Below are 54,007 nucleotides of genomic sequence, written 5' to 3'. Positions count from 1 at the left end.
GGCAGGGCGCCGAAATCTACGTCTCGGCCACGCTGGCAGGCGAGCCGATTGCCATCGAAGAGACTGAGAACGGCGAATGGGCGATGCGCTTCTATGCCCATCCGCTCGGCTTCATCGACCACAAGCACATGAAACTGGTTCGCCGAAGCGCCACACCAACCAAACCGCCTGGCGCGGCGGCGAACCCATCATAAGGGGGAGAACTGTTACCCATGTATCCGGTTCAAACTGGTACCCATCTATCGGCTGGACACCGGCAGGACAATGAGGGGCGGCGCCGGATGCTGACCAGATGGGTATGCAGCAGAGGATCGCTAATCACGCGAATTCAGCGCTGCCCCTCATCCGCCCTTCGGGCACCTTCTCCCCGTAGAACGGGGAGAAGGAAAAAGGGCGCTATCGTCCCTCGCGGTACCACATCGAACCCATCGCCAGGAGCAGCAGGCCGAGGCCGAGGAAGCCACCGAACAGCGGCACGCGCGAGACGGCCTTCAAGACGCTGTCGTCGGTGGTGCGCAGGCCGATCCAGTCGCTGCCGGAAGCCTCGCCGGCCGAGCGCACCGGAACGATGGAAGGCAGGGTCACGTCGCTGCCAGGGGCAGTGGACGAGGCCAGCCGCCGCACGCTGCCGCCGGTGGCTTCCGCCGGCGCCTTCAGCCGGTTCTCGGTGGAGACGACGTCGGCGAATTCCGGCGCGTTGACCGGCCCGACATGCGCAAGCGCGGTGAGATCGCCATTGGCGACCTGGAACAGGCCGATCTCGTTGGTCTGGACGCTGCCGAGGAAGACGCCGGGTTCGGACTTGTCGAGCTTGACGGTCACGGTCTTGCCGGAGGGCGTGATGATCTGCGCCGGGCCTGGGTCGTCGGCCATCGTCTGGCGGCGGATCTCCAGCACCATCCCGCGTCCCTCGGCGGTCAGCCGTTCTTCCTCGAGCTCCGGCTCCTTCATCAACCAATGGGCGATCCGCCTGTAGAGCTGGACATGCGGGCCGCCGCCCTCGAAACCGCGCGCCCACAGCCAGCCCTGGTCGGACAGAAGCATGCCGACGCGGCCTTCGCCCTTGCGGTCGAGCAGCAGCAGGGGCCGGTTGTCGGCGCCCTTCATCACCACTTCGCCTTGCGGATTCTGCACGCCGATGGTGCGGAACCAGCGGCTCCAATGGGGCGGTTCGGTGGCCGAACCGTCGAGGCCGCGTGTCACCGGATGACGCTGGCCGAGGTCGGTCAGGCGCGGATAGAATGCTTTTTCGACCACCTCGCCGGTCGGCATGGCCGGCAGCGCCGACATCAGCGGCGTGCGCGCGATCGAAGCCTCGCCGGCATATTCGGGGCCTGCGGCGATCAGCAGGGCGCCGCCCTTGTCGACGTATTCGGAGATGTAGTCGTAGTAGAGGATCGGCAGCACGTCGCGGTGCTGGTAGCGGTCGAAGATGATGAGGTCGAAATCCTTGATCTTCTCGACGAAAAGTTCGCGGGTCGGGAAGGCGATCAGCGACAATTCGTTGATCGGCGTGCCGTCCTGCTTTTCCGGCGGCCGCAGAATGGTGAAATGGACGAGATCGACCGAGGCGTCGGATTTCAACAGGTTGCGCCAGGTGCGCTCGCCGGCATGCGGTTCGCCCGAAACGAGCAGCACGCGCAGATTCTCGCGGATGCCGTCGACCAGCGCGATGGCGCGGTTGTTGGTGTCGGTCAGTTCGCCCGGTTCGCGGTCGATGGCGAGTTCGATGATGTTGCGGCCGGCGCCCGGAATGGTCACCTGCAATGGCATGGGCTGGCCGACGGTGGCATGCTCGACCGAGACCTGTTCGCCATTGACAGAGACACGCACATCGACCGGGCCGGTCTCGTTTTCGGTCGAGATGACGCGATAGGTCATGTCGAGCGGCTTGCCGACAAGGCCGAAACGCGGCGCGTTCTCGAAGCGGATGCGACGATCCTTTTCGTGGTCGTTGCCGGTGATCAGCGCATGCAGCGGGGCGTTGAAGTCAGGCGCGCCAGGGGGCGCGTCATGCACCTCGCCATCGGTGATCATGATGGCGCCGCCGATGCGCGACGGCGGCACGTCGCGGAAGGCGCCTTCCAGTGCGCCGAACAGCCGCGTTTCGGTACGCTCCTCGGCGGCGGCGGACTTGCCGGCCTCGACGACGCGGACGTCGAATTGCTTGAAGCGGCCGAGACGCTGCTGCAACCCGGCCAGCGCCTCGTCGGTCTGCGTGGTGCGGTCGCCGATATCCTGGCTCTGGCTGCGGTCGACGATCAGCGCGACGACGCTTTTCAGCGGCTCGCGTTCTTCGTTGAGGAATACCGGGTTGAACAAAGCGGCGGCGAGCGCCAGCAGGGCGACGAAGCGCAGGACACCGCCGCGCTGGCGAAACCACAGGCCGACTAGCGCAAGCAGCGCCAGCGGCACCAGCACCAGGGCCAGCAGCGGCCAGGAGATGAGCGGTTCGAAGGAGATCGACCAGTTCATGCCTTACCCTCTTCCTTGTGGGGAGGGTCGATCCACTCAAGTCGCGAAACGAGGAGCCTCATCCTACTGCCCCAGCCGTTCGAGCAGTATCGGGACATGCACCTGGTCGGATTTGTAGTTGCCGGTCAGCATGTACATCATGATGTTGACGCCGGCGCGGAGCGCATAGATGCGCTGCATGGGGTCGGCCGGCACGGTCGGCAGCAGCGGATCGCCATTCTCGTCGACCGCCCAGGCGCCGGCGAAATCGTTGGCGGTGATCATGATCGGCGAGACGCCGTCGCCGGTGCGCACCGGCCGGTTGTCGGCATTGCTGGCGTCGAGCGATGCCTCGACCCAGAGCGGGCTGCCGGAAAAGCGCCCGGGAAATTCCGGCAGGATGAAGAAGGACTTGGTCAGCACGTGGTCCGACGGCACCGGCTCCAGCGGCGGAACGTTGAGGTTGCCGAGAATGTCGCGCAGCCGCTCGGTCGCCGGGCTGGTGGAATCGGCACCGATGCCGTTGGCGAACTGGTCGCGCGTGTCGAACAGCACCGTGCCGCCCTGCTGCATATAGGCGTCGATGCGTGCAATCGCGGCCTGGCTCGGCATGGGGGCTGCCGGATCGATCGGCCAGTAGATCAAAGGGTAGAAGGACAGTTCGTCCTTCGAAATGTCGACGCCGGCCGGTGCGCCGGGTTCCAGCGCGGTCTTCTCGATCAGGAAGCGGGTCAGGCCCTCGAGCCCGGCGCGGCTGATCGAATCGTCGCCCGGCACGCCGGTCAGCACATAGGCGATGCGGGTCTTCGAAATCGCCTCGATTGCCGCCTCGTCGCCCGGCTTGGCATCGTCGGCGCGGGCGAAATCGGCATGGCCGAACAACGCACCGAACACAATCAGGACCGCCGCGGTGGTGGCTGCCGCACCGGCACGGCGCGGCCGGCGCGAAAACAGGCCGCCCATCCAGAACACCGCCAGCGTGTCGAGCAACATCAGCACCAGCGCCGCCGCGACCAGCGAACCCTTCAGATTGCGCGATTCGTCGAAGGCATACTGGATCGTTGTGACCGGAACGGTGACCCTCGGGCGCGCCAGCGGCTCAAACGTGCTTGCGGCGTCGAGCAGATTGTGGGCGAAGACGCCGGTCTCGGAGCCGTAGAGGCCGGGCGGGTTGTCGAAAGTCACCGGCATCGCGCCGGCGCCCGGCACAAGCGGCCTTGCGTCCGGGGTCGGCGGCACCAGCGTGCCATCGGCCGCGATCATGCGGTAGGGCGCCAGCGATGTGGCGGCGGCTTCGGCATTGGCGATCGCCGCGCCCTGGTTGCGCGACAGCTGGACGATGCGGCGCAGCATCTCGACGAAGCTGCCGGAGATCGGCAGGTTCGACCAGGTGGCCTCGGGCGTGACGTGAAACAGCACCAACGTGCCCTTACCTTTCTTCAGCCCAGTGACCAGCGGCGTGCCGTCGGCGAGTGCCGCCCAGGTGCGCTCGACAATATCGGGTGTCGGCTCGGCCAGCACCTGCCTGCTCACCGTGACTTCGGTCGGCGGCGCCAGATCGGCGAAGGGACCGGCCTTGGGGAATTCGGTGACCGGCTGCGGCGAGGTCCATGACAGCGCGCCGCCCAGCGAACGCTCGCCGGTGCGCAGGCGGACCGGCAGCAGATCGTCGTCATTGCCGCTGGCCGCCAGCCGTGAGCCGGCGAAACGCACCAGCGTGCCGCCATTGTCGACCCAGTCGACGAGCCTTTGCCGGACCTGTGCGGGGATGGTGCCGATATCGGCCATGATGATCATCGCCGGTTTCTGGTCGAGGATCTGCGGAATGGCGTCGGCGAGATCGGCGCTGGAGGGTTCGACCAGATCGGCGAAGGGCTGCAGCGCGCGCCTGATGTAGTAGAGCGGCGACAGAAGCGGCTGCGCCTGGTCCGCCTCGGCCTGCGACAGCAGTCCGACACGGCGGCGCTTGGAGCTTTCGTCGAGCACGCGCACCGCGCCGGCCTGGCGCTCGCCGTCGAGAGCGATCGAGGCGAAGTCGTTGCGCAGTTCGAACGGCACCGCCATCGTACCGGTAGCGGTGGCTTCGCCCGGTGCAAAAGTCAGCGTCGCATCGGCGATGCGGCGCCCCTTGTCGTCGAAGGCACCGGCCGTGACCTGCGCTGGCGCGGGATCGCCCGGCGCGCGGATCGCGGTGAGCGCAAAGCCGTCGACCTGGTTGTCGGCGCCGGTGAGACCGGTCAGCGAAAGCCGGTCGGCAACTGCCCAGACGACGCGGGCGGCGTTTTTCGACAACAGCGTGTTGAAGGCGGCCTCGTCGCCCTTGGCCGCCAGGCCATCGGCCAGTATGGCGACGCTGGCGCCGGGCAAGGTCTCCAGCACGCCGGCGACGCGAGCGTAGACGGCGGGCCGGTCGGTCGGGATCGGCCGCGGCTTGGCGGCGCGCAGCCGGTCGAGTGCCGCGGCGGCATCGAAGGGGCCGATCTCCGCATTGGCCTTTTCGGCGGTGAAGGCGATGATGACCGGCACGCCGTTCGAGCCGGCGTCCTTGATCAGCCGCTCGGCGGTGGCGACGCGCTTGTTCCAGTCGGCGGCACTCGCCCAGTCATTGTCGATGACCAGCGCAAGGGCCGCACCCTCGGCCGGCAGTTTTTCACGCGGATTGAAGACCGGTTCGGCCAAGGCGGCGACGATGAGGCTGGCCATCAGCAGCCTGAGCAGCGTCAGCCACCAGGGGCTCTGATGCGGCGTCTCCTCGCGCTTCAGCACCCGCGCCAGTATCTTCAGCGGCGGGAAGATCTCGGCCTGCGGCTTGGGTGGCGTCAGCCTGAGCAGCCACCAGATCACCGGCAGAGCCAGCAGGCCCCACAGCACCATGGGGGCGCCAAAGGAGAGCGGCAGCCAGCTCATGCGACCACCTTGCCGGCGCGGCCGCTACCGGCGTAGCCGCCGTCGGCGGTCATCGCCATATGCAGGCGCACCAGCGCGTCGGACGCGAGCCGATCGGTGTGGTTGACGGTGAAGCTCCAGCCGAGCCGCTTGCACCAGCCGGCCAGCTCCTGGCGGCGGGCGGTGTAGAGCAGGCGGTATTCGTCGCCAAGCGTTTCGGCGCGTCCGGCAGTCAGCTTGTCGCCGGTTTCGGGATTGGTGAACTCAGTACGGCCGGCATAGGGGAAGGTTTCCTCGGCCGGGTCGGCGACCTCGATCAGATGGGCGCGCACGCCGTGGCGGGCGAGCACGTCGAGCCATTCCATCGTTTCCTCGACCGGATCGAGGAAATCGCTGGCGATGACGATATCGCAGAAGCGCCTAATGTCGGAGAGATCAGGCTTTGCCGGCAGGTCGCCTGCGTGCATCAGCTGGGCCGCGATGCGCTCGGCGCCGTTGCGGGCGGTGAACGGATCGGTCAAGCCCGGCCAGGCGATGCGTTCGCCGCTGCGCGACAACAATTCGGCCATGGCCAGCGCCAGCACCAGCGCGCGCGACTGCTTGGACACGCTGGCGCCGGTCGATTTGTAGAGCATGGACGGCGAGGGGTCGGCCCACAGCCAGACCGTATGGGCGGCTTCCCATTCGCGATCCCGCACATAGGTGTGGTCGTCGCGCGCCGAGCGGCGCCAGTCGATGCGCGAGGAATCGCCCTCGACATAGGGCCGAAACTGCCAGAAATTCTCGCCGATGCCGCGCTTGCGGCGGCCATGCCAGCCGGCGATCACCGTGTTGACGATGCGGCGCGCCTCGACCAGCAGGTCGGGTACAAGCGAAGCCCGCAACCGGCCACGGGCGAGCGCGTCGCGCGTCGCTGCCGGAGCCTGGACTTCGCCGATGCGCCCCATCAAATCCCTTTCACGAGCTTCGCCACCACGTCGCGGACACTTGTGCCCTCGGCTCGGGCGGCGAAAGTCAGTGCCATACGATGCTGCAGCACCGGCTCGGCCAGCGCCCTGACATCGTCGACCGACGGCGCCAGCCGCCCTTCGTAGAGCGCGCGGGCGCGCGTGCACAGCATCAGCGCCTGGCTGGCGCGGGGGCCGGGGCCCCAGGCGACGTGCTTGTCGGTCTCGGCATTGCCCTGGCCCGGACGGGCCGAGCGCACCAGGGTGAGGATCGCCTCGACGACGCTTTCGGGCACCGGCATGCGGCGGATCAGCGTCTGGATCTCCTTCAGCCGTGCCGGCTGCAGCACGTTCTGGGCCTTCGCGTCCTCGATGCCGGTGGTTTCCAGGAGGATCCGGCGTTCGGCCTCGATTTCGGGATAGAGGATGTCGACCTGCATCAGGAAGCGGTCGAGCTGGGCTTCGGGCAGCGGGTAGGTGCCTTCCTGCTCCAACGGATTCTGCGTCGCCAGCACATGGAAGGGCGCGGGCAGATCGTAGCGGGCGCCGGCGATGGTGACGTGGTATTCCTGCATCGCCTGCAGCAGCGCCGACTGCGTGCGTGGCGAGGCGCGGTTGATCTCATCGGCCATCAGCAACTGGGCGAAGATCGGCCCGGGAATAAAGCGGAACGAGCGTTTGCCGGTCTCGTCCTGCTCCATGACCTCGGAACCGAGGATGTCGGACGGCATCAGGTCGGGCGTGAACTGGACGCGCCGCGAATCGAGGCCGAGCACGACGCCCAGCGTTTCGACCAGCTTGGTCTTGGCAAGGCCGGGAACACCGACCAGAAGTGCGTGGCCACCGGCCAGCAGCGCCACCAGCGTGCGCTCGACGACGTTCTCCTGGCCGAAGATCACCCTACCGACCCCGTCGCGGATCCTGGAAATGTCGGCCAACGCCTTTTCGGCCTCGGCGATCATGTCCGTTTCGCTGATCGGGCTTTCCTTGACCATCACGCTCATTCGGCTCGATCCCTTTGCTTGGAAATACCGGCCCGCACCATATCATAGGTTGCCGCGATTCGGCCTCGCGTAGCGCCTATGGTCGAACTTAAATCACAGACTTAGGCTGACAAGCGGAACAACAGTGACTATTTCGTGACGATGACGGAACACTACGAACATCGCGAACAAAGCCTTACGAGCGCCACCGAGGCGCGCGGCCTGGAGGCGTTGATCTCGCGAGCTGCGCGTGCCGGCAAGGGTGCGGCACCGGTCGAGCGCTGGAATCCGGACTTTTGCGGCGATCTCGACATGGAGATCAAGGCCGACGGCACCTGGTTCTATCTCGGTACGCCGATCGGCCGCATGCCGCTGGTGCAGCTATTTTCCTCCGTGCTGCGCAAGGACGCGGATGGCAGGACCTATCTGGTGACGCCTGTGGAAAAGGTCGGCATCCGCGTCGCCGATGCGCCCTTCATTGCCGTCGAGATGGACGTTTCGGGCAGCGGCGACGACCAGATCATCACCTTCCGCACCAATGTCGGCGACGTGGTCGAGGCTGGACCGGAACGGCCGCTGCGCTTCGTCGACGAGAACGAGACTGGCGGACTGAAGCCCTATGTGCTGGTGCGCGGCAGGCTCGAGGCGCTGGTAGGGCGGCCCGTCATGTACGAACTGGTCGGGCATGGCGAGGAACTCGAGATCGGCGGCGAGACGATGTTTGCCGTGCGCTCGAAAGGCGCTGTGTTCCCGATCATGCCGGCGGATCAGTTGAAACGGCTTAGCGCATGATGGACCAGGTGTCACCGCCGCCGTTTTCATCGGCGGATTTTCGTGCGCGCTTGGCCGCGCAGCCGGACGCGCATGCCGGCGACGATTATGGCGATCATCGCTTCAATCCGGGCCATCCGCGCCTCAACCAGGGCAAGGCGCTGCGCAATGCCGCGGTGCTTATCCCGGTGGTCGATCACGATGGCGAGGCGACGGTTCTCTTGACCAAACGGGCCGAGAAGCTGCGCAGCCATTCGGGGCAGGTGGCCTTTCCCGGCGGTACCATCGATTCCACCGACGCCAGCCCGGAGGCGGCGGCGCTGCGCGAGACCTTCGAGGAGATCGGCCTGGAGCAGGACCGCATCGCGATCATCGGCCGCATGCCCGATTATGTCGCCGGCAGCGGCTACCGCATCGCTCCGGTGCTGGGCATCGTGCAACCCGGCTTCCAGCTGACCTTGAACGCCGACGAGGTAGATGCCGCCTTCGAAGTGCCGCTGCGCTTCCTGATGGATCCGGTGAACCACAAGCGCGACAGCCGCATGTGGAACGATCTCGAATGGTTCTTCTACGACATGCCTTATGGCGACCGCCGCATCTGGGGCGTCACCGCGGGCATCATCCGTACGCTCTATGAAAGGCTTTATGCGTGAGTGTTTCGATCGCGGGCCGGGCCGACTGGCTCACCGACAAGCATTTGCAGCGCCTGCTTGCCGCCCTGGCTGAAGGCGGCGAAGAGGCACGTGTCGCGGGTGGCGCCGTGCGCAACACGCTGATGGGCCAATCGGTCGCCGACGTCGACATCGCCACCACCTGTTTGCCTGAGGAAACCATCCGCCGCGCCAGGGCGGAAGGTTTCAAGCCGGTGCCAACCGGCATCGAGCACGGTACGATCACCGTCGTCGCCGGCGGCAAGCCCCATGAAGTCACGACCTTGCGCGCCGATGTCGAGACTGACGGCCGTCGCGCCAGGGTGTCGTTCGGACGCGACTGGAAGCTGGACGCCGAGCGGCGCGACTTCACCATAAATGCGCTCTACGCCGACGCCGATGGCACTGTCGTCGACCTGGTCGGCGGCATCGCCGACATCGAGGCGCGCCGGCTGCGTTTCATCGGCGATCCGGAGGCGCGCATCCGCGAGGATTATCTGCGCATCCTGCGCTTCTTCCGCTTTTTCGCCTGGTATGGCGAGGGCCGGCCGGACGCCGAGGGGCTGAAGGCCTGCGCCCGGCTGAAGGAGGGCTTGGCGCAACTTTCGGCGGAGCGTGTCTGGTCCGAACTGAAGAAGCTCTTGTCGGCACCCGACCCGTCGCGGGCGCTGCTGTGGATGCGGCAGGCAAGTGTGCTGACCACGGTGCTGCCCGAAAGCGAGAAATGGGGCATCGATGCCATCCATGGGCTGACCAAGGCCGAAAAGGATCTCGGCTGGGTGGCGGATCCGCTGCTGCGGCTGGAGGCGATCGTGCCGCCGGACGCCGCGCGCATGCAAACGCTTGCCGAGCGGCTCCGGTTTTCGACCGATGAAGCGCATCGCTTGCGCCAATGGGCACTGTCCACTGCCGTCGAGCCGAAGACGACCGAGGGCGAACTGGCGAAAAGGCTCTATCGCGGTGACCGGCAAGGGTTTGTCGATCGGCTGCGGCTTTCGCTCGCAGCGGCGCGGGTGCGTGCTGTCGAGGACAATGAAGCGCTCCTCGAAGCGGGCGGCTTTTCGCGCCTGCTGGCCTTCGCGCTCAAATGGGAAAAACCGGTATTTCCGCTGAAAGGCGCCGATCTGGCGGCGCTCGGCGCAACGCCTGGACCAAAACTCGGTGAAATCCTCAGGAATCTCGAGGCGGAATGGATCGATGCCGGATTTGCGCCGGATCGCGGCACGTTGCTGGAACGCGCCGCGCAGGCACTCGAAACTTAGGCTGGAGCCGCTGGATTTCTGCCGATCGCGCGCGGCTTACCTGATCGCCAAGGGAGCCAGGGCGCGTGAAAGGCTTGCTTCGCCCCTGCCATAGACGGACGCGTTATAGCCGACCAAAGTGTCGGTGCGCGCCGTATTGAGAAGCTGGTTGGTAATCTGCGTCGGCGTCGCCTTGGTGAACTTGCTGCCGACGATCGCGGCGTAGCCGGCAACGATCGGCGCCGCGAAAGAGGTGCCGTAAAGGCCTGTCTTGTCTCCGGCAACCCCCACGACCAGGAAATGGCTCTGCACGGCCGTGTTCGAGCCCGCGGTGTTGGAGTACCAGGCCATGCTGGCCTTGTTCGTCGTCGTGCCGTTGCTGTTGAGCGCGCCGACGAAAATCGCGGATGCCTTTCCGACCAGGGCCAGGTCGAGATAGTCCTGCTGGCCGCCGGTGACGCCGCCCACGGCAACCGCGTCGTTGCCCGCAGCTTTCGAAACCACGGCCGTTCCCTTGGTGGCGTAGGAGATGATGGAGGCTTCCTCGGCGCTCCACCCGATCTGGCTGGGGCTGTAGCCCGCTTTGGCGTACATGCCATAGCTCAGATTGAGCACGTTCAGGCCCGGCGCCAGCGCGACCGCCGAACTGGTGGAGAAGTCCTTCGACCTGATGGCTGCCAGCGGCGCGACCATGCTGGCTTCTTCGCGGGTCCATTCGCCGTGGCGCTGCGTCTGCGTGCCAATGCCGAAATTGCCGCTGAATTTCGAGGTGCTGGAGAAGTCGTCGACAATGGTGATGGTGACGCCTTGGCCCTTGTACCCGGCGCGCCATGCGGCCCCGACATCCGGGCTCATCCAGCTTTGGACGGTCGGCGTCGTGGTGGTCGCAAGCGTGGCACTCAGGCATATGGCAGCGTTTGCTTGGCCGCCGGCGCAGAGCGTGGACAGCGGATCGGGACCGACAGCTTCCTGCGCCATCGCCATCGATGCCGGCACAAGTGCGAGGGCGGCGGCGATACCGAACTTCCAACGATTATTCGACATGTTCTTACCCCGGTTCAGACGACAGCTGCGATGGACGATCGCGAATTGCCGGAGGCGGCGCGACATCTCGCGCACGGCCCCTCGCGATCAGAAAGTAACACGATAATTCAGCCAGAGATGCTGGCTCTCCGGTTTAGCGTTAACCAGATATTTCAAGGTTTCCTCAGGTGCCATCTCGCTGGCCGCGAGACGGCAATTGACGTTGAAACTGCCCAGATCGCCATAATTGGCCTGGCAGGTCTTTTCGGTGAGCTTGCCGCCGATGGTTGCTGTAAACGACAAGGAAAGGGTGCTGTTCGGACCCGGATGCATTTGAGTGAGGAACCCTAGCTTCAGGCTGGGCGCGATCCTATACTTCTCGGCCGCCTCTCCGGTTCCAAATCCCCAAAGGATGCCGGTATCCTCGGTGATCGGGGTCAGCAGATCCACATGCATGTCGACCCAGCTTGCGTGGTACCATTGGTTGAACGATACGCGACTGCCGTTCTGGAGTTCGTAGCCGCCACTGCCAAGGCTTCGCGCCCGATCGCTGAGCAGTGATCCCTGATGGATGTCGACTATCGATGTCGTCATTTCCTGGGCAATCGCCGACCACGCCATGAGGGATGCCGACAGCACAAGCGCCGCGGTGCACAAACGCACTCGATTGCCGGACTTTTCGCGCATGCGCGAAACAACCTCGCCCCACCGTTCCGGATCAGGTGCCTAGTGGCGACGGGCTCCTCTGGCAGCCCCCTTTAGCCGGATTATCGGGCGGACAGTCGCACGGGTCGGTTACCGCAGCGTTTATTTTAGCTGTAAGAAATATATTTTTTGCGCCTGGAGAGCCAGACCGCGCCGCGTCGGAGAGGACTGGCGCAGGCGTGTCGCGTTTTTGTTTTCAGGGAGTCGTTCGCCCAAGGGATCATTGCATCTGGACGACACGCCCGCCACGGCCGCGAACACCAATGGCGGGCGCGATAGATTATGCCGCGTCGCGAACCTTCTCGATGCGCGAGCGGATCGCCTCGACCATCGTCTCCCGGATGGTGGTCTCGCCATGCGTCTCGCGCATATGCTCGACGGCGCGGCGCATGACTTCGGCCTCCTCGTCGGCGCGGGTGTGCCATTCACAGCCGGGCACGAGCGACCCGCAGTGAAATTGCTTCATCGGATTTCTCCTTTTCCTCCGGGGAGCCGGTCGAGGCTCCGCCACTTTCTTGGCTCACGGTCCGACGAGTTGAATTCCCGGACGTGAGCGGGGCGAACACTATAACACGGCAGGGGGCGGTCTGGTTGCATCAAAGCTGCGTGCGCCGCCACCTCATGTCAGGGCCAGCGAACCTCCGGCGGCAGGCTGGAGAGGATCGAGGCGACGTTGCCGCCGGTCTTCAGGCCGAAAATGGTGCCCCGGTCGTAAAGCAGGTTGAATTCGACGTAGCGGCCACGCCGGACGAGCTGTTCGTCGCGGTCGCCGTCGGTCCAGTTCTCGTTGAAGTTGGCGCGTACGAGGTGGCCGTAGACGACGAGGAAGGAGCGCCCGACATCCTGGACGAAGTTGAAGTCGGCATTCCAGCCGCCTTTGTCCTGCTCCGAATGCAGCCAGTCGAAGAAGATGCCGCCGGTGCCGCGCGGCTCGTTGCGATGCGGCAGATAAAAATACTCGTCGCACCATGTCTTGAATTTCGGATGGTCGGCGACGTCGGCATTCTTCTCGCAAGCGAACTGCATGGCGCGGTGGAAAGCGACGGTATCCGGATCGTCCTGGGTGCGGCGGCGGTCGAGCACCGGGGTCAGATCGGCGCCACCACCGAACCAGTGCCTGGAGGTGACCACCATGCGCGTGTTCATGTGCACGGCGGGAACGTTGGGGTTCCAGGGATGCGCGATCAGCGAGATGCCGGAGGCCCAGAAGCGCGGGTCTTCCTCGGCGCCGGGCATCTGCTTCCTGAATTCGGGCGAGAACTCGCCATGGACGGTCGACGTGTGGACGCCGACCTTCTCGAAGACGCGGCCATGCATCATCGACATGGTGCCGCCGCCGCCCTTGCCCTGGTCACGCTCCCAGGGTGTCTTTTCGAAGCGGCCCGGCGACCAGGAGGCGAGCGGACCCTGAAGATCGTGCTCGATCTGCTCGAAGGCGCCGCAAATGCGTTCGCGCAGCGCCTCGAACCACAGGCGGGCCTTCATCTTCTTTTCTTCGATGTCGGCGGGCAGGCCAGCCGGTATTTCAGGTCTTTCCAAGTGCCGTCTCCGGTTGTGGGCGGATCGCATCCGGTCTCCCGGACAAAATGACTCGTCTTTTGCCGGCGCGATCCCTAATCTCTTGACGGGAAGGGTCAAGTCACTTTGGTTTTGCGCATGATCCTTTCCGAAACCCGATCGCGGTTTCGGGGTCATGCGCCAGGGCAAGGAGTTGTTTCGTGCGCACCCCGGCAAGACCGCCGCTGGATGGCCTGAAGAAGAGGCTCGACCAAAGCCGTGCCGAGCGCTCACGCATGCCACGCGACGGCTTTTTGCGCGAAACCTTCGTCCTGCCGCGCTCCGATGCGCGCCTCAAGGCCAAGGAATGGTTCGAGCGTTTCCCCAAGCAGGCCTACTGGACCGAGATCGAAAGCTGGTTCGAGCGCCCGGGAGATCTGATCGAGTTCACCATCAGGCGGCTGCCCGTGGCTGATTAGCATTTCCTCGCCCCGTCACCATACGGGGACAGGATGCCGGCAGGCAGGTGAGGGGCGGCCCAAACCTTTGAATGCCAGCGCTGCCCCTTATCCGCCTTTCAAGTACCTTCTTCCAATGAACGGGGAGAAGGTAGAACCAGCCGCCTCGCGCCAACACCTTCCCTCGCCAGCCGGTCGCCCTTGTTCCTGAGCGGACATTTGTCGATCGACATGCAGCCGCAGCCGATGCAATCGGTCAATCCGTCGCGCAGCTTCTTTAGCTGGCTGATCTTCTGGTCGAGGCTATCGCGCCAGGCCGTTGAAAGCAGATTCCAATCCTCACGCGTCGGCGTGCGGCCTTCAGGTAATGATTCAAGTGCCGCTCCGATCTCGGCCAGCGAAATGCCGACCTCTTGCGCGACCTTGATGATCGCCACCCGCCGCAGCACGTCGCGGCCGTAACGGCGCTGGTTGCCTGATGTGCGGTGGCTGCGGATCAGTCCGCGCGTCTCATAGAAATGTAGCGCCGACACCGCGACGCCGCTGCGCATGGCCACTTGGCCGACCGTCAATTCCGTTACTGGAGCCATGTCCCATTTTCCGCTTGACCTCAAGTTAAGTTGAGCTTGTAGCGAAGAAATGCCGATTGGGCAAATGACAGGAGAAGGCGATGTGCGCCTGGGTGAGAATGACTGGCAAAGCCGCTGCCTTCGGTGACGGTGAGGGCGGTCCGGCCGATGAGCCGCGGATTCTATCCGAGCTGGCGGACGGCTTCGCCCGCCACCATGGCTACCGACAGCGCGACGTTGATCGAGCGCGCGGCGCCTTGCATCGGGATGGTCAGCCGCGCATCCGCCGCCTGATGGACAAGATCCGGCACGCCCGCGGATTCGCGGCCGAACAGCAGGATGTCGCCGTTGGCGAAGCTGAAGCTGGTGTAGGGGAGCGCTGCCTTGGTCGACAGCAGCACCAGCCGGTCCGCGCGGGCCTTGCGCCAGTCCTCGAAGGCGTTCCAGTCGACATGCCGGGTCAGGGAAGCCATTTCGAGATAGTCCATACCGGCGCGCTTGAGCGCCTTGTCGGAAAGCGGAAAGCCGGCCGGTTCGATGATATCGACGCCAAGGCCGAGGCAGGCGGCGAAGCGCAGGATTGTCCCGGTATTGCCGGCAATGTCCGGCTGGTAGAGCGCGATGCGGAGACGACGGTTCATTTCCGCATCCTTCTAATAAGTGGCAGATCGGCCACAGCGCGCTCGCGGTTTCGGAAATTCCTGGACCTGCGGGTGGCCATATTCTGCGAAGTCGGGTATACGACCGGCATTGTCAACCCGAACCGATGGAGGGGTATTTCATGATGACCATGCACATCCAGCGCCCCTCTCGTTGGCTAGTACGCCTGCGGGCGGCTTCGGTACGACAATTCTCCTGACTCTCTAAGACTTGATCGCACCGATTCCCGCCGAAACACCTTTTCGGCTCTCGAAGGAATCCTGCGATGTTTTTCAAAAAGTCAAAAGGGCTGAACGCCCAATCTGAACGTGTCCAGACCGATGCCTGGCGTCGTGTCCAGACCGATGCCTGGCGTCGTGTCCAGACCGACGCAATCCATCCCTCCGGCCGAACGCCGGCGGACGACCTTGCTTCGCCTTTTCATCTCTATTTTCATACGGAGGACGGACCGATGTTCGATCCCTACAGAATACCGGGCTCGAGGAGCCTGCATATCCACCGACTGCCGACCTGGGCGCTGTTGATCGGCGAGACCTATTCGTCGGCGGTTCATGCCGAAGTCCGCCGCCGGCCGCATCGCGGCATGCTGCCGGATGTCGATTTCTCGCGCGCGGTTCCGGATCCGAGCCGGCCGTCGCTGGTGCGGCGGATCATCCGGCTGATCCGGCCCGGCGCGAAAATCCGGCTTGTCGACACCGCACCGTCAGGATCGGCAAACGAGCCTGTCGGCGAAAAGCCCGCGAACCCCTATATTGCGCGAAGCAGGGCCGACGGTCCGGATGATTCCGGAGCGTCGGCCCTCGGCGCCATACGGCCCCGGGATTTCGTACGTCGCCAAGCCGCGTAAGCGGAAAACAGATTTCACAGGCATGACCCATGTTGTTGTTTAGCTGGTTTGAAAGAAGGCTCGATCCGTTCCCGGCGGCGGAACCGGTCGAGCCGCCCAAGACGCTGGTGGCCTTCTGCCTGCATTATACGCGCGGCGCATGGCCCTATATCCTTGTCGACGCGGTGCTGGTGACGGCGATCGCCATCGCGGAAGTGTGGATGTTCGGCTTCCTGGGCCGCATCGTCGACTGGCTGTCGGCGCAGAATCGCGAAACCTTCCTGCAGACGGAGGGCTGGAAGCTCGCCGCCATGGCCTTCATCGTGCTGTTCGCGCTGCCGGGCACGGTGTGGCTGCATTCGCTGCTCAACCAGCAAACGCTGATGGGCAACTATCCCATGCGCATCCGCTGGCAGGTGCACCGCTACCTGCTCAAGCAGTCGATGAGCTTCTACCAGGATGAATTCGCCGGGCGCATCGCCACCAAGCTGATGCAGACGGCGCTGGCCGTGCGCGAATGCGTCATCAAGGTGATCGACGTCCTCAACTACGTCATCGTCTATTTCCTCGGCATGCTGCTCATCGTCGGCTCGGCCGACTGGCGGTTGGCCGCACCGCTGGCGGTCTGGCTGGTCGGCTACATCCTGTTGCTGCGCTTTTTCATCCCGCGGCTGGGCAAGGTCGGCGAGGAGCAGGCCAATGCGCGTTCGGTGATGACCGGTCGTGTCGTCGACAGCTACTCCAACATCCAGACGGTCAAGCTGTTTTCCCATGCGCGCCGCGAGGCCACTTTCGCCAGGGAAGGCATGATGGGTTTCCTCGACACGGTCTATCGGTCGATGCGGCTGGTGACCGTGCTTTTCGGCACGCTCTACATTCTGAACGCGCTGCTCCTGTTCTCGGTCACCGCCATTTCGCTCTGGCTATGGATGGGGCAAGTGGTGACGATCGGCGCGGTCGCCGTTGTCATCGGCCTGGTGCTCAGGATGTGGGGCATGTCGCAGTGGATCATGTGGGAGATGTCGGGGCTGTTCGAGAACATCGGCACGGTGCAGGACGGCATCGCCTCGATCTCGCTGCCGCGCCTTGTCGAGGACAGGCCGGATGCGAAGGAGATCGCCGTTTCCAGGGGTGAGATCCGCTTCGAGGATATCGGCTTCCATTACGGCAAGCAGAAAGGCGTGATCGAAAACCTGTCGCTCACGGTAAAGCCGGGCGAAAAGGTTGGCATTGTCGGCCGCTCGGGCGCCGGCAAGTCGACGCTGGTCAATCTTTTGCTGCGCTTCTACGACCTGGAGAGCGGCCGGATCCTGATCGACGGCCAGGAGATCGCCGGGGTGAGACAGGACTCGCTGCGGGCCCAGATCGGCATGGTCACGCAGGACACATCGCTTTTGCATCGCTCGGTGCGGGAGAACATCCTCTATGGCCGGCCTGATGCTTCGGACGAAATGCTTGTCGAGGCGGCACGGCGGGCCGAGGCGCTGGACTTCATATCAGGGCTTTCGGATCACAATGGCCGCAAGGGGTTCGACGCCTATGTCGGCGACCGTGGCGTCAAATTGTCCGGCGGCCAGCGGCAACGCATCGCCATTGCTCGCGTTATGTTGAAGGATGCACCGATACTTATCCTTGACGAGGCGACCTCGGCGCTGGATTCCGAGGCGGAAGCGGCCATCCAGGAGAACCTCTACAAGCTCATGCAAGGCAAGACCGTCATCGCCATCGCCCACCGGCTGTCGACCATCGCGGCGATGGACAGGCTTGTGGTGATGGACCAGGGTCGGGTCATCGAGGAAGGCTCGCACGAGGAACTGGTCGCCAAGGGCGGGCTCTATGCCCAGCTGTGGCAGCGGCAATCGGGCGGGTTTCTGCTCGAGGACGTTCCGGCCGATGTCGCCAATGACGTGATCGCAAAGGGGCAAGCCGCAGAATGATGGCCGCCGCATGATGACAGCCATCTATCGCTGGTTCGAGAATTGGGTCTATCCGTTCAGGGAGCCGGCGAACCTTCGACCACCTGCAAGCGTCGGCGGCTTTCTCTGGCACTACGTCGGCCAGGCGAAGTTCGCCTTCTTCGCCATGCTGGTCATCGGCGGTATCGCGCCGCTGGTCGAGGCCGGCCTGTTCTACTTCGTCGGGCGGCTGGTCGACATCCTCGATCAGCTTCCGGCCGAGCGCAGCTGGCACGCCCTGTGGGCCGCCGCCGGCCCTGAACTGGTGTTCATGATCGCCGTGGTCCTGGTCATCCGCACCGTCGTCGTCGGCCTCTCGGCGCTGGTCGACGAACAGACCATCACGCCCGGCTTCTACAATCTGGTGCGCTGGCAGGCGCACCGGCATGTGTCGCGCCAGTCCTACGCCTTCTTCCAGAACGATTTCGCCGGCCGCATCGCGACAAAAGTCTGGCAGGCGGGGCAGGCGACCGGCGATTTGATGGAAAGCTTCATCGAGGTCGTCTGGTTCATGATCGTCTATACGGTGACGACGCTGGCCCTGGTTGCCGGTCTCGATCTCAGGCTCGCGGCGCTGGTGGTGATCTGGATCACTGCTTTCGGCTTTCTGGCCAGACTCTATCTGCCGGCGATTCGCAAGCATGCCGAGGCGACCGCCGAGGCGGGTTCGATGATCAATGGCCGCATCGTCGATTCCTATTCCAATGTGCAGACGCTGAAGCTGTTCTCGGCCGATGGCGACGACCGCTACATCAGGAACGGCTTCGACATCTATCTCGATGCGCTGCGCCCGTTCACCCGCCGGCTGACCGGCGTGCGGATGGCGCTGACGACGCTGTCGGGCATCATGATCACGGCGATCGGCTGCTTTGCCGTCTATCTCTGGGTCGAGGGCTCGATCACCGTCGGCGCGGTCGCCTTCACGCTGTCGCTGGTGCTGCGGCTCAACATGCTGCTCGGCCGGCTGATGATGCAGATGAACGGCATCTTGCGGAACCTTGGCGTGCTGGAGAATTCCAAGGCGCTGATCTCGCAGCCGCTCGGCCTTATGGATGCGCCTGACGCCAGGGAGCTTGCCGTCGCCGGCGGCCGCATCGACGTGAGGGGCGTCGAGTTCCACTACGGCAAGAGCTTCGGCGTGCTGAACGGCATCGACCTCGTCGTCAAGCCGGGCGAGAAGGTCGGGCTGGTCGGGCCATCGGGCGCCGGCAAGACGACACTCGCCAATCTCATCCTGCGTCTCTACGATTTGGAAGGCGGGTCGATCACCATCGACGGCCAGAACGTTGCCGACGTGACGCAGAACTCGCTGCGCGCCAATATCGGCGTCGTCAGCCAGGATACGGCCTTGTTCCACCGTTCGCTGCGCGACAACATCAAGCTCGGCATGCCGGACGCGACAGACGCTGAGGTGATCGCCGCGGCTGGGAAGGCCGAGGCGCACGACTTCATCCTGACCTTGCGCGACAACAGGGACCGCGCCGGCTACGAAGCCTTTGTCGGCGAGCGCGGCGTGAAACTGTCGGGCGGCCAGCGCCAGCGAGTGGCGATCGCGCGTGTCTTCCTCAAGGACGCGCCGATCCTGATCCTCGACGAGGCGACCTCGGCGCTCGATTCCGACATCGAGGCGGCGATCCAGGAGAATCTCACCCGGCTGATGGAAAACAAGACGGTCATCGCCATCGCCCACCGGCTGTCGACGATAGCCGCCCTCGACCGGCTGGTGGTGCTCGACGGCGGCCGCATCGTCGAGCAAGGCACCCATGACGAGCTGGTGGCGCTCGACGGGCTTTATGCGCGGCTGTGGAAGCGGCAGTCCGGCGGCTTCCTCTATCACGAGGACAGCGTGCTCGAAGAAACGCGGCCGGCGGAGTAGGCGGGATAAGCGGGTTGCCGGAAGTCGCCTATCTGCTCAAGCGGCTGCGGCCGACCACGCCGGCCTTCGACAGGCTGAAGGATGAGAGCCGGCTGGAAGGCTACTGGATGCTGGTGCGGCTGGCGGATGGCTGGGCAAGTGGCCGCAACATTTTCCACAAGCGTGGCGAGGCACTTTACGGGGCATGGCATGGCCGCGAGCTTGCCGGCGTGTGCGACTTGAACATCGATCCTTATGTCGAGGGCGGGGACCAGGGTCGTGTCCGGCACCTGTTCGTGAGCGCGCCTCACCGCCGCGCCGGCCTTGGCCGCATGCTGGTCGAGACCGTCATCGACCGGGCACGCCGCTATTTCATCATGTTGAACACCCGCGCGCCGCCGCAAGCCTTCGTTTTCTACGAACGGCTTGGCTTTCAGCGCGTGGAAGGCGAAGAATTCGTCACCCATCGCATGATGTTCGGGAAAGGCAGCTGACATGTCCCTGCGTCCGCCATCTCATCTTGCCGGCGCTTCGGCCGCTGAAGCCGCCTTCGACGCGCTCGGCCATGAAATCCTCGCCGAGAAGGCGGCGGCACTCGGCCGGGCCGGACAGCGGGTCGCGGAAACGCTGGCTCGGCTAAGCGACAATGCGGACGAGGAGATGCGTCCCCGGCTTCTCAAGGAGGCTGCCACGGCCGTGCACGCCTATTTCATCCAGCGCGAACTTTGCGGCCTGCGCAGGCACGAGGCCGTCATCCGCGAGTATGGCATACCCAAGGCGGTGCTTGTCCGGTTGGGAGCGATGTAGGGATCATTCAAGCCATTCGGTGATGAACTTGCCGTTCTCGTGAATGTCGGTGGTTTCCAGGGGACCCGGACCGAGATTGGTGAATTTGTGCGGCGTGTGGGGCGGCACGATCACGATCTGGCCGGCGGAAGCCTCGATTTCCTTGTCGCCGACGGTGAACAGGCCGGTTCCCTGGCGGATGATGAAGATCTCCGCGTAGGGATGGGAGTGTAGCCGTGGACCGCCCCCGACATCGGGCAGGTAGTTGAAGATCAGGCAGGAGTTGGAGCCGTACACGCCGCATTGCAGCTCGCCCTTCCAATGGTCGGAGCGAACTGCCCATTCGTCGCGGTCTATGACGTGCGCCATGCCTGGGAAGATAGATCACGGCGGCGCCCTGTGTCGAGGCAAGCTGGGGGCTCTAATTTGCTGATATTTCCCGGTTGTTAGCCGCCTTTTGCGGCCATTCGCCGTCCCGCCGGGCAATAGGGGATTTTGTCCCCGCGACAATCTGCCCTTGTGCCTTGACCCGTCTGGACAAAAACGGGCTTCACGCATAAACCGAAGTCCAAATGCCGGAGGAATTCGCTAGCCTGTTCGCCATGCGCTGTCGGGTTGGCGTAATTGAGCGGGGAACAAGGCTCGGCCACCGGCGCGGAAGAGGCGAAAGGATCAGGCACCCGTGAGCGCAACCGACATCCACGATCCCAATCGTCGAGATTTTCTTTATGTGGCCACGGGCATGGCCGCCGTGGTCGGCGCCGGCGCCGTCGCCTGGCCGTTCATCGACCAGATGCGCCCTGACGCCTCGACGCTGGCGCTCGCTTCGGTCGAAGTCGATGTCGCTTCGCTGACGCCTGGCATGTCGCTGATCGTCAAGTGGCGCGGCAAGCCGGTCGTGGTGCGCAACCGCACCGAAAAGGAAATGAAGGACGGCGAGGCCGTCAACCTAGCCGATCTCAAGGATCCGATCGCCCGCAACGCCAACCTGCCGTCCGACGCTCCGGCGACCGACGCCAACCGCACCACGCCGGGCAAGGAAGCCTGGATGGTGATGGTTCAGGTCTGCACGCATCTGGGCTGCATCCCGCTTGGCCAGGAAGGCGATTTCGGCGGCTGGTTCTGCCCGTGCCATGGTTCGCAATACGACACCGCCGGCCGCATCCGCAAAGGCCCGGCACCCGAGAACATGGCTGTGCCGGTATTCAAATTCGTTTCCGATACCAAGATCCTTATCGGTTGAGGCAGGGGGATATTTCGATGAGCGAGGGACACTCGACCTACACGCCCAAGACCGGTATCGAACGTTGGTTCGACGCCCGCATGCCGCTGCCGCGGCTGGTCTATGACAGCTTCGTCTCCTATCCGGTGCCGCGCAACCTCAACTACATGTGGACCTTCGGCGGCATCCTGTCGATCATGCTGGTCTCGCAGATCGTGACCGGCATCGTGCTGGCGATGCATTATACGTCAGACAGCACTCTCGCCTTTAATTCGGTCGAGAAGATCATGCGCGACGTCAATTCCGGCTGGCTGTTGCGCTACATGCATGCCAACGGCGCCTCGTTCTTCTTCATCGCCGTCTATCTCCACATCTTCCGTGGCCTCTACTACGGCTCCTACAAGGCGCCGCGCGAGCTGCTCTGGATCCTAGGCTGCATCATCTACCTCTTGATGATGGCGACCGGCTTCATGGGCTACGTGCTGCCTTGGGGGCAGATGAGCTTCTGGGGCGCCACTGTCATCACCGGCTTCTTCAGCGCCATCCCGCTGGTCGGCGATTGGATTCAGCAGCTGCTACTCGGCGGCTTCGCGGTCGACAACCCGACCCTGAACCGCTTCTTCGCGCTGCACTATCTCTTGCCGTTCATGATTGCCGGCGTCGTCGTGCTGCACGTCTGGGCGCTGCATGTCGTCGGTCAGTCGAACCCGACCGGCATCGAGGTCAAGTCGAAGACCGATACCGTCGCCTTCACTCCGTACGCGACCATCAAGGACGCGTTCGGCATGATCGTGTTCCTGTTCATCTTCGCCTATTTCATCTTCTTCCTGCCGAACTATCTCGGCCATGCCGACAACTACATCGTCGCCAACCCGCTGAAGACGCCGGCCCATATCGTGCCGGAATGGTACTTCCTGCCGTTCTACGCGATCCTGCGCGCCATCACCTTCAACATCGGGCCGATCAACTCCAAGCTCGGCGGCGTGCTGTGCATGTTCGGCGCCATCGTCATGTTGTTCCTGGTGCCGTGGCTCGACACCTCCAAGGTGCGCTCGGCGGTCTACCGGCCCTGGTACAAGCTGTTCTTCTGGCTGTTCGTTGCCGACGCGATCCTGCTCGGCTGGCTCGGCTCGCAGCCGGCGGAAGGCAGCTATGTGTTCATGGCGCAGATGGCGACGCTGTTCTATTTCGCCTTCTTCCTGATCGCGCTGCCGGTGCTCGGCCTGATCGAGACGCCGCGAAGGCTGCCGAACTCGATCACCGAGGCGGTGCTCGAAAAGAACAAGGGTGGCAGCGGGCATCCGGCGGGCGCCACGGCAGCACCTGAGACCAAGGGCTGAGCGGTAGAGAATCTAAGGGGATTTGGCATGAAAAAGATTCTCACCTCGCTGGCGCTGATCGGCCTTATTGCTGGTGGCATTGGGGCCGCCGGCACTGCCGCCTTCGCGGCCGAAGAGGCGCACAATGCGGCGGCGCCGACGCATTTCCCGATCAATGAGCCGAAGGAGATGAGCTGGAGCTTCACGGGTCCGATCGGCACCTATGACAAGGGCCAGCTGCAGCGCGGCCTGAAGGTCTACAAGGAGGTCTGCTCGGCCTGCCATTCGATGAACCTGGTGGCGTTCCGCACGCTGGAGGGTCCAACGGGCCTCGGCTATTCGGACGCACAGATCAAGTCGCTGGCGGCCACCTACACCATCCATGACGGCCCCAACGATGCCGGCGACATGTTCGACCGCCCCGGTAAGCCGTCGGACTATTTTCCGGCGCCGTTCGCCAACGAGGCCGCCGCCGCTGCCGCCAATGGCGGCGCCGCTCCGCCTGATATGTCGCTGCTGGCCAAGGCGCGCGGCGTCGAGCGCGGCTTTCCGCAGTTCGTCTTCGACATCTTCACCCAGTATGACGCGGGCGGCCCCGACTATATCCATTCGCTGCTGACCGGCTACGACCAGACGCCGCCTGCCGGCATGGTCATCCCCGAGGGCACGCATTACAACCCGTACTTCATGTCGGGCGTGTCGCTGAAAATGCCCAAGCCGCTCTCCGACGGCCAGGTGACCTATGATGACGGCTCGCCGCAGACGGTCGACCAGTATTCCCGCGACGTCGCTGCCTTCCTGATGTGGGCGGCCGAGCCGCACATGGAAGCCCGCAAGCATACCGGCATCAACGTGCTGTTCTTCCTGCTGGTGTTCGGTGCGCTGGTCTACCTCGTCAAGCGCAAGGTGTGGGAAGGCGTGGCCCACTAAACGCGCCAAGGCGGAACAGGATTACGAAAGGGCGCCTCGAGGCGCCCTTTCGCTTTTCCGGAGGCGGTGCCCAATGGAGCTGAAGCCGGCAACAGCTCATTGCGTCGACACTTGCACCGATATTGGAAAGGCAAAGTACAGGTTGCAGGCAAGAAGCTCGATGCCTCGTTTTCCCGGGCGAGCAAGAGGTCCAGGCGCTTCAACGGCAACAGTTGCGCTGCCTTTTCCCTTCGCCTTTAATGCGACGAGGGCATCATAGACCACGCGACGCTCGCGGACCGATGCCTGCTTCGGATTTTCAGGGTAATAAACGGGGATCGTCAAAATCAGATAGTCCATCCGACAGTGTGGCGCCGAAATCGCGATTGCCTTCCTGCGCAGAGCGATCTCGAACACGCCGGACCGTTCGTCGAATCCAGTGATCCATTGTCGATGCGTCTGCAATTGTCCAAGCGCGTCGCCGACCACGAAATCTGTTGGGCGCAGCACGACCGTCCAACTGGCCTGCTCGGCAGCGGAGACGCCTGCCGGCGCCCAGCTCAGAAGCAAGATTGCCATGATGACACTCAGCATTCGTCGCAGAAGATGGGTCATGTAGCGACCATGGTTCGACGGGAAGGGGCGCTTCAGGCCCCTTTTCACCCATATGCGCGAGCTCGGCAACCCAGTCCTTTGGAATGGCGCGGCGATCAAGCAGATGCGGATCGAGATCGGACGAGTTATGAAGCTGATGGGCTGCAGCTCGATCGGACAAGTGCCGAGCGCTAATATCCGGTGCAGGCAGCCGGACGAAAGGGGCGGATCATGGCGAACGGATTGGGTACGGACGAGGACTTGATAAGAGCCGTCATCGCCCGCCAGTTCGCAAGCCTGAGCTGGAGCGAGGAGCACGCTCCCGGCTGGGATGAGTTCACCGGCGATTTCCTGGCGGGCGCCAGCCTCTTTCCCGCCGCCCGCCCGGCAAAGCCGATGGCAGTCGCCGATTTCGTCGATCGGATGCGCAAGCTTTCGGATACGTCGCTCAAGGCGCTCGATGAGACCGTGCTCGGCGTCCACATCACGGTCTTCGGCAACATCGCGATCGCGGCCGTCGGGGCCGAGATGACCGAGAATGGGACCGAGACCAGCCATTCGGTCGAAATGTTGCTTCTCGTAAAAAGCGACGGGCAATGGCGGATCGCCGCCCAGGCATGGGACAAGGCAAGTGCGATCAATCCTTTGCCGGACAGGCTTGTCTCGGCCGCCACATCGCGCTAGCCGTTGCCGGTCGCGTCGGGTTACGATTGATCTCCCGCGCCGTTTCACACCTGCTGGATCATCCGGAGAGCCGCCTCATGAAACCTTCGCTCGAAGACACGCTGCTCGCCGCGATCCGTACCATTCCGGACTATCCCAAGCCCGGCATCCTGTTTCGCGACATCACCACGCTGCTCGGCAATGCGCGCGCCTTCCGCCGCGCCATCGACGAGCTGGTGCATCCCTATGCCGGCCAGAAGGTCGACAAGATCGCCGGCATCGAGGCGCGCGGCTTCATCCTCGGAGGCGCCGTCGCCCACCAGCTCTCGGCCGGCTTCGTGCCGATCCGCAAGAAGGGCAAGCTGCCCTACGAGACGGTGCGCGTCGCCTACAGCCTGGAATACGGGCTGGACGAGATGGAAATGCACAAGGACGGCGTTGCGCCTGGCGAGAAGGTGATTCTGGTCGACGACCTGATCGCCACCGGCGGCACGGCGGAAGCGGCGGTCAGGCTCCTGCGCCAGATCGGCGCCGATATCCTGGCGGCGTGCTTCGTCATCGACCTGCCTGATCTCGGTGGGCGCAAGAAACTCGAGGCGCTTGGTGTTCCGGTGCGGACGCTGATCGGGTTCGAGGGGCATTGAAGGCGGGTTGCCGAAGGCAAATTGAAAGGTCCAGTGACCTTTCGAAGGGCTCGAACGCCCGGAGCGACAGCGAAGGGCCGGGAGGCAACGCGAGAACACCACCGCCGGTGCCGCCCCCTCATCCGCCCTTCAGGCACCTTCTCCCCGTAAACGGGGCGAAGGAACAACCTACTCAACCTTCACCAGCACGGCGCTTTCGAATTCAAGCACCTTGTCGCCGGTCGAATCGGAAGCGGCGCAGAGCAGCGCCAGCAGCCGCCAGCCGGGGCGTGACGAGATCGGTCGGTGGGAAACCGCCATGCGTGTGAAGGTCACCGTCTCGCCGGCATAGACCGGCTTCAGCCATTTCAGGTTCTTGAAACCGGGCGAGGGGCCGAACTCGGGCATCGGGCCGGGGCCGTTCCAGTTGGCGTCCTCGGCATCCAGGCGGTTTTCGAGGTTGAGTTTCATCCAGGTGGCGGCGGTGTGCCAGCCGGAGGCGCAGAGCCCGCCCAGCACGCTCTTCTGCGCCGCCGCCTCATCGATATGGAAGATCTGCGGGTCGTATTTGCGGGCGAATGCCTTGATCGCCTCGGGTTCGAATGTGTGCGAGCCCAGCGTTACGGTCGTGCCGATACGGAAGAATTCATCCAGGGTCATGCGGCATTCCCCGCCGCATCGCGCGTCAGGAACATGACGGAGTTCTCGAGCTCGAAGACGCTTTCGCCACGCTGGTTGACCAGTTCGCTGCGCATGGTGACGAAGCCGAGTTGCGGCTTCGAGCGGGACAGGCGCTTGGCCAGGACGACCAGGCTGCCCTTCAGCGTATCGCCGGCCAGAACCGGTTTCTTCCACTTGACCTGATCGACGCCGGGCGCGCCCTGGCAGGTGGAGTCCAGCAGGAAGGCATCGCACAGCATGCGCATGAACATGGCGCAGGTGTGCCAGCCCGAAGCCGACAAGCCGCCCAGGATGCTGGCCTTGCCGGCCTCCTCGTCGAGATGCATCGGCTGGGCATCGAATTCGCTGGCGAATTCGATGATCTCGGCCGCGCTCACCTGTTTCGTGCCGAGGTCGAACGAGGCACCCTCGACGAAATCCTCATAGGCCCATGTCTTTGCGGTCATGGTCTGGCATCCCTGCGGAACGCGCGATCCGCATGGATCGGCGAACCCCGATGCAGGCAGCGCGCGATTTGGTCAAGTCCTTTCTGGTGAGCCAGCGCGAGCAGCCGGCATCGGCGGCGGCGGTCAGAGCCAGCCGCGGCGGCGGAAGTACCAGAAGGGCAGGATCGCCGACAGGATCATCAGCCCGATGGCGAAGGGATAGCCCAGCTGCCATTTCAGTTCGGGGATGATGTCGAAATTCATGCCGTAGATGGAGGCGACCAGCGTCGGTGGCAGGAAGATGACGGCTGCGACCGAGAAGATCTTGATGATGGCGTTCTGCTCGATCGAAATCATGCCGAGCGTGGCGTCGAGCAGGAAGGAGATCTTCTGCGACAGGAAAGTGGCGTGGTCGGCCAGCGACAGCACGTCGCGCGACAAGGTCTTGATGCGGGCGCGGACATCCTTGCTCATCTTGGTCTGGGTGGCGACATGGGCGAGGAAACCGGCCAGACGCTGCAGCGAAATCAGGCTGTCGCGCACGGAAGAGGTGATGTCTTCCTTGCGGCCGATGGCTTTAAGCAATTCCTGGAAGTCGCGGTTGCGCTTCGACACCTTGGTCGAACGGGCCTCGAAGATGTCGCGCGAAATCGCCTCGATGTCGCGGCCGGCGCGCTCGAGGATGTCGGCGAGACGGTCGACGATCGCTTCCAGAAGGCCGATCAGGATGGTGTCGCCGCTGGTGCAGCCGGTCGCCACCTTCTCGGCGCGCAGCGGGAAGGTCTTGAAGGCCTTGGGTTCATGATAGCGAATGGTGATCAGCCTGTTGCCGGCGAGCGCGAAGGTGACCGGCGACATCAGGGGATCGTCGACCTCGGTCTGCGCGGGCAAAGTGGCGGTCATGAAGTAGGCGCCGTCCTCGATATAGAGACGGCTGGAAATCTCGATCTCCTCCATCTCCTCGCGGGTCGGAATGGCGACGCCGAGCCAGCTTTCGATGGTGGCCTCTTCTTCCTTGGTCGGATTGACTAGGTCGGCCCAGACGACCCTGTCGCCATCGGCCACAAGGTCGTCGGTGAGACGCAGGCGATCATTGTCGACGACGAAAGCCTTGATCATCGCCGGGTCTCCCTTGCTGGGGTCAAAGGTGTGTTCAGGACGGGCGCAGTATTTCGGATTGCACGGAGCGGGCACTTTCGATGAGAGCTCCGACCGCGTGCTGCAGCCGATTAGACCCCTGGTGTGACAAGGTCAAGGCAGGCGGAAAAGGCTGCCTGCGCCGAGCGCGTTAACGCTTCAACACACTTTTCCGGACAGTTTGCGATAGAGGTGAAAGGGTATTTTGCAGATTTGACGTTATTTGCTCCCATGTGTTCTAAAGCATATAGACACCTGTCTACTTTCCGTATTGGATAATGTTTTCGGGTGGGGATGTTCAAATTGGCAAAACATGTCTTTGGTGGACCTGATACGTCGAGAAAACTTAGATGCCTTCAAGAGTATTTGCAGGCGTTCTCGATTGCGCTTCAAAATCAGCAGTTCGCTTGCATCTACATTGATGCATTTGCAGGTTCTGGTACTCGCACGGAAGTACGTCCCAGCTTGCCGCTGTTCGGACCAGATTTTGCAGAGCCGGAGGAAATAACGACACCAGGATCGGCGCGGATCGCGATCGAGATCGATCCGCCAATGCATTCAATTGTCCTCATTGAGCAAGACACGTCCCGGTTTTCGGAACTTCAAACACTAGTTGATGAGTATCCAGATCGCAAAATCATCGTGCGAAATGGTGACGCTAATAAACTCGTGCAGCGTTTGTGCACGAATACCCCTTGGCGAGGTTCTGAAATTGTCGGCCGTGGAATACGTGGTGTTATCTTTCTAGATCCATACGGCATGGAGGTGTCTTGGCAGACGGTGGAAGCAATAGCCAAGACCGAGGCACTGGATTGCTGGTATTTCTTCCCGCTTTCCGGCCTGTATAGGAACGCTCCGCACGATCCGGCAAAACTCGATCTTGGCAAGCAAGCAAGCCTGGATCGGGTTCTAGGTGCCAGTGATTGGCGCTCTCGTTGGTACAATCATGAAATTGCGCCCGAAGACATTTTCGAAACGCAAGGGCAAGCTGTGCGCCGAGCTGATGTAAACGCGATTGAGGCTTATGTGAAAGGGCGCCTCGAAACCGCTTTCAAAGGTGCAGTCCTTGACCCGGTGCGGCTTCATCACAAAAACGGTGCGCCGCTTGCGTCGCTTTTCTTTGCGGTCTCGAACACTAGTCCAGCAGCTGTGAAGCTGGCGACCAAGATGGCATCTCACATTCTCAACTCTGGTAGATCATCCCACAAGCGCTCGCGATAGGTTCGCCCCGCCGCTTTCTTATTCTTACCGCCCCATTGTTTGAAAAAGAAGGCTGCGTCAGCATCAGTACATTGATCGAAAATCTCATCGATCCAGATTGGGTCCATTGGGCGGGCGTTGGGGCCGCTCTCTCCACCAACAATCGCCCAATGAATACCTGTTAGGCTTCCACCCGCTACGGAGCCTATCAATGGCTCATAGGACACAAATCGGACGGCCGCCGGAACAGATCGAAGTTCATCTAACCTGTAAAGCACACGACTGTCCTCTACACTTGTTCCGAGCCAGACGTTTGACAGCACTCTGAAACTGTCTGTCGACAGGATTTCAGCCATCCTATCTGGCCGCTTCGTAAGGACCTGATAGGTGTGGCGCGGAGTTGTCTCCATGACGCGCCAGACCTCACGAATGAAGTCTGCAGGCACATCTGGATGGAAAAGATCCGACATCGAATTGACGAAAACGCGTCGTGGTTTCTTCCATGAGGCCGGAATGTCGAGAGATGGATGGTCAAGCTTGATCTTGCCCGTCCATTTCGCCCTTCCACCGCTTTTCCGAGTTAGCCCTGCATATTTTTCCGCCCCCATCGCTTCGAGGCGGGAGGCCATGCGCATGGCATAGCAATTTGTGCACCCTGCCGTGAGGATTGTGCATCCTGCGACCGGATTCCACGTTGCGTCAGTCCATTCGATTGATGTCTCGGCCATTTTCGCGCTTCTCTTCGACGGTTTAGAGACCGCATTAAGATCGAAAATACCCTAACAAGTTTACTTTAGGAATTTTTTCATATCAAGACCTAGTTGGCGTCCCCTATGCGGTCGCCAAGCCGTCAAGTGTTGAACTTGAACAGCATGATGTCGCCGTCCTGGACGACATATTCCTTGCCTTCGTCGCGCGCCTTGCCGGCTTCCTTGGCCGCCACTTCGCCGCCCAGCGTGACGAAGTCGTTGTAGGCGATGGTCTGGGCGCGGATGAAGCCGCGCTCGAAATCGGTGTGGATGACGCCGGCGGCCTGCGGGGCCTTGTCGCCCTTGTGGATGGTCCAGGCGCGCGTCTCCTTCGGCCCGACGGTGAAATAGGTGATGAGATGCAAAAGCTCATAGCCGGCGCGGATCACCTTGTTGAGGCCCGGCTCGTCGAGGCCGAGCGAGGACAGGAATTCCATCTCTTCCTCGTCGGAAAGCTGGGCGACTTCGGCCTCGATCGCGGCCGAGATCACCACCGTGCCGGCGCCCTGCGCGGTGGCCATCTTCTCCACTGCCCGGGTGTGCTCGTTGCCGGTGGCGGCATCGGCTTCGGCGACGTTGCAGACATAGAGCACGGGGTGCGACGTCAGGAGATTCAAGCCCTGCAGGATGCGCAAGTCTTCGGCCGAGATGCCTTTGAGCAGCACGCGGGTCGGTTTGCCCGCCTGCAGCAGTTCGAGCGCGGCCTCCATCATCGGCAGCACCGTCACCGCTTCCTTGTCCTTGCTGCCGGCGCGCTTGCGGATCTGGACGATGCGGCGCTCCAGGCTGTCGAGGTCGGCGAGCATCAGCTCGGTCTCGACCGTCTCGGCGTCGGCGACGGGGTCGATGCGGCCCTCGACATGGGTGATGTCGTCATCCTCGAAGCAGCGCAGCACGTGCACGATGGCGTCGACCTCGCGGATGTTGGCGAGGAACTGGTTGCCCAGCCCTTCGCCCTTGGAGGCGCCACGCACCAGGCCGGCAATGTCGACGAAGGAGATGCGGGTCGGAATGATCTCCTTCGACTTGCCGATGGCCGCGATCTTCTGCAGGCGCGGATCTGGCACCGCCACCTCGCCGGTGTTCGGTTCGATGGTGCAGAACGGATAGTTGGCGGCCTGCGCCGCCGCCGTCCTGGTCAACGCGTTGAAAAGCGTCGACTTGCCGACGTTGGGCAAGCCAACGATGCCGCATTTGAAACCCATTTTCGTCCAGTCCTATCGGGAAAAGCAAAATTTGATCAGGGCTATGGGCGATAGGGGTGATCAACGTCAAGCCCCGTACCGCCTTATGGCTCCCGCTCAGTCCTTGCCGAAGAGTTTCTTCAGCATGGCGGCCATCGGGCCGGATTCCGGCAATTTGACCGCCGGCTGCGGCGGACGCGCCTGGCGGACGTGACTTTGCTGCTTGGGTTCCTGCCTCCGCGCCGGCTTTTCCGGCTCGGGCGCCGCCTTGCCCTGCACGGCGAGTGCGGCCTTGTTCATGAAGCCGGATTCGTCGCCCTTGACGATCATGGCGGCGTTGTCGGCGATGGCCTCGAGCAAAGGCTCCAGCCATTCGCGGTCGGCCTTGGCGAAATCGCCGAGCACGTGATGCTGGACCATTTCCTTGACGCCGGGGTGGCCGACGCCGATGCGCACGCGGCGATAGGCGTTGCCGACATGGCCGTCGATCGAGCGGATGCCGTTATGGCCGCCGGCGCCGCCGCCGGTCTTGATGCGCAATTTGCCCTCGGCGAGGTCGATCTCGTCATAGAAGACGGTGAGCGCCTCAGGGCCGAGCTTGTAGAAGCGCAGCGCTTCGCCGACCGACTGGCCGGACAGGTTCATGAAGGTCTGCGGCTTGATCAGGATGATTTTTTCGCCGCCGAGCGTGCCCTCGGCGATCAGGCCCTGGAATTTCTTCGACCAGGGCGAAAAGGAATGGCGGCGGGCGATAGCGTCCGCCGCCATGAAGCCGACATTGTGCCGGTTATCAGCGTATTTCGCGCCCGGATTGCCGAGGCCTGCAAAGACAAGCATCGTTGGCTCCGGGCGGGAAAGAGTTACTTCTCTTCGGCGGCAGGAGCCGCTTCAGGTGCAGCCGCTTCAGCAGTCTCTTCCGTCTCCGGCTTCATTGCCGACGAGCCGGCAATGGTCGCGATGGTGAAGTCGCGATCGGAGATGACCGGCTTGACGCCGGCCGGCAGCTTGACCGCCGAGATGTGGATCGAGTCGCCGATGTTGGTGCCGGTGAGATCGACGGTGATGAATTCCGGGATCGCATTGGCCGGGCAGTGGAACTCGACTTCGTGACGCACGATGTTGAGCACGCCGCCGCGCTTGATGCCGGGCGACTTTTCTTCATTGATGAAGTGGACAGGCACGTCGACATTGACCTCGGTGTCCTTGCCGATGCGCAGGAAGTCGACATGCATCGGGAAGTCCTTGACCGGGTCGAGCTGAAAATCCTTCGGCAGAACCTGGATTTTCTGGCCGTCGACATCGATCGTGGCGATCGTGGTCAGGAACCCGCCGCCATGGATCTTGTAGAAGACGTCCTTGTAGCCGAGCGCAATCGCCAGGGGAGGCTGCTTGTCGCCGTAAATTACTGCAGGCACTTTACCGTTGCGGCGAACTGCACGGGCGGACCCCTTACCGACCTGTTCGCGCGCTTCGGCCTTGAGCTCGTAAGTATCGTGGCTCATGGCTTTTCCTTTCGCGTGTTATGGAGCGTTTGCGGAGGGGTAATTTGCCCCGGCCGTAAACGTCGAAAGCCGCCAGGCCCGGATGTCCGAATGAGGGCACCCGCCTTGAGACGGAGCTTTGTTCGGGATCACAAGGGAAGGCAGCCTTCCGCCGCGTTGCCTCCAAGGGTGTCTACGCGGGTGGCGGCTCTATAGCGGAAGGTATCGACAGGCGCAAGCCGAAGCGCGGAAGCGGCTTAAGCTCGGCTTGGCATCGCTTTGCTCTAGCCTTTCAACTCGCGGGCCGTCTTGACGTCGTTAAGCCCTTTCAGCGCGTCGTGGCTGCCTGTGCCTGCAGCTGCCCGGAATATCTGCTCGGCATCGTCGAAACGTCTCAGCTTCAGATAGGCATAGCCGCGCAGTACCATCAGGCCGGTGCGTTCGGGCGCGATGTGCGACCTCTCGTCGAGAGCCATGATCGTCTCGACATACCGACCCTGGTCGAATGCGTTGGCGGCTTGGGATTCCAGCAGTGCTGTCCTGATTTCGATGCTTCGGTCGGCATCCATGGGGGCTTTCGCAGCGGAAACAGCCGCCATATCGGGCAGACCTGCCGCCAGATAGGCGAGGCTCTGTCCGTAGGCGGCATCGGCGTGCGTCTTTCCCCTCCCATGCAGCGCCACATCAAAGGCCGCGGCCGCTTCGACGGGCCTGTTTGCCTGCATCAGGCACCAGCCGCGTGACAAGGCCGCCTCGGTAGAGAGTGTGACCGGATCGACGCTGCTGGAACAACCACTGCTCTGCTGCCTTGCCCGCCCAGCGCTCCGGCGAGCTTTGCCGGCGCCGGCATCGGTCTGGTCGTCCGTCTGAGCAGCAGGCGCCCGCTGGCGTGGCCCGGATCGGCCTCTGCCAACAACGGTGGTTTGGATGCTGCGTTCGCCGACCGTCGGTATTCGTTCGGACCGTCCGGCCCATTGCGCCTGGATTTCCCGTACCCCAGCCTTGTCGCCGATCTTCCATCGGGTCAGGGCAAGCCCGTAGGCGGACGGCTCGTCATCGGGCTTCCAGTCCAGCGCGAGCTTGAACCATTGCGCTGCCGTCTGCGGCTGGTTCAGCGCGTCGGCATACCAGCCAAGCTGCTGTGCGGAACCCGCATCCTTGGCGGCATAAACCTCCTGCACCATTCTCTGCAGCACCGGCGCGGCGAGCGGTGGCGGCGGCGTGATGGCCAGGAGGTTCGCGACCGCTGCAAGATAGACCTTGCGGACGTCGTCGTCGGCATCCCGCCACTGGTAGAGAATATCCTCGGCCTCCGCTGGACGGCTCTGGTTGATCAGCGCCAGGGCCAGGCCTTGCGACGCCTTGGCCGAGTTTTCCTTCTGGCGGGCCTTGCGAAACCAACTTTCGGCGGATTGGGGATTGTCGCGGCGGACATAGTACCAGCCGAGAAGCAGGTCGTCCGACGCCAAGCCGCCATCATTGGCAAGCGCCTGGACCGCGGCGAGATCGGCATCGGCAATCACCAGCTTTGGATCGGTATCGGCATTGGCAAGGCTCTGCCTGGCGATGTCGCCGCGAATGGCGGCGAATTCGCCCTTGCCGTCAGCCGTCTTCTGTTCGGTCGCCAGAAGCTGGTCGAGATTCTGGCGCGACAGCAAAGGTAGCGCCTTCTGGATGGTTGCGACGCGTTCCTCGGGCTTGGCACAATTCCTGAGGATATAGAGATAGGCGTCGCGGGCACGATCTTCACGCTTGGTACGCGCGAAGGCCTCGGCGACGCGCCACAGCACGTCGACATCGCCACAGGTCAGGAGGCTGGAATTGGCCGATCCGATGCGGATGACGGTATCGTATTGCTTGACGTCGGACGCGTTCACCAGTTGCTCTCTGGCCTCCGCAACAGCCAGCCGGTCCAGCAAATCCGAAGGCGGCTGCCAGTCCGGCTGTGTGGCTTGCCTATCGGCAATGGCTTTTCGCACTTCTGCGAGCTTGCCTTCCGAATAGAGTTTCCACATCTGATCGAGTTGAGGATCGCCCTGCGGGCGGGCGGCCAGCGGATCTTCCGGTGGTGTCCAATCCGGGTAGAGCGCCTTCAATCGGGCGATTTCCGCTTCCAGTCGCTTGGTGTCGCCCTTGGAGGCAAAGTAGCGCAACGCCGTTTCATCCACCTTTGGCGACGGCGCAGTCGAAGTTGGGGCAGGCGGATTTGTCTGCGCCGCCACCTGCGTCGCCGCGACAGGCTGCGCGTTGCCCTGGAGGGCGTTGCCCTGGAGGGCGTTGCCCTGGAGGGCGTTGCCCTGCTGAGCGATGGCGGTGATGTTGGCCAGGATGGATGGCAGATTGATGTAGTGGCCATTGGCAAGCGCCATCACGCCCACCCCTGCAATTCCCGCGACTATGATCAGCGGCGGTTTCACAAGCACTCCGGATGATGGCGCCGCGCATAGGAGAGCGCCAGAAGATGCAAGGTCGAAGGGTAGTAGTCGGTCGGCTGGAACGACTGCATGTCCTTGCCTATCGGAGCTCCGCTCAACACGCAGGAAACGAGTGCGGGGATTATGCGATAGCCCGCATCGGCAAGAAGGTGACGCGTCTTGCCGGTTGCTATGTCGACGACACGGACTTGCCCTGCGGCATCCGGCATCCGCGTAGCGAATGGTTCCAGCAAGGTCCGATCGCTGTCACCGGCACGGATCAGATAAAGCGGAATGCGGATGGCGTTGTAGCTGAATTCCTTGGGAAATCCGTCGGCTGGCGCCGGCACGGTTTTCAACGAAATCCAATCGGGCGGCAAGCTTGCCTGCCCGGTTTTCATGGAGGCGACAAGCAGCGTCCTGCCGCTGTTCGCCAATTGTGTCCATGGCCCGTCCGGCATCAGTTGCGCCAGAACCGGAAGGGCCTCAAAGACCCAGTAGGACAGGTTGACGACAGGCCCGTCCTTGCGGTCGGCGGCGGCAAATCCGGACTTGCCGGGTTTGAGAAGGACAAGATCGCCCACGGTCTCCAGCCCCCCATCGGCAAGCGCCGCCGCGATGCTCTTGGCCGAAGCGGTAAGGTCGGGTCGGTGCCAGGCCGTGCCGGCAAGTGCCAGCCCATAGGTTATCAACAGATCGCCATCGGAAGCGTTGTTGGTGTCACTAATGTGGGGAACGGTAGCCGGGTCCCATTTCCATGCCGCCAGACCGTCGTTGCGCACCATCATTTCCGTCCGCGTGAACGCCCAGATACGATCAAAATCGCCTTGGTTCCCAGCAAGATAGGACAACAACAGTCCGTACCCTTGACCTTCACTGTGGCTGATCCCTCCATTCGCAGCGTCGATGATTCTGCCGGCTGGATCGAGGAACTTGTCCTTGTAAAGCGCCCATTCCGCCGTGGTGACGGCCTCGGCCGAGCTGGCCTGTTGCGATAGCCAAGGGACAGCAAGCATTCCTGCGGCCAGAACTAGGATGAAGCGTCCCCTCAGCCTCATTTTCGTCGCCCCAACGAGCCGAGCAGTCCTGCCGTCGCAAGGCCGAGCAAGATCGAGAACAAGGTCAGCACGACCGCGTAGGAGAGCGCATTGGCGGAAAGCCAGTTGGCGACGACGAGACGGTAGTTCGCGAGGGAAAAGGGCTGCGTCTCGACAAAGTCGAAACGCGTCACGGGGACCGTTTGCACCTTGTCGCCACCTGTCTCGACCGTTGTGACATGCCCTCCAAGCTGGCGCCAGGTCTCCTGGGCGGTCAAGGCACGCGCACCATCCAGAAGCGCGCTCGCGTTTGGTGCGGTGATGACGGTCCAGGTCCCGCCCTCGGTCGGGCTTGCTTCCTGTGCAACGACGAGGCTTGCATTGCCTTGTGGTTTGTACAGTGCAACTGGCTCGGGGAATACACGAAGCGAGCTCGCGGATATGTTGAAGGTCTGCCTCATCCAGTCCTCGAACGAGCTGATCTGTCCGCGCCAACCGCTGCCGCGCAGTTGCTGGCGCCATTCGTCGAACGTCGTTTCGGTGTCTGGCCGGATGGAAGAAACGGTTTCGCCCCAGGTCGAGCTGCTGTCGCTCGAAATCCCTACCTGGGCCAGAACGGCGGGCGGGACCTGGGAAATCGCGCTGATGAACAGCGCGTTCCGGTCGGCGACCGCACTGGCGGCGGTCGAGGAATCTACCGCGATCAATCGCCCGGCCGCGACCGACATGCGCGCCATGAGCGTCACTCCGGCCGAAACGATTTCCGGCTGGGCGCGGTCCATGATCAACGGCAAGGCGTACTGGGCCCTCCCATACGGGAAGCCGGTTCCGCTGATCGCGCCAAGGTCGGGCGTCCGGGCGATGCGGGCGAAATCCGGCATCACGAATTCCGAGCTGTCGAAAAGCGCGAAGCGCTTGCTGTCGGACGACGCGGCGCCAGGAGCGCAGACCGTGTCGGCCCGGGTCAGCAACACGGCTTCGATGGCGATCGTGTTGTCGCCCGGCCTGAAATGACGCATCGTCACCTTGATCGGCAGATGGCGCAGGATTTCACCACCGGCGGTCGTGATTGGCACCGTTGCAGCGATGTTGTCGTTAACATAGACGTCGATGTGGCTGCCCGGCAGAACGTCTTGTGAATAGGCTGCATCCAGCAGGATGGTCGCGTGACCATAGGCTTCTGCGTAGAAGTCCGACGGCACGCCCACGGCAAAATCGGTGCGGACCCTTCGTCCTGAAAACTCAAGCGTGTTCACACCCAGGCCGGAGAACTTCAACGTGTTGGCATCGAGCAGCATGGGAACGTCGGGCGTTCGCCATGTCCGGGTCGCAAGACTGGTGCGCAGGCTACCAGCCGGGCGGTCGACCTGCTTGGCGATGTCGTCGATCGCCAGGTTGACCGCCTGCCAGTTCGGGCCGCTGACAAGCAGGGTGGATGGACCGAGGGTGGGGTCATCGATCAGTGTGGCTATCGGTCCGGCATCAGCGTTTGCCGGCACGGAGGCCAGCACCTTGGACAGGTCGGCCGCCGGGGCTACGACGATGTTGGCCATGCCGGGACCGGCCGCCTTCGAGCCCGTCTCGCTGACCTCGAAGGCCTGGTTCGGCATATTGGCCATCAGCGCCAGCGCTTCGCCCAGTCGCACAACCGGAGCGGTGGAAGCAGCCTGCCCCATAGACGGAACGATTAGATTGAACTTGGTCTCTCCGGTCTCGTCCACGCCAATAGCGCGAAGGTCCTCGACCCTTTTCCAAAGTCCTGCCTGATTTCCTTCGAACGTGAAGAACGTCCGCGATGGGTCGATCTGCGTCCACAGTTCGTAGGTCGATTCGATCGTGCAGTCCGTGCGGTGCCGCTGAATCGCCGACATGACGATGTCATTCAGGCCGGCATGAAGCACGCCGGCGGGAATGCGCACGGAGATTTCGGAGGCCCTGTCCGAAGAGGCGATCGGTATACCGATGACACTGCTGCCGTTGACGGACAATTCGAGACGCGATGCTTCAGGCGCGACGACAACGGCATTCTGGTAGCCCAGATGCAGATCGGTCGCGGCGGCCGCCTGTTCCGGCGTGAGAAAAACGGACCAGGCGCGCCGTGAATATTCGCCGGACAACACCAGTTCCGAAAACGGTACGAGATATCGCCTTGCCGGCGACTGGGCTTGCCGGGCGGCTTTGCCGGCATCGGAAGCGGCCTGGGCGGGCGTGGCGCTATTTTGTTGTGGGGGTGCGACCGGGGCGGCTGTGGCCGGTCGTTCCGTGGACATGTCGAACGGACTGACGCCTGCTTGCGGGCACGCTGGCGTGACGCCCAGTAGAAGGAGGGTCAGCGTTGCAAGTCCGGCTCTCATTGCCGCTTCTCCGCAAGCTGCGCCGCGGTCATGGAGGTTCTGCCGCGCATGTCGCGCCAGAAATAGACCAGACCCCTATATGTCTGAAAAATCGCCATGCGCAGAAACCAGGCCGTTCCTCGCAGCAGACCGGGGTTTCCGCGACGCGAAAGCTGGAACTGCTCCCATTGCTTGGAGTTCGCGAAAATCAGGTCGGCGACCAGCCGGTGGTGAACGGCTTCGCTCGCCTGGTAGAGGCAACCGACGGCAATGCCATCCGATGTTCGCTCGAAATTGCGGATGGTGACCGGCAGCACCGCCTCCGTGCCGTCCGCGAACAGCTTGAAGCGAATGCCCGCCCTTGCATCCTTGGCGAGATCCTCCAGTTGTACACCGAGGACCGTGGTCCGTGCGCCGTGCGCCGAGACGTCCTCGATCGTGCCTTGGTGCCATTTGCCGTTGATTTCAAAATCACAGCGTCGGTGGACCTTGACGCGTCGCGTGGCGGCGCGTTCTCCGCGTTCCGACACGACACCGAGCGCGCAACCCGCCATAATGAGGTTGAGCAGATTCCAGCCGCCCACGACCAGCGTGACGTCGGCCTTGAACGGCTCTGCGTAGACCTTGTACACGGTCATGGCGACGCCGAGCAGCAGAATACCGAATATCACGAAGAACGGCCTTGCTATTTCGGAGAGCCTGCTCGTGGCGATCGACTCGTCCTTGGCGGTGACCTTGAAGGTCGGCTTGCGAGGATTGAGAATCACGGAAATGACAGCGGGCAGCAGATGCACCGTCTGCACATATTCGTAGAGTTCCGACACCCACGGCCAGCGGAAGGCGCCATAGAGATAGTTCTGCATCATCAGGTTCACGATCATGTAGGTGAGCGTGTACGCCATGAACTCGCCGCCAGAAGCGGTGAATATCTGCAGGTCGAAGAACAGGTAGAACAGCGGCGCGACCAGGAATATCGCGCGCGGAAACGGGAACAGCCAGAACAGCGTCGACGACATGTAGCAGAGGCGTTGCGGAACCGAGAGCCCGCGCTTCAATGGCGGGAAACGAAAACGCAGAATCTGCATCATGCCTTGCGCCCAGCGGCTGCGCTGTCCGATGAACGAGGCGAAGGTCGCCGGCTGCAGCCCGGCGATCAGCGGCTTGTCGACATAGACGCTGTGCCAGCCGCGGGCATGCAGTTCGATCGCCGTTTCGCAATCCTCGGTGATGCTGACGCCGCTGAACCCGTTCGTTTCCACGAGCGCCGAGCGCCGCAGCACCGCCGCCGAACCGCAGAAGAACGATGCATTCCACTTGTCGAGACCACGCTGGATGATGCCGTAGAACATCTCGTTCTCGGACGGCATCTTCTCGAACGTTCGCAGGTTTCGCTCAACCGGGTCCGGATTGAGGAAGAAATGCGGTGTCTGGACAAGGAACAGCCGTGGATCCTCGTCGAAATAGCCAACGGTTTCCCTCAGGAAATCGCGGGCGGGGGCATGATCCGCGTCGAACACGGCGACCAATTCGCCGCCCGACCGCGACAGGCCGTTGTTGAGATTGCCGGCCTTGGCATGCTCGTTGCGATCGCGCGTCAGATAGTTGACGCCGAGATCGGCGCACAGCTTCTGCAACTGGGCATGGCGCCGCTCGGCGTTGTTGGCGTCAACGATCTTGTCGGAGTTGCGCTTCTGCAGCGTGCCGCCATCGTCAAGCAGCCAGACGGTCACTTTCCCTGCCGGATAATCCATGCCTCTGGCTGCTGCCATGGTGTTGGCCAGAAGCTCGGGGTCCTCATTGTAGGTCGGAATAAACACATCGACCGTCGGCATGCGGTCGTTGGAGTTGGCTCGCGAGGGGCGTGAGGGAAGCGGCAAGGCAACCACGAACAGGCTTAGCGCCAGCATCATCACGCTGTACATCTCGGCCAGATAGAGCATGAAACCGGGAATGAAGTTTTCCAGCTGGTTGAAGGGCGGCAGCGTACTGGTCGTGCGCCAGTAGACGTAACGCATGACGATGGCGGTACCGAAGGCAAGAGCGACCAGCCGCCAGATACCATCCGGGCGCACGAGCTTGAGCAGCATCATGGCGACGAGCACACACATGCCGGCCACCAGCTGCGTTTCGAGGCTGATCGGCAGCGTGACGAGCGTGATCACGCAAACCGACGCCAGCGCCCATTGCACTACAATCAGCAACTTCCGCATCCAATGCGCCTCCGCGACCCCCGCCCGGTTTAGGTCGTCATATCGTGAAGCCGGCTGACAGAAAGCGATCCGTCAAATCATCGGATAGCCGCTGCCTGTTTCCGACATCACGTCGCACACGGAATATCGTCCTGTTTTCTGGCCGTGACCTGTTTTGCCTGCAACTATGGTTAGCGAGCTGTATCCTCCTGCTTGCCGCAGCCAGCTGCGGCGCTGGTTTGCGCGCAAGGCGGCGAAGGAACAATCGTGATCGGGCCGCTGCCAACCACTGCATTGCCCGTCGCGACCGGTTGACTTGCAGCGGGCTGGAGCGTTTGCGCCGTCCGCCCTCCAGGTGGGGCAGGCACGAGCGGTCCGACAGGGTGTGCCAGCGATTGCACCGGCTGCTGCCCCGCCGCGTCACGCCGCCGGACAATGCGAGGTGCTGGCTTGGCCGAAGCCGGCGCCGTCACCGTTTCAAACCGCGTGACGCCGACCGGGTAGATGGGATGACCCGGCTTGCCCAGGGACTCGTCGGGGGCGACAGGCTCGCCATAAGGGTTCCAGTTGCGCGACTTGAAGTAGGACGTGATCGTGTAGCCATACATGATGTCGAGCAGCTTCTGCTCGGACGCGCCCTGGTCGCACAGACGCAACCGCACCTGGACCGATCCCTTGTTGCCGATCCAGGTTTGCGTCACGCCGGTCGAGCTGATGCGCTGCCAGCCATAGAGACAGGTGTCACCTGATGCCGCCCGGCCCACGGCGTAGCCGAACGGGCCATATTTGTTCTGGACGTAGTAGGGCGAGCGCTGCATGCGAATACCCGGTAGCATCTGCCGCATTTCAGAGCCGAGGTCGCCGATCGGCAAGTATCCGTCCCGAAGCCGGCCTTGTCCAGCCAACGAAGTGTCCACCGGTCCAAACAACTGCACGCGCAGCGTATTCTGGCCTGGTGTGTGCGCCGAGGTCGAAAGCAGGATGTCCTGCTGGGTGGCATTGGTGAAGCGCCGCTCGAGAATGGCGGTGATTGCGGGGCCACCTGGAGGCGGGAACGCGAAGGCTGTCTCGGCAGAAGCAAGGCTCGTTCCGGACGGGTTGACGATCGGCGCTGGCCCGGCACAGCCGGCCAGCACCGCAACCGACATCATTGCAGCTGCCTTCAGGGCTGATCGTGCAAACCCTCGAGGCCGTTCACCCTCTCCAACGAGAAGGGCAGGCAGCCGCGGCAATGGACGGACACAAGCTGTGTTGAGGGAGTCCATGATGGCAAAGCTAGGAGATTCGCGTCGATCAACGAAGAATAATTGCCGCCGCCAACGACTTACCCCCAGAAGATGCCCGGCATTTCACGGGCGGGCATATGGAGATCAGGCTATTGTTTGCCATTGAGCGCATTGCGCAGTGCCTGGATCTGCCGGTTCAGCGCGTCGAGTTCAGCCAACGTCATGCCGGAGCGCTCGATCAACGTCTCGTTCAGGCAGTTGCACTGGACAAGCAGCGCTCGTCCTGCAGCGGTCAGATCGACCTGCACTTGGCGCTCGTCGGTGTGGCTGCGCTGGCGGGTGACAAGACCGGCCTGTTCCATGCGCTTCACCAGCGGTGTGACCGTGCTCGATTCCAGGGCAAGCCGGTGCGCAACGGTGCCGACCGACATGCCGTCGGCCTCACCCAGCGCGTTGAGCACGAGATATTGCGGATAGGTGATGCCCATCTCGTCCAGCATCGGCTTGTAGGTGCGGTTGATGGCCATTGACGTAGCGTAAAGGGTGAAGCAGAGCTGGTTGTCCAAGGGGAGGGGCACGATGCATTCCTTTGCCGATTAATCGGTTATGTACCACGAAAAATAATATCGCGATACATATTTTCCGTGGACAAGGGTTTCGAGTTGCGTTATCGACATAGATATCGCGATATTGTTTATCGCGCTAATAATCGAAGGAGATTGAGATGGCTTCGCAGACAAAGTCTGGCACCGGCAGCGGCACGATCACCACCAAGGACGGCACGCAGATCTACTACAAGGACTGGGGAACCGGTCAGCCCATCGTCTTCCATCACGGCTGGCCGCTGAGCAGCGATGACTGGGACGCCCAGATGCTGTTCTTCCTGGCGCAAGGCTACCGCGTCATCGCCCATGACCGGCGTGGCCATGGCCGCTCGACCCAGACGGATGTCGGCAACGAGATGGACACCTATGCGGCCGACGTCGCGGAACTTGCGGCGCATCTCAACCTCAAGGACGCCATCCATGTCGGCCATTCGACCGGCGGCGGCGAGGTGGCGCGCTATGTCGCGAAATACGGCTCGGGCGGCCGCGTCGCCAAGGCGGTGCTGATCGGTGCGGTGCCGCCGATCATGCTCAAGACCCCGGCCAATCCCGGCGGCCTGCCGATGGAGGTCTTTGACGGCTTCCGTTCCGGCGTCGCGGCCAACCGCGCCCAGCTCTACGTGGATGTACCCACCGGTCCGTTCTACGGCTTCAACCGGCCGGGCGCCGCGGTCTCGCAGGGTGTCATCGACAATTGGTGGCGCCAGGGCATGATGGGCGGCACCAAGGCGCATTATGATTGCATCAAGGCTTTCTCGGAAACCGACTTCACCGAGGATTTGAAGGCGATCGACGTGCCGGTGCTGGTCATGCATGGCGACGACGACCAGATCGTGCCGATTGCCGACGCGGCGCTGCTGTCGATCAAGCTGCTCAAGAAGGGCGAGCTCAAGATCTACAAGGGCTTTCCGCATGGCATGGCGACAACCCACGCCGATGTCATCAACGCCGACCTGCTGGCCTTTTTCAAGGCCTGAGCTCGCTTTGAAATGTCAAAGGCACCCGCCGTCAGGCGGGTGCCTTTTCATCTGGATTGAGGTCTGCCGGGTTCAGGCTGCTGCCTGGGCCTTGCGCGCTTCCTTCATGTTGGGCAGGAACACGGTCAGCAGGCCGAGGAACGGCAGGTACGAGCAGATCTGGAAGACGAAGTCGATGCCCTTCATGTCGGCGACGACGCCGAGCACGGCCGCCGCGATGCCGCCCATGCCGAAGGCGAAGCCGAAGAAGATGCCGGCGATCATGCCGACACGGCCGGGCACCAGTTCCTGCGCGAAGACGACGATGTTGGAAAAGGCCGACGACAGGATGAGGCCGATCAGCACGGTCAGCACCATCGTCCATTCCAGATTGGCGTAGGGGAGCGCCAGCGTGAAGGGCAGCACGCCGACGATCGAGAACCAGATCATCGCCTTCTGCCCGTAGCGGTCGCCGAACGGACCGCCGAGCAGGATGCCGAGCGCCGAGGCGCCGAGGAACAGGAACAGCATCACCTGGCTCATCTGCACCGACACGCCGAACTTATGGATGGAGTAGAAGGTGTAGTAGCTGGCGAGGCTAGCGATATAGGCGTTCTTGCTCAGCACCAGCAAGGTCAGCACGATCAATGCATTCATCACCTTGCGGCGCGGGAAGGGCGAGACGAAGCTTACCGCCTTGCGGGTGCCCTGCGCGGCGCGCAGCCGGCTGTACCAGCCGCCCACCTGCCACAGCACGAAGATGCCGACCAGCGAGCCGACGGCGAACCAGGCGATGCTGGTCTGGCCGAAAGGCACGACGATGAAGGCAGCCAGAAGCGGGCCCATGGACTGGCCGAAATTGCCGCCGACCTGGAACAGCGACTGCGCCAGGCCGAAGCGGCCGCCGGAGGCGAAGCGGGCGATGCGCGAGGATTCCGGATGGAAGATCGCCGAGCCGATGCCGATCAGCGAGGCGCCGAGCAGCAGCAGATAGTAGTGACCGGCATAGGCCAGCACGACCAGGCCGATCAGCGACGAGGCCATGCCGTAGGGCAGGGAATAGGGCATCGGCCGCTTGTCGGTGATAATGCCGATCACCGGCTGCAGCAGCGACGCCGTCACCTGGAAGGTGAAGGTCAGCAGGCCGATCTGCCAGAAATCGAGGCCGTAATTCTGTTTGAGCAAGGGATAGATGGCCGATAGCAGCGACTGCATGATGTCGTTGATGCAGTGGCAAAAGCTCACAGCCAGGATGACGGTGAAGGCCGTCGCCTGGGCTGAGGCGTGACTGGCGGTCGCTGGTGGCGCGACACTGGCGGCTGTCGTATCGGTCAAGGCAGGCTCCGTGGTCTTTTTGGCGGGTACGTCCGCAGGCCAGATGGCGGACGCCGCTGCGGCCGCCTTAGGGACGGTTGCCTTATATGCCGCTTGCGGCGCGACTTCTTTCGTGGTTTGGTCCAATAGTTTCGCAAGTGGGCCATAGCCTATGCCACATGGCAGGGAAGTCTTCCGCGCCGGCAATGCCGATCTCGGCGAATTGCACCAGAGCCGCTGGCAATGGCTGGAGGAGGTCGCCGGGCCGGCGGTGGCGTTGCCGACCGAATATCCCGACGGCTACCACGTGCCGCAACACCGCCACAGCCGCAGCCAGTTGCTGCATGCGCTGGTCGGCGTCGTGCTGGTGACGACGCGGCACGGGCGCTGGATGGTGCCGCCGGACCACGCGATGTGGATTCCGGCCGGCATCGAACATTCCGTCGAGATGCTGGGCGATGTCTCGATGCGCTCGGTCTATGTCATGCCGGGTGCGATCCCGGGGCTGCCGGAAGGCTTGCGTGTGGTCGGCGTCACCGAACTGATGCACAGCCTGATCGTGGAATCGGAGAAACTGCCGCAAGGCGGCGAGTTGGAAGGGCGCGGCGGGTTGATCATGAACCTGTTGCTGCATGAAATCCCGACCTTGCCGGAGAGGCCGCTCGGCCTGCCGTTCCCGTCCGATCCGCGGCTGGCGGCGCTGTGCCGGCGCTTTGTCGCGGCACCGTCGCCGCACGCGACGATCGACGAATGGGCCGACGCCGCCGGCATGAGCCGGCGCTCCTTCACGCGCGCCTTCCAGCGCCAGACCGGCCTGTCGCTGTCGACATGGCGCCAGCAGGCCTGCCTGTTCGCGGCACTGCCAAGGCTCGCCGATGGCGAACCCATCACCCGGGTGGCGCTCGATCTCGGCTATGACAGCGTGCCGGCCTTCATCACCATGTTCAAGCGCATGCTGGGCTCCTCGCCGCGCGGCTATATGCGCGGCGCCCGAGATGGCGGGGAAGGTGTTCGTCGGCCCAGCGTGCCAGCGCGGCTGGAGGGGCCGGTAGCCTAGAGCTGTTCAGCGTTTCATGGAATCGCCGAACCGCTCTAATGCATTGTTTTTACGCAATTCCGGACGGAAAACCGTTACACACTTTTCCTGGAATTGCTCTAGAGCGTTAGTCGAACAGGCTCGACACCGATTCCTCGGTCGCCGTGCGCGAGATCGCTTCGCCCATAAGGTCGGCGATCGAGATGACGCGGATGTTGGGGGCGTCGAGCACGCCTTGAGTCGGCTGGATGGAATCGGTGATCACCAGTTCCTGCAGCTTCGAGCCGCTGATGCGCGCGACCGCGCCGCCCGACAGCACGCCATGGGTGATATAGGCGGTGACGCTGGTGGCACCGTTTGCTAACAGCGCATCGGCGGCATTGCACAGCGTGCCGCCGGAATCGACGATGTCGTCGATCAGCAGGCAATCCTTGCCGGCCACCGCGCCGATGATGTTCATGACTTCCGATTCGCCTGGCCGCTCGCGGCGTTTGTCGACGATGGCGAGCTGCGCGTCGAAGCGCTTGGCCAGCGCGCGCGCCCGCACCACGCCGCCAATGTCGGGCGACACCACCACGACGTTGCCGAGCTGCTTGTATTTCGCCTTCACGTCGCGGGCCATCACCGGCACCGAGAACAGATTGTCGGTCGGAATGTCGAAGAAGCCCTGGATCTGGCCGGCATGCAGGTCGAGCGTCAGAACCCGGTCGACGCCGGCGCGGGTGATCATGTTGGCGACCAGCTTGGCCGAGATAGGCGTGCGGCCCGACGCCCGGCGGTCCTGCCTGGCGTAGCCGAAATAGGGAATCACCGCGGTGATGCGCTTGGCCGAGGAGCGCATGAAGGCGTCGATCATGATGAGCAATTCCATCAAATGATCGTTGGTCGGGAACGACGTCGACTGCAGGATGAAGACATCCTCGCCGCGCACGTTTTCCTGGATTTCGACGAAGATTTCCTGGTCGGCGAAGCGCCTGACACTGGCCTTGCCCAGCGGGATGTTGAGATAGCGGGCGACCGCTTCGGCCAGCACCCTGTTGGAATTGCCCGCGAAGAGTTTCATGCACCGTTCCTGGTGGAGGATGGCGAGACCTCACGGACTCGCCTGCGCCCGTTAACCGGGCTTTTAGCGGCCCGCGCCGGTATTGCAAGCGCCGAGATCGGGAATCCGCCGGCTAAACTCAAGAAAGGTTGGTGCCATCGCCGAGAGGCAACACTCCAGCACCCCTTGCTAGCCCGCCTTGCCGCCGAGAAACGCCGCGAACTGGTCTATGGTCTGGTCGGCGATCGCCTGCATGGTGGCCGGCGAGACATCCTTCCAGCTGTCGGCGCCCCCGCCTTTGCCAACCGAAGGCGCCTTCATCTGGCCGTTGATGCGGTGCAGGCGGTTGCCCGATGGGTCGTAGACGTCCCAGACATAGATGACGGTGGTGTCCTTGCCCTCCGAAATCGCCGAGAAATAACCTTTCAGCACATGCGTCGCGGTCTGGTCCTGGCTGCCGGCCAGCGTGATGCCGCGCTGCTTGGCGCGCGCCTGCAATTCCGCCGTCAACGGTGTCGCGGCCTCCACCGAAGCGCCGACGATCGGCGCGATCTGCAGCCGGGTCTTCGACAGGATGGCTGCGCTCTGCGCTGGCGTGAGCGGCGTGGTGGTGGTTGCGGGCGCCCCGGCCGTGGTGGCGCCAGGCACTGGTGACGTTGCGGGAACCGTGGCCGCCGTGCTGCCCGGCGCCGCGGTCTGTGCGGAGGCGGCCGGCGGGGTGATGGCGGAGGGTTCGAGAACGTCCTTTGCGTTGGTGCAGGAGGCAACAGCCAATGCCACAAGCAATGACACGGTCGTCACATGCGATCGTCTCATTTGCCTTCTAACTCCTTGGCGAAGAACGCCTCCCATTATGGATTCACTGTACGATCAAGTCGAGATCATGGCGGGAAAGCGGCTTCGGCTGGGATTCGGTGGTCAGGTAGGTGCGGCCAAGCGTCATTGCCGTCTCGGTCTCGGAATCCATGATGATCATGTGGGCGAACAGCGTCATGTTGGGCGCGATCGGCTCGGGATTGCCCTGATAGAACATCGGCATGTCCATCCAGGACGGCGTGAAGCGCGCGCCGACCGAATAGCCGCAGGCGTTCAGCCGATGCTTGGTCAGGCCGTGCGCTTCCATGGTGCGGGCGTGCGCGTCGAAGACATCGCCGAATGTATTGCCCGGCGTCATCGCTTTCTCCACCGCGAGCAGCGCGGCACGCGCGGCGTCGAACAGTTCCTGATGGCGCCTCGACGCCTTGCCGGTCAGCACCGTGCGCATCATCGGCGCATGGTAATGATGGAAGACACCCGCCCATTCTAGCGTCAGCTGGTCGTTCTTGGTGAGCTTGCGGCGGCCGGCCTTGTAACGGCAGAGCAGCGCATCGGCGCCGGAGCCGATGATGAACTCGTTGGCCGGGTAATCGCCGCCGCCGGCGAAGATCGCGCCTTGCATGGCGGCGAGGATCAGCGCTTCGTCCCCACCCTGCTTGATCAGCGGAAGTGCGGCGTCCAGCGCGTCGTCGGAGAGGTTGGCGGCCTTCTCGGCCTTGGCGACCTCGGCCGGGCTCTTGAACAGGCGCAGCCGGCCGACAATGCCGGAGGCGTCCGCGATCTGGCCGAAGGTCTGCAACTGCTCGTCCAGCCGGCGGCCATTATAGGCGGTCAGGCCATGGGTGTCGTATTCGACGCCGATGCGAGCGCCGAGCAGGTCGAGGTCGTTGAGCAGGTTGCGCAGGTCGACCGCCGGGTTGGCGCCGTCGCGGTCGGTCCACAGCACGATGTTGTCGATGATCGAGGTGTGGCGCGCCTGGCGCAGGTCGGCCGAGCGGGTCAAAAGCACCATGGAGCCGTCGGCCTTCACCACCAGGCACTGGAAGAAGCAGAAGCCGAACGTGTCGTAGCCGGTCAGCCAGTACATGCTTTCCTGCGCGAACAGCAGGATGGCGTCGAGCTTCTTCTCGGCCATCTCGATCATCAGCCGGTCGCGACGCGCGTCAAATTCCGATCGTTCAAAATGCAAAGCCATTATTCATTCTCCAAAACGATTGCCGAAACCTGCCGGCCGTAATCAGGCTCCTTGCGGTGCGTGGTGCGCCGGTAGGAGTAAAACAAATCTTCCTCGGCATAGGTGCAGCGGCCGAGGCCCTCGGCGGTCACGCCGGCCCTGGCCAGACGGTCGACCGTGTAACTGACGAGGTCGAACATGGCGTGGCCGGCCTTTGCCGAAGGCGCGAAATAGCCGATGTTTTCGGCGTCGGCCTCGACGAAGCGGGCGACGAATTCCGGCCCGACCTCGTAATTGTCGGGGCCGATCGAGGGGCCGAGCACGGCGACGATGTTTTCGCGGCGGGCGCCAACGCTTTCCATGGCGGCAATGGTGTTTTCCAGCACGCCCGTGAAGGCGCCTTTCCAGCCGGCATGCGCCGCGCCGATGATGCGCGCCCCGGCATCGGCGAACAGAACCGGGCCGCAATCGGCGGTCGAGGCGCCGATGGCGATGCCTGGCCGGTCGGTGACGAGGGCGTCGGCCTTGGGCCGCTCGCCGGCAAAGGGCTCCCTGGCGATGACGACATCGGGCGAATGGATCTGCCAGGCGGTCAACAGGTGGTTCGCCGGCACGCCCATCCAGGCGGCGACACGGGCGCGGTTCTCGGCCACCAGCGCCTTGTCGTCATCCGACCCGGTGCCGATGTTGAGACCCTGGTAGATGCCGGTCGAGACGCCGCCCGTGCGGGTGAAATAGCCGTGGCGGATGCCTTGTGCCTGCGCCTTGTCCAGCCGCGGCGACCGAACGGGATCCGGTTTGGTCTGATTGAGCATGCGGGCGTTGTTGTCCGTGTGGGCGGTTTCGTCAAGAAAAAGCGGCCGGCGGTCAGACCGCTCTTTTACCGGACGGGAGATTGGGAGGGGCAGCGGTGAAAAGTCAATCCGCCGTCGCAAAGGGCCTGACGGACACGGAGCGCGGCATGACGGCAAGCACCTTGAACAGCTCGCCCATGGCCTGCGGCCCGGCAAGCCGCTCGACAGCAGATGATATCTCGTCGCGAGCCGCCTGACCGGCATCGGCGCCAAGCCGACCGGCGCGCTCGAGAATGCCCATGCCGAGCAGGAAATAGCCTTGCGTCGACAGATGGACGTCGAGGCCATGCCCGCGCGCGACCGCGGCAAGGGCGGCGAAATCGACATGCGAGGTGACGTCGGCTTCGCCGGGATTGGCCAGCACATCTTCGTGATGGTGCCGGCGCAAGGCCTGCAGCGTGTCGCCGATCCCCGGTTGCAGATGGCCATAGTCGAGAAACAGGCCGGCGCCACCGTTTCGGGCCATGCGTTCGGCGATCGCCGCCATCAGGGCGGTGCGGGCGGGCGCGACCTCGACGATCGCGCCTTGCGGCGCTTCGGCCGCGTCAACGGGCAGAAGCGTTGCGTCGACCGAACCGGCGCCGGCGAAGAAAGAAAGGGCGTTGTCGTCGTCGAGGCCGACCATGCGCTCGCGCCAGCCGGTGCCGGCGCGGACGAACTGGCGGATCGGGATGGCGTCGAACAACTCGTTGCCGACGATGAGCAGTGGCTGATGGGGCAAGGTCTCGATGGTCTCGTGCCATTGAACCGTAAAAGGTGTCGCGCCGAGCGTCCGCTTCTGGATTTCGGCCAGGCGCGGGCTGGTCTCGATCATGGCGAAGGCAGCGCCATTGGCCAGATCAGGATCGAGCCGCGACAGCGTGCGCAGCATGTCCTTCATCAACGTGCCGCGGCCGGGGCCGATCTCGGCGGCGGTGACCGGCATCGGCCGGCCAATCGCTGCCCAGGCCTGGTAAAGCCAGACGGCGACGAGTTCACCGAACATCTGGCTGATCTCCGGCGCGGTGACGAAGTCGCCGGCCGCACCAAAGGGCTCGCGTGTGGTGTAGTAGCCGTCGGCGGGATCGAACAGGCACAGCGCCATATATTCGTTGACGGGAAGCGGCCCAAGCGCCTCGATCAGGTCGACGATGCGGGTCTTCAGCCGCGTCATGTCGCCCGCGGCTCCATTTGCGTCACCGGCTTGGCGGTCGCCATCGCCCAGATTCCGGCCAGCACCATCGGCGTCGACAGGATCATGCCCATGGTCAGCCAGTTGGTGCCGAGGAGATAGCCGAGTTGCTGGTCAGGCTCGCGGAAGAATTCGACAAAGATCCGCGACAGGCCGTAGCCGCAGATGAAGGCGCCGCCCACGAAGCGCGGTGTCTTCAGCTTGAAGCGCGAATGGGTGAGGATGCGCAGCACGAGGAACAGCACGATGCCTTCGAGAAACGCTTCGTAGAGCTGGCTAGGATGGCGGGTGAACGGGCCGCCATTTGGGAATTCCATTGCCCACGGTACGTCGGTCGGCCGGCCCCAAAGCTCCGAGTTGATGAAATTGGCGACGCGCACCAGGCCGAGCCCAACCGGCACGCCGGCGGCCACGACATCGAACAGCGACCAAGTGCGGATGCCGCGCTTGATGGAAAACAGCGTCATGGCGAGGATGACGCCGAGCAGGCCGCCATGGAACGACATGCCGCCCTGCCAGACGGCGAAGATGTCGAGCGGATGCTGGATATAGCGCGGCAGGTCATAGAACAGCACGTAACCGGTGCGGCCGCCGAGCACGACGCCGATCGCCGCCCAGACGATGAAATCGTCGAGGTCCTCCGGCTTCATCGGCAGGACGCCGTCGGGCCACAATTTCGGATTGGCGGCGAGCCGCTTGGCGTACCACCAGGCAAACAGGATGCCGACGATGTAACCGACGCCGTACCAGTGCACCGCCAGCGGCCCGATCTGGATCAGGATCGGGTTGATGTTGGGAAACGGCAGCGAGGCCAGCGGCAGCAGGAAATATTCGTTCAACGGGGAGCTCTCGGTTGCGAAACGCGTTTTGCGCGCGGACCATGCGGCAGGGTTTTGGCAGGGTCAAGGCAAGCTGGCTGCCGTCAAGTGTCGCGACGGGTCCACGCCGCGAGCCGTCGCGACGTGGGGCAACTCACCCCTTGGCGGCCACCAACTGTCGCAATGCGTCGTTGATCCTGTCCTGCCAGCCGGGGCCATCCTCCTGGAAGTGGTCGAGCACGGCCCGGTCGATCCGGATCGAGACAAGTTCGCGGACATCAGGCGCGGTGGAAGGCCCGCGAGGCGGGGCTGCCGCCGGTTTCTTGACCGGCTTGAAGGCAGCTTCGGCGGCTGCGAACGGATTTGTCGGTCGGCGTGGAGGCGTTGCCATTGGCTGATCCTGGGTCGGAGGCGACTGGTGCCGGGACACGAGACGCGACGAAACACAATACGCAATTTGGCGCGCCCGAGTATAGCTTTGCGAGCCGTGCGCCATAGCAACGCAGATGCCGCACCAGGCCCTCAACGTTCTTGCATTCGGCGCGCAGCGCCACTACGTCATTTCAAGCAAGCGAGGATTTGCCATGTCGACAGGACCGAACCGCATTCTCGATGAATTCGCCAAGCTGATGACCGACGCCGCCGGTGCCGCGCAAGGTGTGCGCCGCGAGGTGGAGACCGCCTTCAAGGGGCAGGCGGAGCGCATCCTCAATTCGATGGACGTGGTGCAGCGCGAGGAATTCGAGGCAGCGCGCGAAATGGCCGCCAAGGCCCGAGACGAGAATGCCAGGCTTGCCGCCCGCATCGAAGCGCTCGAAGCCAAGCTCGCCGAACTGGCCGGCGATGCCGCACCAGCGGCGGCGGCGAAGCCGCGCGCAAAAAAATAATCGTTAAACTTTTCCACATAGTCGAAGCCTGAAAAGCGCTTTGCCGTGAATCGCTTAACGGCATTGCATGAATCTTTGTGACAGCGCCTTTCCACATGCGAATGACGCAGTGCGAAAAATTGGGCTGTTCACGCGACTCCCGATCAATAGACTGAATTTGTTGCATGATTCGGAGCAGGGTCATGCGGCCGGGCGGTGGGGTCCGGTCTGGGGTCGTTGCGTCGAGAAGTAGTCTTAGCGCGAAGAAAGTCCTGGCCGTCCGAGTTCTAGATCAGATTGTTCGTTGTGTGTGCCCTCCCGCGGAGCGTGTGGCGGCGCTCCTCAGAACGACAGGAAGCATTCCATGGAACTTCTCGAACTCGAATTCTCCCGCGAAATCCATCCGGTGGATGTGATCGAGCAGGTGGCTCACAACAATGACTGGTCCTTCGAACGGGCCGGCGATGACGAAATTTCGATCTCGGTCGCCGGTAGCTGGACCGATTATCACGTCTCCTTCTCCTGGATGGAGGATTTCGAGGCGCTGCATCTGGCCTGCGCCTTTGACATCAAGGTGCCGGAGACGCGCGCGCTGGAAGTGATGCGGCTGTTGTCGCTGATCAACGAACAGATGCTGTTCGGGCATTTCGATCTCTGGGAGCAGGAAGGCGCGATCATGTTCCGCCAGTCGCTGCTTCTGGCCGGCGGGCTCGAGCCGTCGAGCCAGCAGGTCGAGGTACTCTTGGCCTCGGCGCTGGAAGCCTGCGAATGCTATTTCCAGGCTTTCCAGTTCGTCGTCTGGTCGGGAACTTCGGCCAAGGATGCACTGGCCGGCGTGCTGTTCGAGACCTACGGCAACGCCTGAGCGGTACGCTAATGAGTGCAAGCAAAGAGCGTAAGCCCGAGATCAGTTTTGCCGATTTCGATCGTGTCGACATCCGCGCCGGCACGATCGTCGAGGCCGAGCCTTTCCCGGAAGCGCGCAAGCCTGCGTTCAAGTTGAAGATCGATTTCGGACCCGACATCGGCGTCAAGAAATCGTCGGCGCAGATTACCAAATATTATGCGCCCGAGACGCTGGTCGGGCGGCAGGTGTTCGCGGTGGTCAATTTCCCGCCACGCCAGATCGGGCCGTTCATGTCGGAAGTGCTGACGCTCGGCTTTCCCGACGAGGAGGGCGCGGTGGTACTCGGCGCCATCGAGCGCAAGGTGCCGGACGGCGGAAGATTGTTTTAATTTTCGTCATCCACGGGCGTAGCGGGCGCGGAGCGCGCGCGCAGACCCGAGGATCCATGCCGCGACAGCTGCCGAAGAACGGGGCGATCCGGAAAGGTCGTCTTCACAAGCATATACGACTTTGCGGTCGGTCCGCAGATTCTGCACCGCGGAGCCGCTCGCAGGTCACGGAATGGCAACTGTGTTCATGCGAAAGCTTTTTTGTCTCGAATGATGGCATTGAGGACGACAAGGAGCTTCCTTGCGACGGCGATGATGGCCAGCTTCTTCGAGCCTGAGCGGGCTGCGATGGCGGTATAGAAAGCCCTGAAGCGCTCACAAGCTCGGATGGCGCCGAGCGCAGCCATGTAGAGAGCACGGCGCACACGCGATCGGCCACCCTGGATCTGGCTCCTGCGGTTGAGCTTGCCGCTCTTGTTGTCGAAGGGGGCAAGGCCGGCGAGTGCGGCGATCGACTTGGGTGAGCG

General features: G+C 63.2%; 54 protein-coding genes and 1 pseudogene. 21 read left to right on the top strand and 34 right to left on the bottom strand.

The window, feature by feature from the left end; genetic code table 11:
- Positions 1 to 194 (top strand): annotated as a pseudogene (locus A3AU_RS0125565) (integrase); the annotation flags it as partial.
- 202 nt (positions 195 to 396) lie between these two features.
- Here A3AU_RS0125565 and A3AU_RS0125560 read toward each other — a convergent pair.
- The 4 genes from A3AU_RS0125560 to A3AU_RS0125545 all read right to left on the bottom strand — a co-directional run bounded on the left by A3AU_RS0125560 (position 397) and on the right by A3AU_RS0125545 (position 7,291).
- Positions 397 to 2,475 carry a membrane protein gene (locus A3AU_RS0125560; protein WP_027055413.1) on the bottom strand — a complete coding sequence of 693 codons (2,079 nt, stop codon included), beginning with the start codon at positions 2,473 to 2,475 and terminating at the stop codon, positions 397 to 399.
- A 63-nt stretch (positions 2,476 to 2,538) separates the two neighbouring features.
- Complete coding sequence (locus A3AU_RS0125555) at positions 2,539 to 5,361, bottom strand: DUF4159 domain-containing protein (RefSeq protein WP_027055412.1); 2,823 nt, start codon at positions 5,359 to 5,361, stop codon at positions 2,539 to 2,541.
- Positions 5,358 to 6,287 carry a DUF58 domain-containing protein gene (locus A3AU_RS0125550; RefSeq protein WP_027055411.1) on the bottom strand — a complete coding sequence of 310 codons (930 nt, stop codon included), beginning with the start codon at positions 6,285 to 6,287 and terminating at the stop codon, positions 5,358 to 5,360. The genes A3AU_RS0125555 and A3AU_RS0125550 overlap by 4 nt, the downstream gene beginning before the upstream one ends.
- Entirely contained in the window at positions 6,287 to 7,291 is a 1,005-nt protein-coding gene (locus A3AU_RS0125545; RefSeq protein ID WP_027055410.1) for an AAA family ATPase, read from the bottom strand. The genes A3AU_RS0125550 and A3AU_RS0125545 overlap by 1 nt, the downstream gene beginning before the upstream one ends.
- A 141-nt stretch (positions 7,292 to 7,432) precedes the next feature.
- Between A3AU_RS0125545 and A3AU_RS0125540 the strand changes: the two genes are divergently transcribed.
- The 3 genes from A3AU_RS0125540 to A3AU_RS0125530 are packed head-to-tail and all read left to right on the top strand — an operon-like array spanning position 7,433 to position 9,953.
- Positions 7,433 to 8,062, top strand: a complete 630-nt coding sequence (locus A3AU_RS0125540) for a DUF1285 domain-containing protein (RefSeq protein ID WP_027055409.1) — start codon at positions 7,433 to 7,435, stop codon at positions 8,060 to 8,062.
- A complete protein-coding gene (locus A3AU_RS0125535; protein WP_027055408.1) occupies positions 8,062 to 8,694 on the top strand; it encodes a CoA pyrophosphatase in 633 nt (210 codons plus the stop codon). Before A3AU_RS0125540 ends, A3AU_RS0125535 begins: the two co-directional genes overlap by 1 nt.
- Positions 8,691 to 9,953: a CCA tRNA nucleotidyltransferase gene (locus A3AU_RS0125530; RefSeq protein ID WP_027055407.1), complete on the top strand. Its 1,263-nt coding sequence runs from the start codon at positions 8,691 to 8,693 to the stop codon at positions 9,951 to 9,953. Before A3AU_RS0125535 ends, A3AU_RS0125530 begins: the two co-directional genes overlap by 4 nt.
- 36 nt (positions 9,954 to 9,989) lie before the next feature.
- Here A3AU_RS0125530 and A3AU_RS1000000140495 read toward each other — a convergent pair whose 3' ends face one another.
- From A3AU_RS1000000140495 to hemF, 4 genes are all read right to left on the bottom strand, one after another.
- Complete coding sequence (locus tag A3AU_RS1000000140495) at positions 9,990 to 10,976, bottom strand: S8 family serine peptidase (protein WP_081709671.1); 987 nt, start codon at positions 10,974 to 10,976, stop codon at positions 9,990 to 9,992.
- A gap of 87 nt (positions 10,977 to 11,063) precedes the next feature.
- On the bottom strand, positions 11,064 to 11,642 hold the full coding sequence (locus tag A3AU_RS0125520) for a hypothetical protein (RefSeq protein WP_027055405.1): 579 nt from the start codon (positions 11,640 to 11,642) through the stop codon (positions 11,064 to 11,066).
- Between the two features lie 298 nt (positions 11,643 to 11,940).
- Positions 11,941 to 12,126 carry a DUF1059 domain-containing protein gene (locus A3AU_RS0125515; protein WP_027055404.1) on the bottom strand — a complete coding sequence of 62 codons (186 nt, stop codon included), beginning with the start codon at positions 12,124 to 12,126 and terminating at the stop codon, positions 11,941 to 11,943.
- Between the two features lie 158 nt (positions 12,127 to 12,284).
- Positions 12,285 to 13,199, bottom strand: coding sequence for an oxygen-dependent coproporphyrinogen oxidase (gene hemF, locus A3AU_RS0125510; protein WP_027055403.1), 915 nt, complete (start codon positions 13,197 to 13,199; stop codon positions 12,285 to 12,287).
- Between the two features lie 179 nt (positions 13,200 to 13,378).
- Here hemF and A3AU_RS0125505 point away from each other — a divergent pair, with 179 nt between their 5' ends.
- Positions 13,379 to 13,636 carry a hypothetical protein gene (locus A3AU_RS0125505; protein ID WP_027055402.1) on the top strand — a complete coding sequence of 86 codons (258 nt, stop codon included), beginning with the start codon at positions 13,379 to 13,381 and terminating at the stop codon, positions 13,634 to 13,636.
- A gap of 98 nt (positions 13,637 to 13,734) precedes the next feature.
- On the opposite strand, the gene soxR is transcribed toward A3AU_RS0125505, so the two are convergent.
- Entirely contained in the window at positions 13,735 to 14,205 is a 471-nt protein-coding gene (gene soxR, locus A3AU_RS0125500; protein ID WP_027055401.1) for a redox-sensitive transcriptional activator SoxR, read from the bottom strand.
- Between the two features lie 161 nt (positions 14,206 to 14,366).
- Positions 14,367 to 14,825 carry a tRNA (cytidine(34)-2'-O)-methyltransferase gene (locus A3AU_RS0125495; protein WP_027055400.1) on the bottom strand — a complete coding sequence of 153 codons (459 nt, stop codon included), beginning with the start codon at positions 14,823 to 14,825 and terminating at the stop codon, positions 14,367 to 14,369.
- Positions 14,826 to 15,109: 284 nt separating this feature from the next.
- On the opposite strand from A3AU_RS0125495, the gene A3AU_RS0125490 reads away from it, so the two are divergent.
- The 5 genes from A3AU_RS0125490 to A3AU_RS0125470 are packed head-to-tail and all read left to right on the top strand — an operon-like array spanning position 15,110 to position 20,287.
- Positions 15,110 to 15,691 (top strand): hypothetical protein, encoded by a 582-nt coding sequence (locus A3AU_RS0125490; RefSeq protein WP_027055399.1) that lies wholly within the window; start codon positions 15,110 to 15,112, stop codon positions 15,689 to 15,691.
- Between the two features lie 29 nt (positions 15,692 to 15,720).
- Positions 15,721 to 17,607: an ABC transporter ATP-binding protein gene (locus tag A3AU_RS0125485; protein WP_032918115.1), complete on the top strand. Its 1,887-nt coding sequence runs from the start codon at positions 15,721 to 15,723 to the stop codon at positions 17,605 to 17,607.
- Between the two features lie 10 nt (positions 17,608 to 17,617).
- Positions 17,618 to 19,501, top strand: coding sequence for an ABC transporter ATP-binding protein (locus A3AU_RS01000000136100; RefSeq protein ID WP_032918114.1), 1,884 nt, complete (start codon positions 17,618 to 17,620; stop codon positions 19,499 to 19,501).
- A gap of 14 nt (positions 19,502 to 19,515) precedes the next feature.
- Positions 19,516 to 19,974 (top strand): GNAT family N-acetyltransferase, encoded by a 459-nt coding sequence (locus A3AU_RS0125475; protein WP_027055397.1) that lies wholly within the window; start codon positions 19,516 to 19,518, stop codon positions 19,972 to 19,974.
- A 1-nt stretch (position 19,975) separates the two neighbouring features.
- Positions 19,976 to 20,287, top strand: coding sequence for a DUF6665 family protein (locus A3AU_RS0125470; RefSeq protein WP_027055396.1), 312 nt, complete (start codon positions 19,976 to 19,978; stop codon positions 20,285 to 20,287).
- Between the two features lie 3 nt (positions 20,288 to 20,290).
- Here the strand turns inward: A3AU_RS0125470 and A3AU_RS0125465 are convergent, their stop codons facing one another.
- Positions 20,291 to 20,635 carry a cupin domain-containing protein gene (locus A3AU_RS0125465; RefSeq protein WP_027055395.1) on the bottom strand — a complete coding sequence of 115 codons (345 nt, stop codon included), beginning with the start codon at positions 20,633 to 20,635 and terminating at the stop codon, positions 20,291 to 20,293.
- A gap of 313 nt (positions 20,636 to 20,948) precedes the next feature.
- Here A3AU_RS0125465 and petA point away from each other — a divergent pair, with 313 nt between their 5' ends.
- Genes petA through A3AU_RS0125450 form a run of 3 tightly spaced genes read left to right on the top strand, consistent with a single transcriptional unit; the run spans position 20,949 to position 23,737 of the window.
- The gene (petA, locus tag A3AU_RS0125460) at positions 20,949 to 21,509 is read left to right on the top strand and encodes a ubiquinol-cytochrome c reductase iron-sulfur subunit (protein WP_027055394.1); all 561 of its coding nucleotides are present in this window, start codon (positions 20,949 to 20,951) and stop codon (positions 21,507 to 21,509) included.
- Positions 21,510 to 21,526: 17 nt separating this feature from the next.
- A complete protein-coding gene (locus A3AU_RS0125455) occupies positions 21,527 to 22,828 on the top strand; it encodes a cytochrome b (protein ID WP_027055393.1) in 1,302 nt (433 codons plus the stop codon).
- 27 nt (positions 22,829 to 22,855) lie between these two features.
- On the top strand, positions 22,856 to 23,737 hold the full coding sequence (locus A3AU_RS0125450; protein ID WP_027055392.1) for a cytochrome c1: 882 nt from the start codon (positions 22,856 to 22,858) through the stop codon (positions 23,735 to 23,737).
- A gap of 96 nt (positions 23,738 to 23,833) precedes the next feature.
- On the opposite strand, the gene A3AU_RS0125445 is transcribed toward A3AU_RS0125450, so the two are convergent.
- On the bottom strand, positions 23,834 to 24,331 hold the full coding sequence (locus A3AU_RS0125445; RefSeq protein WP_154674660.1) for a hypothetical protein: 498 nt from the start codon (positions 24,329 to 24,331) through the stop codon (positions 23,834 to 23,836).
- A 210-nt stretch (positions 24,332 to 24,541) separates the two neighbouring features.
- Here A3AU_RS0125445 and A3AU_RS0125440 point away from each other — a divergent pair, with 210 nt between their 5' ends.
- Together A3AU_RS0125440 and A3AU_RS0125435 are read left to right on the top strand one after the other, a co-directional pair.
- The gene (locus tag A3AU_RS0125440) at positions 24,542 to 24,994 is read left to right on the top strand and encodes a nuclear transport factor 2 family protein (protein ID WP_027055390.1); all 453 of its coding nucleotides are present in this window, start codon (positions 24,542 to 24,544) and stop codon (positions 24,992 to 24,994) included.
- Between the two features lie 77 nt (positions 24,995 to 25,071).
- Complete coding sequence (locus tag A3AU_RS0125435; RefSeq protein ID WP_027055389.1) at positions 25,072 to 25,617, top strand: adenine phosphoribosyltransferase; 546 nt, start codon at positions 25,072 to 25,074, stop codon at positions 25,615 to 25,617.
- A gap of 168 nt (positions 25,618 to 25,785) precedes the next feature.
- Here A3AU_RS0125435 and A3AU_RS0125430 read toward each other — a convergent pair whose 3' ends face one another.
- The 3 genes from A3AU_RS0125430 to corA all read right to left on the bottom strand — a co-directional run bounded on the left by A3AU_RS0125430 (position 25,786) and on the right by corA (position 27,821).
- Positions 25,786 to 26,256, bottom strand: a complete 471-nt coding sequence (locus tag A3AU_RS0125430; RefSeq protein WP_027055388.1) for a MaoC family dehydratase — start codon at positions 26,254 to 26,256, stop codon at positions 25,786 to 25,788.
- Complete coding sequence (locus tag A3AU_RS0125425) at positions 26,253 to 26,723, bottom strand: MaoC family dehydratase (protein ID WP_027055387.1); 471 nt, start codon at positions 26,721 to 26,723, stop codon at positions 26,253 to 26,255. The genes A3AU_RS0125430 and A3AU_RS0125425 overlap by 4 nt, the downstream gene beginning before the upstream one ends.
- A 123-nt stretch (positions 26,724 to 26,846) precedes the next feature.
- Positions 26,847 to 27,821 (bottom strand): magnesium/cobalt transporter CorA, encoded by a 975-nt coding sequence (gene corA / locus A3AU_RS0125420; RefSeq protein ID WP_027055386.1) that lies wholly within the window; start codon positions 27,819 to 27,821, stop codon positions 26,847 to 26,849.
- A 312-nt stretch (positions 27,822 to 28,133) separates the two neighbouring features.
- On the opposite strand from corA, the gene A3AU_RS1000000138295 reads away from it, so the two are divergent.
- Positions 28,134 to 29,060 (top strand): three-Cys-motif partner protein TcmP, encoded by a 927-nt coding sequence (locus A3AU_RS1000000138295; RefSeq protein ID WP_081709668.1) that lies wholly within the window; start codon positions 28,134 to 28,136, stop codon positions 29,058 to 29,060.
- Here the strand turns inward: A3AU_RS1000000138295 and A3AU_RS0125410 are convergent.
- From A3AU_RS0125410 to A3AU_RS0125365, 10 genes are all read right to left on the bottom strand, one after another.
- Positions 29,015 to 29,767, bottom strand: coding sequence for a DUF5131 family protein (locus A3AU_RS0125410; RefSeq protein ID WP_027055385.1), 753 nt, complete (start codon positions 29,765 to 29,767; stop codon positions 29,015 to 29,017). The two genes, A3AU_RS1000000138295 and A3AU_RS0125410, sit on opposite strands and share 46 nt — an antisense overlap.
- A gap of 122 nt (positions 29,768 to 29,889) precedes the next feature.
- Complete coding sequence (gene ychF / locus A3AU_RS0125405) at positions 29,890 to 30,993, bottom strand: redox-regulated ATPase YchF (RefSeq protein ID WP_027055384.1); 1,104 nt, start codon at positions 30,991 to 30,993, stop codon at positions 29,890 to 29,892.
- Between the two features lie 96 nt (positions 30,994 to 31,089).
- On the bottom strand, positions 31,090 to 31,809 hold the full coding sequence (gene pth, locus A3AU_RS0125400; protein WP_027055383.1) for an aminoacyl-tRNA hydrolase: 720 nt from the start codon (positions 31,807 to 31,809) through the stop codon (positions 31,090 to 31,092).
- A gap of 23 nt (positions 31,810 to 31,832) precedes the next feature.
- Complete coding sequence (locus A3AU_RS0125395; protein ID WP_027055382.1) at positions 31,833 to 32,474, bottom strand: 50S ribosomal protein L25/general stress protein Ctc; 642 nt, start codon at positions 32,472 to 32,474, stop codon at positions 31,833 to 31,835.
- A gap of 263 nt (positions 32,475 to 32,737) precedes the next feature.
- Positions 32,738 to 34,870, bottom strand: coding sequence for a tetratricopeptide repeat protein (locus tag A3AU_RS0125390; RefSeq protein WP_027055381.1), 2,133 nt, complete (start codon positions 34,868 to 34,870; stop codon positions 32,738 to 32,740).
- Positions 34,867 to 35,883, bottom strand: coding sequence for a family 8 glycosyl hydrolase (locus A3AU_RS0125385; protein WP_418001078.1), 1,017 nt, complete (start codon positions 35,881 to 35,883; stop codon positions 34,867 to 34,869). The genes A3AU_RS0125390 and A3AU_RS0125385 overlap by 4 nt, the downstream gene beginning before the upstream one ends.
- 38 nt (positions 35,884 to 35,921) lie before the next feature.
- On the bottom strand, positions 35,922 to 38,174 hold the full coding sequence (locus tag A3AU_RS0125380; RefSeq protein WP_245235570.1) for a cellulose biosynthesis cyclic di-GMP-binding regulatory protein BcsB: 2,253 nt from the start codon (positions 38,172 to 38,174) through the stop codon (positions 35,922 to 35,924).
- A gap of 80 nt (positions 38,175 to 38,254) precedes the next feature.
- On the bottom strand, positions 38,255 to 40,447 hold the full coding sequence (gene bcsA, locus A3AU_RS01000000136095) for a UDP-forming cellulose synthase catalytic subunit (RefSeq protein ID WP_051355469.1): 2,193 nt from the start codon (positions 40,445 to 40,447) through the stop codon (positions 38,255 to 38,257).
- A 170-nt stretch (positions 40,448 to 40,617) separates the two neighbouring features.
- Positions 40,618 to 41,577 (bottom strand): cellulose biosynthesis protein BcsN, encoded by a 960-nt coding sequence (gene bcsN / locus A3AU_RS01000000136090; RefSeq protein ID WP_051355468.1) that lies wholly within the window; start codon positions 41,575 to 41,577, stop codon positions 40,618 to 40,620.
- Between the two features lie 224 nt (positions 41,578 to 41,801).
- Positions 41,802 to 42,230 carry a MarR family winged helix-turn-helix transcriptional regulator gene (locus A3AU_RS0125365; protein ID WP_027055378.1) on the bottom strand — a complete coding sequence of 143 codons (429 nt, stop codon included), beginning with the start codon at positions 42,228 to 42,230 and terminating at the stop codon, positions 41,802 to 41,804.
- Positions 42,231 to 42,376: 146 nt separating this feature from the next.
- Here A3AU_RS0125365 and A3AU_RS0125360 point away from each other — a divergent pair, with 146 nt between their 5' ends.
- A complete protein-coding gene (locus tag A3AU_RS0125360) occupies positions 42,377 to 43,234 on the top strand; it encodes an alpha/beta fold hydrolase (RefSeq protein ID WP_027055377.1) in 858 nt (285 codons plus the stop codon).
- A 72-nt stretch (positions 43,235 to 43,306) separates the two neighbouring features.
- Here the strand turns inward: A3AU_RS0125360 and A3AU_RS0125355 are convergent, their stop codons facing one another.
- Positions 43,307 to 44,548 carry an MFS transporter gene (locus A3AU_RS0125355; RefSeq protein ID WP_027055376.1) on the bottom strand — a complete coding sequence of 414 codons (1,242 nt, stop codon included), beginning with the start codon at positions 44,546 to 44,548 and terminating at the stop codon, positions 43,307 to 43,309.
- Positions 44,549 to 44,699: 151 nt separating this feature from the next.
- Between A3AU_RS0125355 and A3AU_RS0125350 the strand changes: the two genes are divergently transcribed.
- Positions 44,700 to 45,584 carry an AraC family transcriptional regulator gene (locus tag A3AU_RS0125350; RefSeq protein ID WP_027055375.1) on the top strand — a complete coding sequence of 295 codons (885 nt, stop codon included), beginning with the start codon at positions 44,700 to 44,702 and terminating at the stop codon, positions 45,582 to 45,584.
- Between the two features lie 106 nt (positions 45,585 to 45,690).
- On the opposite strand, the gene A3AU_RS0125345 is transcribed toward A3AU_RS0125350, so the two are convergent.
- The 7 genes from A3AU_RS0125345 to A3AU_RS0125315 all read right to left on the bottom strand — a co-directional run bounded on the left by A3AU_RS0125345 (position 45,691) and on the right by A3AU_RS0125315 (position 51,829).
- Positions 45,691 to 46,626: a ribose-phosphate pyrophosphokinase gene (locus A3AU_RS0125345; RefSeq protein WP_019860650.1), complete on the bottom strand. Its 936-nt coding sequence runs from the start codon at positions 46,624 to 46,626 to the stop codon at positions 45,691 to 45,693.
- 168 nt (positions 46,627 to 46,794) lie between these two features.
- Positions 46,795 to 47,421, bottom strand: a complete 627-nt coding sequence (locus A3AU_RS0125340; RefSeq protein ID WP_027055374.1) for a hypothetical protein — start codon at positions 47,419 to 47,421, stop codon at positions 46,795 to 46,797.
- 43 nt (positions 47,422 to 47,464) lie between these two features.
- On the bottom strand, positions 47,465 to 48,616 hold the full coding sequence (locus A3AU_RS0125335; protein ID WP_027055373.1) for a M24 family metallopeptidase: 1,152 nt from the start codon (positions 48,614 to 48,616) through the stop codon (positions 47,465 to 47,467).
- Positions 48,616 to 49,410: a peptidoglycan editing factor PgeF gene (gene pgeF, locus A3AU_RS0125330; RefSeq protein WP_027055372.1), complete on the bottom strand. Its 795-nt coding sequence runs from the start codon at positions 49,408 to 49,410 to the stop codon at positions 48,616 to 48,618. The genes A3AU_RS0125335 and pgeF overlap by 1 nt, the downstream gene beginning before the upstream one ends.
- Before the next feature lie 103 nt (positions 49,411 to 49,513).
- Entirely contained in the window at positions 49,514 to 50,602 is a 1,089-nt protein-coding gene (locus A3AU_RS0125325) for a class I SAM-dependent methyltransferase (protein ID WP_027055371.1), read from the bottom strand.
- Positions 50,599 to 51,459, bottom strand: coding sequence for a prolipoprotein diacylglyceryl transferase (gene lgt / locus A3AU_RS0125320; protein ID WP_027055370.1), 861 nt, complete (start codon positions 51,457 to 51,459; stop codon positions 50,599 to 50,601). The genes A3AU_RS0125325 and lgt overlap by 4 nt, the downstream gene beginning before the upstream one ends.
- Before the next feature lie 133 nt (positions 51,460 to 51,592).
- Positions 51,593 to 51,829, bottom strand: a complete 237-nt coding sequence (locus A3AU_RS0125315) for a BrnA antitoxin family protein (RefSeq protein WP_027055369.1) — start codon at positions 51,827 to 51,829, stop codon at positions 51,593 to 51,595.
- Between the two features lie 193 nt (positions 51,830 to 52,022).
- Between A3AU_RS0125315 and A3AU_RS0125310 the strand changes: the two genes are divergently transcribed.
- The 3 genes from A3AU_RS0125310 to A3AU_RS0125300 all read left to right on the top strand — a co-directional run bounded on the left by A3AU_RS0125310 (position 52,023) and on the right by A3AU_RS0125300 (position 53,540).
- Entirely contained in the window at positions 52,023 to 52,325 is a 303-nt protein-coding gene (locus tag A3AU_RS0125310; RefSeq protein WP_027055368.1) for an accessory factor UbiK family protein, read from the top strand.
- A 343-nt stretch (positions 52,326 to 52,668) separates the two neighbouring features.
- Positions 52,669 to 53,169 carry a type III secretion system chaperone family protein gene (locus tag A3AU_RS0125305; RefSeq protein ID WP_027055367.1) on the top strand — a complete coding sequence of 167 codons (501 nt, stop codon included), beginning with the start codon at positions 52,669 to 52,671 and terminating at the stop codon, positions 53,167 to 53,169.
- An 11-nt stretch (positions 53,170 to 53,180) separates the two neighbouring features.
- Positions 53,181 to 53,540, top strand: coding sequence for a tRNA-binding protein (locus A3AU_RS0125300; protein WP_027055366.1), 360 nt, complete (start codon positions 53,181 to 53,183; stop codon positions 53,538 to 53,540).
- Between the two features lie 185 nt (positions 53,541 to 53,725).
- On the opposite strand, the gene A3AU_RS0125295 is transcribed toward A3AU_RS0125300, so the two are convergent.
- Positions 53,726 to 54,007, bottom strand: a 282-nt coding sequence (locus A3AU_RS0125295) for a transposase (protein WP_027052196.1), incomplete at its 5' end; no start/stop codon positions are given.

Origin of the sequence: Mesorhizobium erdmanii USDA 3471 (genome assembly GCF_000472705.1) — a bacterium.
GTDB lineage: Bacteria > Pseudomonadota > Alphaproteobacteria > Rhizobiales > Rhizobiaceae > Mesorhizobium > Mesorhizobium erdmanii.
Note: the sequence above shows the minus strand (reverse complement) of the source record. Positions and strands in the feature narration are given on the sequence as shown.

Bases quoted from the DNA above. Each gene is read 5' to 3' on its own strand.
- A3AU_RS0125560 (WP_027055413.1), bottom strand. From the start codon at position 2,475: ATGAACTGGTCGATCTCCTTCGAACCGCTCATCTCCTGGCCGCTGCTG.
- A3AU_RS0125555 (WP_027055412.1), bottom strand. From the start codon at position 5,361: ATGAGCTGGCTGCCGCTCTCCTTTGGCGCCCCCATGGTGCTGTGGGGC.
- A3AU_RS0125550 (WP_027055411.1), bottom strand. From the start codon at position 6,287: ATGGGGCGCATCGGCGAAGTCCAGGCTCCGGCAGCGACGCGCGACGCG.
- A3AU_RS0125545 (WP_027055410.1), bottom strand. From the start codon at position 7,291: ATGAGCGTGATGGTCAAGGAAAGCCCGATCAGCGAAACGGACATGATC.
- A3AU_RS0125540 (WP_027055409.1), top strand. From the start codon at position 7,433: ATGACGGAACACTACGAACATCGCGAACAAAGCCTTACGAGCGCCACC.
- A3AU_RS0125535 (WP_027055408.1), top strand. From the start codon at position 8,062: ATGGACCAGGTGTCACCGCCGCCGTTTTCATCGGCGGATTTTCGTGCG.
- A3AU_RS1000000140495 (WP_081709671.1), bottom strand. From the start codon at position 10,976: ATGTCGAATAATCGTTGGAAGTTCGGTATCGCCGCCGCCCTCGCACTT.
- A3AU_RS0125520 (WP_027055405.1), bottom strand. From the start codon at position 11,642: ATGCGCGAAAAGTCCGGCAATCGAGTGCGTTTGTGCACCGCGGCGCTT.
- A3AU_RS0125515 (WP_027055404.1), bottom strand. From the start codon at position 12,126: ATGAAGCAATTTCACTGCGGGTCGCTCGTGCCCGGCTGTGAATGGCAC.
- soxR (WP_027055401.1), bottom strand. From the start codon at position 14,205: ATGGCTCCAGTAACGGAATTGACGGTCGGCCAAGTGGCCATGCGCAGC.
- A3AU_RS0125495 (WP_027055400.1), bottom strand. From the start codon at position 14,825: ATGAACCGTCGTCTCCGCATCGCGCTCTACCAGCCGGACATTGCCGGC.
- A3AU_RS0125490 (WP_027055399.1), top strand. From the start codon at position 15,110: ATGTTTTTCAAAAAGTCAAAAGGGCTGAACGCCCAATCTGAACGTGTC.
- A3AU_RS0125485 (WP_032918115.1), top strand. From the start codon at position 15,721: ATGTTGTTGTTTAGCTGGTTTGAAAGAAGGCTCGATCCGTTCCCGGCG.
- A3AU_RS01000000136100 (WP_032918114.1), top strand. From the start codon at position 17,618: ATGATGACAGCCATCTATCGCTGGTTCGAGAATTGGGTCTATCCGTTC.
- A3AU_RS0125470 (WP_027055396.1), top strand. From the start codon at position 19,976: ATGTCCCTGCGTCCGCCATCTCATCTTGCCGGCGCTTCGGCCGCTGAA.
- A3AU_RS0125465 (WP_027055395.1), bottom strand. From the start codon at position 20,635: ATGGCGCACGTCATAGACCGCGACGAATGGGCAGTTCGCTCCGACCAT.
- A3AU_RS0125455 (WP_027055393.1), top strand. From the start codon at position 21,527: ATGAGCGAGGGACACTCGACCTACACGCCCAAGACCGGTATCGAACGT.
- A3AU_RS0125450 (WP_027055392.1), top strand. From the start codon at position 22,856: ATGAAAAAGATTCTCACCTCGCTGGCGCTGATCGGCCTTATTGCTGGT.
- A3AU_RS0125445 (WP_154674660.1), bottom strand. From the start codon at position 24,331: ATGACCCATCTTCTGCGACGAATGCTGAGTGTCATCATGGCAATCTTG.
- A3AU_RS0125440 (WP_027055390.1), top strand. From the start codon at position 24,542: ATGGCGAACGGATTGGGTACGGACGAGGACTTGATAAGAGCCGTCATC.
- A3AU_RS0125435 (WP_027055389.1), top strand. From the start codon at position 25,072: ATGAAACCTTCGCTCGAAGACACGCTGCTCGCCGCGATCCGTACCATT.
- A3AU_RS0125430 (WP_027055388.1), bottom strand. From the start codon at position 26,256: ATGACCCTGGATGAATTCTTCCGTATCGGCACGACCGTAACGCTGGGC.
- A3AU_RS0125425 (WP_027055387.1), bottom strand. From the start codon at position 26,723: ATGACCGCAAAGACATGGGCCTATGAGGATTTCGTCGAGGGTGCCTCG.
- corA (WP_027055386.1), bottom strand. From the start codon at position 27,821: ATGATCAAGGCTTTCGTCGTCGACAATGATCGCCTGCGTCTCACCGAC.
- A3AU_RS1000000138295 (WP_081709668.1), top strand. From the start codon at position 28,134: ATGTTCAAATTGGCAAAACATGTCTTTGGTGGACCTGATACGTCGAGA.
- A3AU_RS0125410 (WP_027055385.1), bottom strand. From the start codon at position 29,767: ATGGCCGAGACATCAATCGAATGGACTGACGCAACGTGGAATCCGGTC.
- ychF (WP_027055384.1), bottom strand. From the start codon at position 30,993: ATGGGTTTCAAATGCGGCATCGTTGGCTTGCCCAACGTCGGCAAGTCG.
- pth (WP_027055383.1), bottom strand. From the start codon at position 31,809: ATGCTTGTCTTTGCAGGCCTCGGCAATCCGGGCGCGAAATACGCTGAT.
- A3AU_RS0125395 (WP_027055382.1), bottom strand. From the start codon at position 32,474: ATGAGCCACGATACTTACGAGCTCAAGGCCGAAGCGCGCGAACAGGTC.
- A3AU_RS0125385 (WP_418001078.1), bottom strand. From the start codon at position 35,883: ATGCTTGCTGTCCCTTGGCTATCGCAACAGGCCAGCTCGGCCGAGGCC.
- A3AU_RS0125380 (WP_245235570.1), bottom strand. From the start codon at position 38,174: ATGTCCACGGAACGACCGGCCACAGCCGCCCCGGTCGCACCCCCACAA.
- bcsA (WP_051355469.1), bottom strand. From the start codon at position 40,447: ATGCGGAAGTTGCTGATTGTAGTGCAATGGGCGCTGGCGTCGGTTTGC.
- bcsN (WP_051355468.1), bottom strand. From the start codon at position 41,577: ATGATGTCGGTTGCGGTGCTGGCCGGCTGTGCCGGGCCAGCGCCGATC.
- A3AU_RS0125360 (WP_027055377.1), top strand. From the start codon at position 42,377: ATGGCTTCGCAGACAAAGTCTGGCACCGGCAGCGGCACGATCACCACC.
- A3AU_RS0125350 (WP_027055375.1), top strand. From the start codon at position 44,700: ATGCCACATGGCAGGGAAGTCTTCCGCGCCGGCAATGCCGATCTCGGC.
- A3AU_RS0125345 (WP_019860650.1), bottom strand. From the start codon at position 46,626: ATGAAACTCTTCGCGGGCAATTCCAACAGGGTGCTGGCCGAAGCGGTC.
- A3AU_RS0125340 (WP_027055374.1), bottom strand. From the start codon at position 47,421: ATGAGACGATCGCATGTGACGACCGTGTCATTGCTTGTGGCATTGGCT.
- A3AU_RS0125335 (WP_027055373.1), bottom strand. From the start codon at position 48,616: ATGGCTTTGCATTTTGAACGATCGGAATTTGACGCGCGTCGCGACCGG.
- pgeF (WP_027055372.1), bottom strand. From the start codon at position 49,410: ATGCTCAATCAGACCAAACCGGATCCCGTTCGGTCGCCGCGGCTGGAC.
- A3AU_RS0125325 (WP_027055371.1), bottom strand. From the start codon at position 50,602: ATGACGCGGCTGAAGACCCGCATCGTCGACCTGATCGAGGCGCTTGGG.
- A3AU_RS0125315 (WP_027055369.1), bottom strand. From the start codon at position 51,829: ATGGCAACGCCTCCACGCCGACCGACAAATCCGTTCGCAGCCGCCGAA.
- A3AU_RS0125310 (WP_027055368.1), top strand. From the start codon at position 52,023: ATGTCGACAGGACCGAACCGCATTCTCGATGAATTCGCCAAGCTGATG.
- A3AU_RS0125305 (WP_027055367.1), top strand. From the start codon at position 52,669: ATGGAACTTCTCGAACTCGAATTCTCCCGCGAAATCCATCCGGTGGAT.
- A3AU_RS0125300 (WP_027055366.1), top strand. From the start codon at position 53,181: ATGAGTGCAAGCAAAGAGCGTAAGCCCGAGATCAGTTTTGCCGATTTC.